Origin of the sequence: Nostoc sp. NMS9 (assembly GCF_017114995.1) — a bacterium.
GTDB lineage: Bacteria > Cyanobacteriota > Cyanobacteriia > Cyanobacteriales > Nostocaceae > Nostoc.
In genome coordinates this window covers 1-57,671 of record NZ_JABXKL010000018.1, presented here as the reverse complement: position 1 = coordinate 57,671, position 57,671 = coordinate 1, and the positions used below count along the sequence as shown (strand labels likewise).

The 57,671-nt window shown below is 42.1% G+C and carries 45 protein-coding genes and 3 pseudogenes (1 of these 48 running past the window's edge); 31 read left to right on the top strand and 17 right to left on the bottom strand.

What is annotated here, in order from left to right; genetic code table 11:
- Both HWQ40_RS06705 and metK read left to right on the top strand, forming a co-directional pair.
- Positions 1-713, top strand: the 3' portion of a protein-coding gene (locus tag HWQ40_RS06705) for a phosphoribulokinase (RefSeq protein ID WP_292775871.1). The gene continues 292 nt to the left of window position 1, outside the view; the window shows 713 of its 1,005 coding nt (coding positions 293-1,005); the start codon falls outside the window, past its left edge; its stop codon occupies positions 711-713.
- A gap of 261 nt (positions 714-974) precedes the next feature.
- On the top strand, positions 975-2,249 hold the full coding sequence (gene metK / locus HWQ40_RS06700) for a methionine adenosyltransferase (RefSeq protein ID WP_292775916.1): 1,275 nt from the start codon (positions 975-977) through the stop codon (positions 2,247-2,249).
- 203 nt (positions 2,250-2,452) lie between these two features.
- Here the strand turns inward: metK and HWQ40_RS06695 are convergent, their stop codons facing one another.
- From HWQ40_RS06695 to HWQ40_RS06680, 4 genes are all read right to left on the bottom strand, one after another.
- Positions 2,453-3,637 carry an anion transporter gene (locus HWQ40_RS06695; protein ID WP_292775868.1) on the bottom strand — a complete coding sequence of 395 codons (1,185 nt, stop codon included), beginning with the start codon at positions 3,635-3,637 and terminating at the stop codon, positions 2,453-2,455.
- Positions 3,634-3,783 (bottom strand): hypothetical protein, encoded by a 150-nt coding sequence (locus HWQ40_RS06690; protein ID WP_292775866.1) that lies wholly within the window; start codon positions 3,781-3,783, stop codon positions 3,634-3,636. The genes HWQ40_RS06695 and HWQ40_RS06690 overlap by 4 nt, the downstream gene beginning before the upstream one ends.
- Positions 3,784-4,323: 540 nt before the next feature.
- Entirely contained in the window at positions 4,324-4,779 is a 456-nt protein-coding gene (locus HWQ40_RS06685; RefSeq protein ID WP_292775864.1) for a pentapeptide repeat-containing protein, read from the bottom strand.
- Positions 4,780-5,084: 305 nt separating this feature from the next.
- A complete protein-coding gene (locus HWQ40_RS06680) occupies positions 5,085-5,948 on the bottom strand; it encodes an alpha/beta hydrolase (RefSeq protein ID WP_292775861.1) in 864 nt (287 codons plus the stop codon).
- A gap of 205 nt (positions 5,949-6,153) precedes the next feature.
- On the opposite strand from HWQ40_RS06680, the gene HWQ40_RS06675 reads away from it, so the two are divergent.
- The 4 genes from HWQ40_RS06675 (at position 6,154) to HWQ40_RS06660 (ending at position 8,938) form a co-directional block, all read left to right on the top strand.
- Positions 6,154-6,972: a DUF1206 domain-containing protein gene (locus HWQ40_RS06675; protein ID WP_292775858.1), complete on the top strand. Its 819-nt coding sequence runs from the start codon at positions 6,154-6,156 to the stop codon at positions 6,970-6,972.
- Between the two features lie 33 nt (positions 6,973-7,005).
- Entirely contained in the window at positions 7,006-8,160 is a 1,155-nt protein-coding gene (locus tag HWQ40_RS06670; RefSeq protein ID WP_292775855.1) for a family 10 glycosylhydrolase, read from the top strand.
- 11 nt (positions 8,161-8,171) lie between these two features.
- Positions 8,172-8,600, top strand: a complete 429-nt coding sequence (locus HWQ40_RS06665) for a DUF2358 domain-containing protein (RefSeq protein WP_292775853.1) — start codon at positions 8,172-8,174, stop codon at positions 8,598-8,600.
- A 173-nt stretch (positions 8,601-8,773) separates the two neighbouring features.
- Positions 8,774-8,938 (top strand): hypothetical protein, encoded by a 165-nt coding sequence (locus tag HWQ40_RS06660; protein WP_292775850.1) that lies wholly within the window; start codon positions 8,774-8,776, stop codon positions 8,936-8,938.
- Positions 8,939-9,251: 313 nt separating this feature from the next.
- Here HWQ40_RS06660 and HWQ40_RS06655 read toward each other — a convergent pair whose 3' ends face one another.
- Both HWQ40_RS06655 and HWQ40_RS06650 read right to left on the bottom strand, forming a co-directional pair.
- Complete coding sequence (locus tag HWQ40_RS06655) at positions 9,252-9,905, bottom strand: hypothetical protein (RefSeq protein ID WP_292775847.1); 654 nt, start codon at positions 9,903-9,905, stop codon at positions 9,252-9,254.
- A gap of 150 nt (positions 9,906-10,055) precedes the next feature.
- A pseudogene (locus HWQ40_RS06650) lies at positions 10,056-10,280 on the bottom strand (sodium:proton antiporter); the annotation flags it as partial.
- Positions 10,281-10,475: 195 nt separating this feature from the next.
- Between HWQ40_RS06650 and bchM the strand changes: the two are divergent.
- On the top strand, positions 10,476-11,162 hold the full coding sequence (bchM, locus tag HWQ40_RS06645) for a magnesium protoporphyrin IX methyltransferase (protein WP_292775845.1): 687 nt from the start codon (positions 10,476-10,478) through the stop codon (positions 11,160-11,162).
- Positions 11,163-11,214: 52 nt separating this feature from the next.
- Here the strand turns inward: bchM and HWQ40_RS06640 are convergent, their stop codons facing one another.
- Complete coding sequence (locus tag HWQ40_RS06640) at positions 11,215-11,358, bottom strand: hypothetical protein (RefSeq protein WP_292775843.1); 144 nt, start codon at positions 11,356-11,358, stop codon at positions 11,215-11,217.
- Between the two features lie 306 nt (positions 11,359-11,664).
- Here HWQ40_RS06640 and HWQ40_RS06635 point away from each other — a divergent pair, with 306 nt between their 5' ends.
- The 3 genes from HWQ40_RS06635 (at position 11,665) to HWQ40_RS06625 (ending at position 13,085) form a co-directional block, all read left to right on the top strand.
- Positions 11,665-12,144, top strand: a complete 480-nt coding sequence (locus HWQ40_RS06635) for a hypothetical protein (RefSeq protein ID WP_292775841.1) — start codon at positions 11,665-11,667, stop codon at positions 12,142-12,144.
- Positions 12,145-12,229: 85 nt separating this feature from the next.
- On the top strand, positions 12,230-12,610 hold the full coding sequence (locus HWQ40_RS06630; RefSeq protein WP_292775839.1) for a DUF423 domain-containing protein: 381 nt from the start codon (positions 12,230-12,232) through the stop codon (positions 12,608-12,610).
- A gap of 190 nt (positions 12,611-12,800) precedes the next feature.
- Positions 12,801-13,085: an ATP-binding protein gene (locus HWQ40_RS06625; protein ID WP_334981462.1), complete on the top strand. Its 285-nt coding sequence runs from the start codon at positions 12,801-12,803 to the stop codon at positions 13,083-13,085.
- Between the two features lie 169 nt (positions 13,086-13,254).
- Here the strand turns inward: HWQ40_RS06625 and HWQ40_RS06620 are convergent, their stop codons facing one another.
- Positions 13,255-14,016 (bottom strand): nucleotidyltransferase domain-containing protein, encoded by a 762-nt coding sequence (locus HWQ40_RS06620; protein ID WP_292775837.1) that lies wholly within the window; start codon positions 14,014-14,016, stop codon positions 13,255-13,257.
- Between the two features lies 1 nt (position 14,017).
- Here HWQ40_RS06620 and HWQ40_RS06615 point away from each other — a divergent pair.
- The 5 genes and pseudogenes from HWQ40_RS06615 to HWQ40_RS06595 form a co-directional block, all read left to right on the top strand.
- Positions 14,018-14,185, top strand: a pseudogene (locus HWQ40_RS06615) (class II glutamine amidotransferase); the annotation flags it as partial.
- A gap of 104 nt (positions 14,186-14,289) precedes the next feature.
- Positions 14,290-14,913 (top strand): annotated as a pseudogene (egtC, locus tag HWQ40_RS06610) (ergothioneine biosynthesis protein EgtC); the annotation flags it as partial.
- A gap of 335 nt (positions 14,914-15,248) precedes the next feature.
- Entirely contained in the window at positions 15,249-16,283 is a 1,035-nt protein-coding gene (egtD, locus tag HWQ40_RS06605; RefSeq protein ID WP_292775835.1) for an L-histidine N(alpha)-methyltransferase, read from the top strand.
- 505 nt (positions 16,284-16,788) lie between these two features.
- Positions 16,789-16,923 carry a hypothetical protein gene (locus HWQ40_RS06600; RefSeq protein WP_292775833.1) on the top strand — a complete coding sequence of 45 codons (135 nt, stop codon included), beginning with the start codon at positions 16,789-16,791 and terminating at the stop codon, positions 16,921-16,923.
- A gap of 682 nt (positions 16,924-17,605) precedes the next feature.
- Complete coding sequence (locus HWQ40_RS06595; protein ID WP_334981457.1) at positions 17,606-17,761, top strand: hypothetical protein; 156 nt, start codon at positions 17,606-17,608, stop codon at positions 17,759-17,761.
- A 107-nt stretch (positions 17,762-17,868) separates the two neighbouring features.
- Here the strand turns inward: HWQ40_RS06595 and ilvB are convergent, their stop codons facing one another.
- The 3 genes from ilvB to HWQ40_RS06580 all read right to left on the bottom strand — a co-directional run bounded on the left by ilvB (position 17,869) and on the right by HWQ40_RS06580 (position 21,918).
- Positions 17,869-19,782 (bottom strand): biosynthetic-type acetolactate synthase large subunit, encoded by a 1,914-nt coding sequence (gene ilvB, locus HWQ40_RS06590; RefSeq protein WP_292775832.1) that lies wholly within the window; start codon positions 19,780-19,782, stop codon positions 17,869-17,871.
- Positions 19,783-19,914: 132 nt separating this feature from the next.
- Positions 19,915-21,177, bottom strand: coding sequence for an MFS transporter (locus HWQ40_RS06585; protein WP_292775830.1), 1,263 nt, complete (start codon positions 21,175-21,177; stop codon positions 19,915-19,917).
- 147 nt (positions 21,178-21,324) lie between these two features.
- Entirely contained in the window at positions 21,325-21,918 is a 594-nt protein-coding gene (locus HWQ40_RS06580) for a hypothetical protein (RefSeq protein WP_292775827.1), read from the bottom strand.
- 469 nt (positions 21,919-22,387) lie between these two features.
- Between HWQ40_RS06580 and HWQ40_RS06575 the strand changes: the two genes are divergently transcribed.
- Positions 22,388-23,506, top strand: coding sequence for a ferrochelatase (locus HWQ40_RS06575; protein ID WP_292775825.1), 1,119 nt, complete (start codon positions 22,388-22,390; stop codon positions 23,504-23,506).
- Positions 23,507-23,550: 44 nt separating this feature from the next.
- On the opposite strand, the gene HWQ40_RS06570 is transcribed toward HWQ40_RS06575, so the two are convergent.
- A complete protein-coding gene (locus tag HWQ40_RS06570) occupies positions 23,551-24,096 on the bottom strand; it encodes an NADPH-dependent FMN reductase (RefSeq protein ID WP_292775822.1) in 546 nt (181 codons plus the stop codon).
- Between the two features lie 422 nt (positions 24,097-24,518).
- On the opposite strand from HWQ40_RS06570, the gene ftsH reads away from it, so the two are divergent.
- The 6 genes from ftsH to topA all read left to right on the top strand — a co-directional run bounded on the left by ftsH (position 24,519) and on the right by topA (position 32,741).
- On the top strand, positions 24,519-26,450 hold the full coding sequence (gene ftsH / locus HWQ40_RS06565) for an ATP-dependent zinc metalloprotease FtsH (protein WP_292775819.1): 1,932 nt from the start codon (positions 24,519-24,521) through the stop codon (positions 26,448-26,450).
- Between the two features lie 310 nt (positions 26,451-26,760).
- Complete coding sequence (locus HWQ40_RS06560) at positions 26,761-27,675, top strand: DUF928 domain-containing protein (RefSeq protein ID WP_292775817.1); 915 nt, start codon at positions 26,761-26,763, stop codon at positions 27,673-27,675.
- Positions 27,676-28,082: 407 nt separating this feature from the next.
- Complete coding sequence (locus HWQ40_RS06555) at positions 28,083-29,546, top strand: serine hydrolase (protein ID WP_292775815.1); 1,464 nt, start codon at positions 28,083-28,085, stop codon at positions 29,544-29,546.
- A gap of 174 nt (positions 29,547-29,720) precedes the next feature.
- Positions 29,721-29,927, top strand: a complete 207-nt coding sequence (locus HWQ40_RS06550) for a type II toxin-antitoxin system HicB family antitoxin (RefSeq protein ID WP_292775813.1) — start codon at positions 29,721-29,723, stop codon at positions 29,925-29,927.
- Between the two features lie 2 nt (positions 29,928-29,929).
- Entirely contained in the window at positions 29,930-30,103 is a 174-nt protein-coding gene (locus tag HWQ40_RS06545) for a type II toxin-antitoxin system HicA family toxin (RefSeq protein ID WP_292775810.1), read from the top strand.
- Between the two features lie 466 nt (positions 30,104-30,569).
- On the top strand, positions 30,570-32,741 hold the full coding sequence (gene topA / locus HWQ40_RS06540) for a type I DNA topoisomerase (RefSeq protein WP_292775808.1): 2,172 nt from the start codon (positions 30,570-30,572) through the stop codon (positions 32,739-32,741).
- A 20-nt stretch (positions 32,742-32,761) separates the two neighbouring features.
- Here topA and HWQ40_RS06535 read toward each other — a convergent pair whose 3' ends face one another.
- Complete coding sequence (locus HWQ40_RS06535) at positions 32,762-33,283, bottom strand: phosphoribosyltransferase (protein ID WP_292775805.1); 522 nt, start codon at positions 33,281-33,283, stop codon at positions 32,762-32,764.
- Between the two features lie 98 nt (positions 33,284-33,381).
- Between HWQ40_RS06535 and HWQ40_RS06530 the strand changes: the two genes are divergently transcribed.
- From HWQ40_RS06530 to HWQ40_RS06510, 5 genes are all read left to right on the top strand, one after another.
- A complete protein-coding gene (locus tag HWQ40_RS06530) occupies positions 33,382-34,833 on the top strand; it encodes an MFS transporter (protein ID WP_292775803.1) in 1,452 nt (483 codons plus the stop codon).
- Between the two features lie 339 nt (positions 34,834-35,172).
- Positions 35,173-36,651: an efflux RND transporter periplasmic adaptor subunit gene (locus tag HWQ40_RS06525; RefSeq protein ID WP_292775801.1), complete on the top strand. Its 1,479-nt coding sequence runs from the start codon at positions 35,173-35,175 to the stop codon at positions 36,649-36,651.
- Between the two features lie 84 nt (positions 36,652-36,735).
- Complete coding sequence (locus HWQ40_RS06520) at positions 36,736-40,137, top strand: efflux RND transporter permease subunit (protein ID WP_292775799.1); 3,402 nt, start codon at positions 36,736-36,738, stop codon at positions 40,135-40,137.
- Between the two features lie 760 nt (positions 40,138-40,897).
- On the top strand, positions 40,898-41,926 hold the full coding sequence (locus HWQ40_RS06515) for a PleD family two-component system response regulator (protein WP_292775797.1): 1,029 nt from the start codon (positions 40,898-40,900) through the stop codon (positions 41,924-41,926).
- A gap of 844 nt (positions 41,927-42,770) precedes the next feature.
- Positions 42,771-45,083 (top strand): NACHT domain-containing NTPase, encoded by a 2,313-nt coding sequence (locus HWQ40_RS06510; RefSeq protein ID WP_292775795.1) that lies wholly within the window; start codon positions 42,771-42,773, stop codon positions 45,081-45,083.
- 55 nt (positions 45,084-45,138) lie between these two features.
- On the opposite strand, the gene HWQ40_RS06505 is transcribed toward HWQ40_RS06510, so the two are convergent.
- From HWQ40_RS06505 to HWQ40_RS06490, 4 genes are all read right to left on the bottom strand, one after another.
- Positions 45,139-45,465 (bottom strand): hypothetical protein, encoded by a 327-nt coding sequence (locus HWQ40_RS06505; RefSeq protein WP_292775793.1) that lies wholly within the window; start codon positions 45,463-45,465, stop codon positions 45,139-45,141.
- A 267-nt stretch (positions 45,466-45,732) separates the two neighbouring features.
- A complete protein-coding gene (locus HWQ40_RS06500) occupies positions 45,733-45,942 on the bottom strand; it encodes a hypothetical protein (protein WP_292775791.1) in 210 nt (69 codons plus the stop codon).
- Between the two features lie 454 nt (positions 45,943-46,396).
- Positions 46,397-50,638, bottom strand: coding sequence for a chemotaxis protein CheB (locus HWQ40_RS06495; protein ID WP_292775789.1), 4,242 nt, complete (start codon positions 50,636-50,638; stop codon positions 46,397-46,399).
- A gap of 891 nt (positions 50,639-51,529) precedes the next feature.
- The gene (locus HWQ40_RS06490; RefSeq protein ID WP_292775786.1) at positions 51,530-51,970 is read right to left on the bottom strand and encodes a response regulator; all 441 of its coding nucleotides are present in this window, start codon (positions 51,968-51,970) and stop codon (positions 51,530-51,532) included.
- A 1,018-nt stretch (positions 51,971-52,988) separates the two neighbouring features.
- Between HWQ40_RS06490 and HWQ40_RS06485 the strand changes: the two genes are divergently transcribed.
- The 4 genes from HWQ40_RS06485 to HWQ40_RS06470 all read left to right on the top strand — a co-directional run bounded on the left by HWQ40_RS06485 (position 52,989) and on the right by HWQ40_RS06470 (position 57,537).
- Positions 52,989-53,612, top strand: a complete 624-nt coding sequence (locus HWQ40_RS06485; protein WP_292775784.1) for a Uma2 family endonuclease — start codon at positions 52,989-52,991, stop codon at positions 53,610-53,612.
- Between the two features lie 68 nt (positions 53,613-53,680).
- Positions 53,681-54,625, top strand: coding sequence for a fatty acid desaturase family protein (locus HWQ40_RS06480; RefSeq protein ID WP_292775782.1), 945 nt, complete (start codon positions 53,681-53,683; stop codon positions 54,623-54,625).
- Between the two features lie 173 nt (positions 54,626-54,798).
- On the top strand, positions 54,799-56,181 hold the full coding sequence (locus tag HWQ40_RS06475; RefSeq protein WP_292775779.1) for an RNA-guided endonuclease TnpB family protein: 1,383 nt from the start codon (positions 54,799-54,801) through the stop codon (positions 56,179-56,181).
- A gap of 87 nt (positions 56,182-56,268) precedes the next feature.
- Positions 56,269-57,537 (top strand): bifunctional sterol desaturase/short chain dehydrogenase, encoded by a 1,269-nt coding sequence (locus HWQ40_RS06470; RefSeq protein WP_292775776.1) that lies wholly within the window; start codon positions 56,269-56,271, stop codon positions 57,535-57,537.
- Positions 57,538-57,671 lie beyond the last annotated feature (134 nt).

Below are 57,671 nucleotides of genomic sequence, written 5' to 3'. Positions count from 1 at the left end.
CGCCAGAGCGTATAGAGTCGAATCACATTATAGTTGTTGAGGGGCTGCATCCTTTATATGATGAGCGGGTGCGATCGCTAATCGACTTCAGTGTTTATTTTGACATTAGCGATGAGGTCAAAATTGCCTGGAAAATCCAGCGAGATATGGCTGAACGCGGTCATCGCTACGAAGATGTGTTAGCGCAAATCAATTCCCGCAAACCTGACTTTGATAAATTTATCGAACCGCAAAGAGAATTTGCTGATGTGGTTCTCCAGGTATTGCCCACAAACTTGATCAAAAACGACACCGAACGTAGAGTCTTACGGGTACGTATGCTCCAGCGGGAAGGTAAGGAAGGCTTTGATCCAACCTACCTATTTGATGAAGGGTCAACAATCAATTGGACTCCCTGTGGACGCAAGCTGACCTGTTCTTATCCTGGTATGCAACTGTACTACGGTTCAGATGTTTACTATGGTCGCTATGTCTCAGTACTAGAGGTGGATGGTCAATTTGACAACTTGGAAGAAGTCATTTACATCGAAACCCATCTCAGCAATACATCCACTAAATATCAGGGTGAATTGACTCACTTGCTACTCCAGCACCGTGAGTATCCAGGTTCCAATAATGGAACTGGTTTTTTCCAAGTGCTTACAGGTTTGAAGATGCGTGCTGCTTATGAGCGGTTGACAGCTACGGAAGCAAAGTTAGCAGTTCAGGTTTAAAGCAGCAGTGTTTGTGTCAAAGCTTGTGGGGGCGCTTGCGGGTGTCCCCTTTTTTTGTGTTATTAAATACATTTTAACTAAAAAATAATTAGCATACATTTATCTTACTTACGGATATTTACCTTATAGTTAGTGGTTTTTATCAATATCAAGAAGATACTAACGACTGAAGTATAAATATTGTTATGATTTCAGAAATTAGTAGTTGAACTAAATACTCACATTTAGTCAACGAAAAAACTCTCGATGGAGGAATTTCCTTTGTCTCGTCGATATTTATTTACCTCTGAGTCAGTCACCGAAGGTCATCCAGATAAAATCTGTGATCAGATTTCTGATACTATTCTAGATGCCCTACTGACACAAGATCCTAGCAGTCGTGTCGCCGCTGAAGTCGTAGTTAATACTGGTTTGGTGCTAATCACTGGTGAAATAACCACCAAAGCTAATGTAAATTTCGTCAATCTCGCCCGGAAAAAAATTGCTGAAATTGGCTACACCAATGCCGATAATGGTTTTTCTGCTAACAGCACCAGCATTTTGCTAGCTTTAGACGAACAATCACCTGATATCGCCCAAGGTGTTAACACCGCCCAAGAAACCCGCGAACAAGATAGTGATGAACAATTCGACAAAATTGGCGCGGGCGACCAAGGTATAATGTTCGGCTTTGCCAGCAACGAAACACCAGAACTGATGCCTTTACCCATCAGTCTTGCCCACCGCATTGCTCGCCGATTGGCAGCAGTCCGTAAAACAGGTGAATTGTCATACCTGCGTCCTGACGGTAAAACCCAAGTAACTGTGGTCTACGAAGATGGACGCCCCGTAGGTATTGATACGATTCTAATTTCCACCCAGCATACAGCCAGTATTGGGGAAATTACGGATGAGGTGGCAGTACAAGCCAAAATTAAACAAGACCTCTGGTCAGCAGTGGTCGAACCTGTTTTTGGCGACATTGACGTTAAACCTAATGAGGAAACACGTTTTTTAGTCAACCCCACTGGCAAATTTGTCGTTGGTGGTCCTCAAGGAGACTCTGGTCTGACAGGACGGAAAATAATCGTTGATACCTACGGTGGCTATTCACGTCATGGTGGCGGCGCTTTTTCTGGCAAAGACCCCACAAAGGTAGACCGTTCTGCTGCTTATGCGGCTCGCTATGTAGCGAAAAATATTGTCGCCGCTGGGTTAGCAGAAAAAGTTGAAATCCAGTTATCTTATGCTATCGGTGTAGCACGACCAACAAGTATCTTAGTGGATACCTTTGGCACTGGCAAAGTGGATGAAGAAACCTTACTGGAATTAATCAACAAGCACTTTGAACTCCGTCCAGCAGGGATTATCCATACCTTCAACTTACGCAACTTACCAAGTGAACGAGGCGGACGTTTTTATCAGGACGTCGCGGCTTACGGTCATTTTGGGCGTGCTGATTTAGACTTGCCTTGGGAACAGACCGATAAAGCCGAATTGTTGAAGCAAGCAGCGAATGAGTCACTTTCGGCAGTAGTTGCTCAGGCACTGACTTAGACTTATACGCTACTAAAAACTTAGTTTATCTACGTGAGGGTATTGGCAACTTGACAAGTTACCAATACCCTTATTTTTTAGTAACCACCTGAATATCGAAAAATAAAACAGGATTCAGGAGTCAGAATTTAGAATATTCTACCCGTGTTCGTTCAGCGTACCCTAGACTTGTTGACTAATGACTAATGACTAATTACCAATGACTAAATCCAAAAATAAGTCAGGATGAGAGTTAGGACAGTTAGCGGTAGACCAAAACGTAGATGTTCCCAGAATGACAACTGATAACCAAGTTTTGCAACAGCCTCAGCAACAATTAAATTAGCAACTGAACCTAACAAAGTTAGATTACCTGCTAAGGTAGATCCTGCTGCTAATAGTAACCAGGTTTTTGTGTCTGGATGGGGAAGTAAATGTTGTAGTAACAATACTGCTGGAACATTAGAAACTAAATTTGAAAGCAGAGCAGTAATTCCTAATATGCTCAGGGGATTATAAACTAAATCGCTAAATAAATTCAATATTCCTAATTTTTCTACTCCAGCGGTAACAATAAATAGTCCAGAAAACATCACCAGTAAATCCCAATCTACTTTATTTAAAATTCGTTGCGGTTTGATTCGCCTAGTAATGAACAGTAAACTGGCAGCTACGAGTGTTGCTTGGGCTGGGGGTATTCCAATTAAGAATGCAATTAATAATCCTCCTGTTATTAATAGGCTTTTAGTAAGTAACGGTTGAAATATGCGGTAACGCACGGGGGTTACACTCGGAAAAGACTTAGTAGAACGGACATCAGGATAAAGCCAGCACAATAGAGCAATTTGGATCAACAAACTTACTAATGCGATGGGAGTCAATGCTTTCGCAAAATCGAGATAGCTGATACCAGAGAACGAACCAATTAGAATATTTTGCGGATTACCACTTAAGGTAGCTACTGAACCTAGATTAGTTGCTCCTGCCAAAGCAAGTAAGTAAGGAATAGGATTGAGGTTCAAAGTTTGGGTTAAACCAAGAACTAAAGGAGTCAAAATTAGAGCAATGGTATCATTCAGAAAAAAAGCCGAGAGAATCCCACTGCCAAAAGTTAAAACAATCAGCAAACCCAGAGGGCTGCGAGTAAAGTGTGTAACTGTATCAAGGGTTAATTGGAAAAAACCAGCGTAAGCTAAGTTTGTACTGATTATCATCATGCCAAACAGGAAAATCAGCGTTTTATAGTCTATTGCTTGCCATGCTTCTTTGAGGTCTAATACCCCGAATGCCATCAGCAAAGCTGCACCAACTAAAGCAATACTGGCTCGGTTCATCCGCAAACCAGGGAGATATCCTAAACCCAAACCTATATAAGTCAGCCCAATGATGATGTATCTGAAAACAATCATGATTTTGCTAAATGCTTTTGATGTGATGCCTTTCTATTAACTCCTGTTTTTGTCTCAGGTACACACAACCAAAAAACTGCTAAAGCCACAACTGCGATCGCTGCTAAAATCAAAAAACCAACATTGTAACCAGCACTTTTAACCACAAACCCAAGCTTTCACGTTGCTCAAACCCGCACCAACACCAATAGCAGTGTTGAGAATCCCTTGGGTAACATTAAAGCGTCCAGTGCCCTTAGTCAAATCAGCTACCATTAACATCGAAACACCAAAAATCCCCTATCGCGTACATCCGCGAGAAACACATTCAAGTAATCAAGCGATCACAAACTCTTCTCACTCGGTCTTCGCTATTTTTGCATAAGTCTTTAATGATATTTTGTAAGCTATGGAGAGGTAACAATACTCTTATACAAAAATCGTGCCAAAGATACTGAGAACCGCTATATTTTCACAACTAATGTAGAGACGTTGCACTGCAACGTCTCTACAGAACGGTATTGCCATAAGAAACCCCCCCTGCTTTTGTCATAGTAAAGTGATTACAAGGCAGAGGGGTTTCATTTTTCTTAATATTTTTGTAGAGGCAGGTTTTAAGGATAATTCTGGCAAAAAACTAGTTTATTTGATTTAAAACCCGCCAAAACCTATGTTGTATTGATTTTAACCTGTGTAATCAGTTGGGCCTATTTCCAATCGGGAATTTCAGCGTCTTCTCCACCAATCCCGATTCCAGTGTTAAATATTTCCGCACCATTAAGATTTAGATCGTTCATTGATGCTTGATACACATTAGAATCGTGAATCGTAGCACGAGTAAAATTTACTCCGTTGAGATTGACTTGCTTCAAATTCACATTACTTACATAAGCGGATGTTAGGTTAGCACCTGCCAAGTTTGCACCAGTTAAGTCAGCACCTTCGAGGTTAGCTCCTACAAGGTTAGCTCCTTGGAGCTTCGAGCCTCTCAAGTCAGCACCAATTAAATGAGCGCCACTGAGGTTAGCTCCTGATAGATCGCACTTAACACATTCCCCAGTTGAAAGCAGCTTTTGTAAATCCTGTGGATTCTCGGCTCTAACCGAGCTAGCGAAAAATAGGGGTGTTGCTAAGGCCATGGCCGCTAATAGCTGGAGTTTCATAATTTTCCCCCTTAATAATCAAGTTGCGTCCGTTCTGTCCCTCACAGCTCTATTATCTCACTAAACTTTGTAAGGTCAATGTATCTTGTGACAATCTATCTCCTGACAAGTTAATTGCGATCTGAAACACAGATAAAAGTGATGCCAAAAATGCCATTAATTCCGATCCTTTGGCAATTTTTACCAAAAATTCCTTAAAAAATGCCAGTATTAAATCACTATTAAATCTTTTTAAAAGTAAAAACTGGTGTTACTTGCTATAGCTAGTTAGAGAAGTATTTATACTTATCAATTGATCGTTTAGATTAAGTCCTCAGAAATTCTCGCATATATTGATTAACCAATTCCGGCTGTTCTTGCTGCACCCAATGGCCACAATTAGGAATGTACTTGATTTGGAAATTCCTAACATAAGCTGCGGTGTCGTAGGTTAGTTCCTTGCCAAGTGCGGTGTCATTTTCTCCCCAAATCATCAATGTTGGTACTTCCAGAACACCCCTATTTGGATTTAGCATTCTCTGCTGAAAAACATTGCGGTAGTAGTTCAACATTGCTGTGAGGGCACCGCGTTTTGCAGCAGCATTTTTATATGCGTCAATATCCGCTTTAGTGAAAGCACTCTTGTTAACTGCTGTACCTTTAAAAATTGTTTCAATTGCTTGGTAGTCTGAAAATTGTAAGAATAATTCTGGCATCCAGGGTAGTTGAAAGAGGAAGATATAGTAACTTCGCTGCAACTGTTGGGGAGTGCGTAAGCCTTGGACAAATTTGGCAGGATGAGGCATGTTAAGAATAATTAATCGCTCTACCATTTCGGGATAAGTGTATGCAAAAGCCCAAGCGATCGCACCACCCCAATCATGTCCAACTAATACACATTTTTGGTATCCTAATCCTTTAATTACTCCCTCAACATCTTTGATAAACTCCTTCATTACATAAGCTGATTGCTCATTTGGTTTATTACTATCGTTGTAACCACGCAAGTCAAGGGCGACAACTTTAAAATTTTGGGCAAATTCTGGTATTTGATGCCGCCAAGAGTACCAAAACTCAGGAAACCCATGTAACATCAACATTAAAGGGCCTTCGCCTTGGGTTAGGTAGTGTAGTTTTACCCCATTGGTAGTTATATATTCATGTTTACAAGAACTTTCTATTAAAGACATAATTAATCTAAATTCCGCATTAAAAAATATTAAATAATAATACTGTACTTAATAAATTTAATATTATTTCGAGCAGCCTCACATCTATTAAAAGACAGTATTACGATAGTGATTTTTTGCAAAAATATTAGACAATTTGTCTTGGGGTAGATGTGAATCGTGGGTAAATTTTGGTAAAAGGTAGATATAATTCTTCCCAACTAACATGACACAACAGTTGACAAACCATGCTTCATTGTGGGTTGAGCGACTGGGACGATTTGGCTATGTTTCCAAGGGAGTAGTTTACGGTATAGTTGGACTACTGGCAGCACAGGCGGCTTTTGGCAGGGGTGGTAAAACAACTGATACCCAAGGCGCTCTCCAAACAATCGTCAACCAGCCATTTGGTAAATTTTTGCTGGCTTTAGTTGCAATTGGCTTGATTGGATACGTAATCTGGCGTTTTGTACAGGCAATTAAAGACCCAGAAAATAAAGGTAATGATGCCAAAGGTTTAACAGTACGAATTGGTTACGCAGTTAATGGCTTGATTTATGCAAGTTTAGCCTTAAGTGCTGTGCAAATCGTTATGGGTACAGGCAGCGGTAAAAATAGTAGTGATTCTACTGAAGATTGGACAGCACGTTTGCTTTCTCAACCTTTTGGTCAATGGTTAGTCGGAACTTTGGGGGCGTTTGTAATTGCTCTAGGCTTCTATCAGTTTTATCAAGCTTTTAGTGGCAAATTTCGTAAAGAACTCAATTTAACTGAGTTAAGCAATACACAAGCCCAATGGGTAATGAGGATTTGCCGATTTGGTTTAGCGGCACGAGGTATAGTATTTTGCATTATCGGTTGGTTTTTAATTGAAGCAGCAAAACAGTCGAACGCCGCTACCGCAGAAGGTTTGGATGAAGTATTACAGACGCTAGCGCAACAGCCTAACGGAGCATGGCTTTTGGGTATTGTGGCACTAGGTTTAGTTGCCTATGGAATTTACACAATAATACAGGCGCGGTATCGTCGACTAGTCAATGTTTAGATGGTACAGTGCCGAGAATTTGAATTTATAGAAATGGCAATAATAGAAACCCGTGGTATCTGGCTGACCACTACTGATAGTAAAGTTCTCAGATCGAAGGAACGCATTGTCGAGGCGATGGATTTCCTGGCCGAGACGGGATTTAATGTGGTGTTTCCCGTTGTTTGGAATAAGGCAGTAACTTTATATCCTAGTCAAACAATGCAGAAGACATTTGGAGTCGAAATTGACCCGATGTCTGTAGGCCGCGACCCTTTAAAAGAAGTGGTAATTGAAGCGCGGCGAGTTGGGTTGAAAGTTATTCCTTGGTTTGAATACGGTTTTGCCAGTTCCTACAATTTGAATGGTGGTGTACTTTTACAGAAAAAACCGGAATGGGCTGCGCGTGATTGTAACGGCAACTTACTGAAGAAAAACGGCTTTGAGTGGTTAAATGCCCTCGATGCACAGGTGCAAGAATTCTTGTTGAACTTGGTGCTGGAAGTTGTAAAGAATTATGATGTGGATGGTGTTCAAGGAGACGATCGCTTGCCAGCATTGCCCTCTGAAGGTGGCTATGATCAGGGAACTGTCAGCCGTTATCGCCAGGAATTCGATCGCAATCCACCACAGAACCACAAGGATAGGCAATGGTTACAGTGGCGTGCAGATATTCTCACTGAGTTTTTGGCGCGTCTCTATCAGGAGGTGAAAGCGGTGAATCCTGATTTATTAGTAGCGATCGCACCTAATATTTATGATTGGGCATTCCAGGAATATCTGCAAGACTCACCCAGATGGCTGAAGCGGGGAATAGTCGATATGATTCAGCCGCAGATTTATCGCCGTGACATTAGGAGTTATCAGGCGATCGCTGATAAACTAGTAAACCAGCAGTTTACAGATGCGATACTGCCCAAGTTAGTACCGGGAATACTGATGAAGCTTGGCTCTTACTGTATTAGTCCAGAATATCTGGTGCAGGCAATTGAATACAATCGTCAACTTGGCATTCAAGGAGAAGTATTCTTTTTTTACGAAGGTTTGCGCAAGAATAACAATACCCTTGCTAAAGTTTTGCGAAATGGGCCTTATACTAAGTCTGCATCATTTCCCACTCTCTTAGATTTGAGTGCAAGTGGCGTGAGTCACAAGAGGACATCTTCAATTTGGCCAGGAGTGGAAAATTTGTTAAAAAAGATTTTTTAAGGGAAAAGGGCGTGGAATATAAATTGCCAGTGGAAAAGGTAATTAATACTTTAAAAGAAGATTTACCGACACTTTTTGAAAAAGATATTTCTTATGACATTTATACACAGGATATCTATTTTAAAGACCCGGTGAATACATTCAAATACAAATTTAACTATCGCATTATATTTTGGACTTTACGATTTCACGCTCGGCTATTTTTTACTCAAATTTACTTTGATGTGCATGAAGTTTATCAGTCAGCCGAAGACACGATTTTAGCAAAGTGGACGGTGCGGGGAGTGTTGCGCGTTCCCTGGAAAGCAGGGTTGCTTTTTAATGGCTATTCAACGTATAAACTCAATCAAGATAATTTGATATACGAGCATATCGACACCTGGGATAGAAAGCCAGGAGAGATTTTACGGCAGTTTTGGCAAAGGGAAGGAAATAGCTAGTACCGCAAGGCGGAAGTCAAAAGTCACGCATAATTATATTCCAAGCTCTTGCGCCATTTGAAATGGTATGTTTATTTACGCCATGCTGTACTAGTTAGCTATTACATAGCGCTTTTCGTTTGCGTAAAGTACACCCGTAGGGGCACCGCAGTGCCCATTGGTGTCAACTTAACGTGAAAGCCAGCCTAGAACCAGCTTTTAGATATTGTCTCGTTCCCCTGCTCCGACTGGGAATGCCGTCCTTGGGGCTGCCGCCTCCCTTGCTGGCGGCAGAGCCACCAGGAGCAGCAATTCCAGCAAGAGGCTGGAAACGAGGTTTTAAAGGAGTTTCAGCTTAAGTTGACACCAATGGGCAGTGCCGTGCCCCTACACTCCACGATATAATGTTGTACCTGCATCTGAATGGGAACCGCTATATCATTAATAGACTAGTAGGGTGCGTTACTGACTTTGGCCAAACATACTCTACTAGTCTATGAAGAGTGGTGAAGTCCGTTGGCGGTAGCGGTGCGTTTAGCCCATACCTCCTAATAAGAATGAGGTACAGCTTAACCTCACCCTGATAAAGCTGTGCTTGATCTCCCCCTCTTTGTGAGTTCGGAAATAAGTTTCGATATGTACATTATCCACCTGGGAACTGCTATATCTCTTCTATGCTTTTTTGGTAGGTGCATTGATCGCTCGTGAATCTATAATGTTTTGCGATACGTTCGGGATAAACCAATTCACTTCACCGCTTTTCAAGATTTTAGTCCCAGCTTGATTGAATTCAATCACCCCAGTATCTGGATTTATCTTCAAAACTAAGTTAGTTCCATTTGGAACCTTAATTACAAAGCCACCCGCCAATTCTTGCCCTTGTTTGTCTCTTCCCAAAGTAAGGGCTGTAGAGTCATTTGCTAGATAAACTCCCTTACAATTCCATCTATCTTTAGTTGTCTGGCCATTACCCAGAAAATAAAGTGCAGCTCCCTCGGAATATTCATCATCGTCAATATCTGGTTCTGGCCCGTAAATAGCTAGAGTCTTACCTGTTTGATTAGTACACTGACCCCAATCAATTCCTGACTCAAAGGCATATTTTTGCAACTCTAACTCGTTGATTTTCTGGTCGATTTGCTCTGGTGTATAGCCCTCTAATTGAGTTTGTGTTTTTTCCGCCATTTTCAAAATATTCACTTGTTGAGTCAGTGTTATATAATCAGGATTTTTGCTATATTCCGGGCGATCGGCTAGCGAAGGTTGAGCAAATACTAAACTTGCGAGTAATACAACCACCATCAAAATATATTTGAAGTTTTTCATCTTTTTGCCCCTATTTTTACAAATTGCAGGCTCTACTTGCTCTCTAAAGAGTATTGCCAGCATTATAACTAATGTTAAATATTGAAACTTTATAATTTTTTTGCCGCAAGTATTTTTACTTTTCCCTTTTGACTGGCATTGACTCGCGCATCACGAATCAGGCTCTCCCAACAACACAATTGAACACTTCAATTCTTGAATCATCTGCGTTGTCACTTCGCTGACAGCTAATCCCCCGGCTGTGCGATAACGGACGGAACGTAATACTGCTAAATCAAACGCCTGAGCTTCCCTAATTACGACTCTAGCGACATTATTACCCCTGATTGTTTGGATATTCGTATTCAGCTGTAACTGGCTTTTAGAAGCGATGTCATAATTTTGCTTGTTAAGCCAGTACAGCTTCAATTTTGCACGTCTGGACTGGAATTCTACAGCCTGAGTTACTCTATGTACGTAAGTATCCTTGCTTATCGGCGAACTATCATCTGGAAAAATCTGGAAGACCGCTCTTATGGGTTCCTATGAATGATAATTTTAAGCATTGGGAACCCCTAAAAATCGAAGTTTATGAATGCAGCCGACGACAAAACGATTGTTCGCGAGTATTTCAATTCCACAGGGTTTGACCGTTGGAAGCGAATCTACGGCGATGGCGAAGTCAACAAAGTCCAATTAGACATCCGCAATGGACACCAGCAAACTGTGGATACAGTTCTCGGTTGGCTGAAGGCTGATAACAATTTACCAGAGCTATCAATCTGTGATGCCGGATGTGGTGTCGGTAGTCTCAGCATTCCCCTGGCTGTAGATGGTGCCAAAGTCTATGCCACCGATATTTCGGAAAAAATGGTGGAAGAAGGCAGGGATAGAGCAAAGCAAACTTTGGGAAATTCCGAAAATCCCACTTTTGCTGTGCAGGATTTGGAATCATTGAGTGGTAGCTACCATACCGTTATTTGCCTAGATGTTCTCATCCATTACCCTCAAGAAAAAGCCGATGAGATGATATCTCATCTCTGTTCTTTGGCACAGTCGCGGATAATTCTCAGTTTTGCGCCGAAGACCTGCGCCCTGAGTATACTCAAGAAAATTGGTAGTTTCTTTCCTGGGCCAAGTAAAGCCACTCGTGCATATTTGCATCGTGAGGCTGATGTGGTGAAAATTTTGGAAAGTAATGGCTTTTCATTCCAACGACGAGCAATGACGAAGACTCGCTTCTATTTTTCTCGGCTACTGGAAGCTACACGCAATTAAGGTTAAAATCGCAGCAAAGGTATAATAAACATCTTGCTGCGATTTGACAATCTCAAAGCTGAGATATAGTAGATATTGCCGTTGGCATCAAGCTTTGTTTTTTCTCTAAATAACCGTTGTTCCGCTCTGCATAATCATACATTCTTACAGCGATCGCAGCTGCTCCCAAGAGAATAGTGAAAGCAAATAACCACATTTACGTTTTATTGAGATAAAATTTCTTCTTTGAAGCTTCAACAGCGGATATCTGACTTTTGGGGATGCTGACTCAAAGGGTTTTATAGGTGTATTTAATTTCTTGTTTATCTAGTTTCTCTAATTCCCTAATTTCATACCATAACGGGTGACATTGTATTAAGCAACGCTGCACTAATTAAGCAATGTAGGCAAAAAAATATTGTGTCAAAGCTAAAAAACTGTCGCCGGGAGTAGATTGATATATTGGAACCTTTATGAAAGTCAGGTTAAAATCGCAAGCAAAGTGTAAATCTGAAGTGAAACTATGAAAACTGCTGAAAAATTAGCTGCCGGTTGGCTACTGACACTCGGATTCATGTTTGTAACTCTGTCAGCAACAGCGGCATTAGAAAAATTTGCTACACGTAAAGCCATCATAATACCTACGGATGAGTATGAGTTTAACGCACCGAATGCTACTTATGAAGATAATAATGCTGCTGTTGGTGGTCTAATTTTTGGCGTCCCTACCCTAACACTGGGCATGTGGTTAGCATTGGGATTGTACCGTCAAAGTCGGCAGGAGAAAAAGGCGATTAATCAACAAGTTAGCGATCGCCTGCAATCGATTTTTTATGAAATGCTACAAGAAAATCACGGGCGCGTAACTGTTTTAGGTTTTGCCATGCAGTCACAACTACCCGCAGCCCACGCCAGACAATATTTAGATGAAAAAGCTAAAGAATTCAATGCAAACTTTAAGGTGAACGAAGAAGGGGCTGTATCATATCATTTTGATGTCTAATTATCATTTGTCCTTTGTCATTTGTTATTTACTAATGACCAATGACCAATGACCAATGACGATCTTCAACTTACGGTTAGGTCTAATGACGCAGATTTTTTTGAGCGTAGCTGCCATTTTAGGCGGTTTGTCAGTTGCTGCTGGTGCTTTTGCTTCCCATGCCTTGCGAGAAAAGATTAGTGAGCGATCGCTAGAAATTTTTGAAACTGGCGCTCGTTACCAAATGTATCATGCTCTAGCACTTTTCTTAGTAGCAATACTAATTAGTCGTACCGAGTCCCCTCAACCTACTCTCGTAGCCAGTGGATTGCTGTTTATCATTGGCATTGCTATTTTCTCAGGTAGCTTGTACGCCCTTAGCTTAACCGGTATTAAATCCTTAGGAGCGATCGCACCACTAGGCGGCACAGCCTTTCTTGCAGGTTGGGGTGCTTTAGTTTTTGCTGCTTGGAATTTGAAGTTGTAAAAAAGTTAGAAGTTAGAAGTTAGGAGTTAGGAGTTAGGAGTGAAAAATTCTTAACTCGTAACTCCATTTTTTGGAGGCTGAATTTACTCTTTTTTAACCTGAATTCAACCGCTCATATAGTGTCTGCCTAATTAGCCCAATCAAAAGACCTCTAAGAGCTTTTATTACGCAAAACCCTCCCTCCGGGAAATTGTGTTACCCAGTACAACTAAATCAGGTGTTTATGAATATTCTGAGTAATGCGATAGATGCTCTGCTAGATCAAAAAGCTCATTCAGTTAAAAGTAAACAAATTATTATAGATACAATAAATATAGATGATATTTATATCAAAGTAGCAATCAGAGATAACGGTTATGGAATTCCATCAGAGATTAAAAATAAACTGTTTGACCCTTTTTTCACAACTAAGCCAGTGGGTAAAGGTACTGGCTTAGGTTTAAGTATTTATTATCAGATAGTTGACAAACATTAAGGTAAAATAGAAGTAATATCTGAACTCGAACAAGGAACAGAGTTTGTAATCGTCTTACCTATTAAGACACAAACAAATTAGTACCGCTACTCTCTAGTCAACGCAGAATCAAAAATTAATATTGGAAAATTTTCTTTTTTAAAAAATCTAAAATTTAAGAGTCAAGAACTCATAATTCATAACTCTTTGCTCTCAGGCGTACTAACAAATTATGCAAAGCCACCTTAGCTGAAGGTACTTCAGGTAAGGTGCTAGATTCATACGCCTCCTGCAACTTATTACACAGACGTTGATACTCTGTTTGATGAAAAGCTACATTAATATCTGATAAAATCGACCTTTCTGTACCTGCTAGCTTTTGAGCGATTAAATCAGGAATATATGGTAAATTAAAAACCTCATTGAGCTTAATTAAATTAGCTTCAACTACCCCTGTTTGCATCAGATAAATTCCAGTCAATAGAACTCGATAGACATAAAGTAATGGCTTGAGTCGATGCGTATTTTCTTTTTGAAAAAGTTTCCATTGTGTTGCAGAAAAACCAATATAGTGGTAGCTATGATGACGGGTAATACAATTTTTTGCAATAGATTTTAATTCCTCATGTTCGATTGAAGTTGTTACTATTAAAGGTGAATATAGTTGTTCTAACACATAACCATTCTTTTTAAGTAGCATCAAAAAGAATTTTTTTACATCATGAGTGACTAAATCAATTTCTAAAGATTCACGAAATTCTGAAACTTCAATAGTTTCATTCCCAGTCTCTAATCCCACTACTTCTTGAACTGGTAAAATATGCACACCACGTAAGTCATAATCAGAATCAGGCGAAGGAAAACCATATAAGTGGGAACCACTAATGATAGTGAATAAAAGCGGGTAAGGCTGTTGCCCAATAATTGTGTTAATAGAAGGTGGAATATTCATAATGTGCCGTTTACTTGCTTACCTCGGTTCGCCTGTTTCTTTAGAACATCTTCTGTATAAACCAGAACACTCACTCATAGTCCAGAGTTATCAACCCTGCGAAATGACCTCTGGGGTAGTAAATGCAGATGGCTTTGGTGTAGGTTGGTATCATATTCAAAAAGATACTAGTACCGCAAGGCGGAAGTCAAAAGTCAAAAGTCAAAAGTCAAAAGTATTATGGAATGGGCTTTTTAAAGATTTTAAATGGTTGCTCTATTTCCGCCGTCGCGTACTAGCCCTTTTATCTACAAAAATACCCTGCCTATTTGGAATGATATAAACCTACCCAGTCTCAGTCATTACGTTGAATCAAAGTGTGTACTTGCTTATGTCCGCAGTGCTACACTAGGACAAGCCGTAGATTTTGCCAATTGTCAGCCTTTTAACCATCAACAACAGCTATTTATTCACAATGGACGAATCGAGAATTTCCGCAAAATATTACACAGAAAAATCCGCAGCACTTTAACCCAAGATTTTTACGAAAAAATTAATGGTAGTACTGACTCCGAACACATTTTTGCATTGTTACTTTCACAAAGTCAAATTAACAAACATTGACCTCCAGAATATGCTTTATGCAGCACATTATTAACGCTTTTAGAGATGGCAAAATGCTATCAAGTAGAAGCCTCACTCAATGTAATCTTTAGTGACGGACATCGCCTGATAGCCTCTCGTTTTGCTACCACTTCACCACCTCGATCTTTTTACTGGATACGAGATGATCCGACTTTCCCACAATCCGTAATTATTGCGTCTGAACCTTTATTTATAGGTAATTGGATTGCTTGCCCAGAAAATAGCATCATTAGTGTGGGAGCAGACTGTGAGATCCAAATTGAGCAAATCTAGTGTGAAAAAGGCTATTTCTCAAGCCTTCGATAAATGTCGCTCGAAAACTTTTGCGCTATTCCAGGATATGGACGAAGCTACATTCTCTAGTCAACCTCATTCTGACTTGATTTGCTGTTGGCTCATATTACCTATCTCGAGTCTTTATCACTGCTAGAACATAGAACTTAGGTGCTTACTTGCTATTATTCTAATGGGAAAATGCCGAAAAACAGCTTTAAAGCTTAAGCTATATTGCTTAGGCATGGTTTTATTAGCTATGGCTATGTGTTTCACTGATTGGGGTAAAGGTCTGCTATCAAAGTAACCTATTACGCTGAACAAACGGAGGTTTCATGTCGATATCTAAAGCTGTTAACAGCAAGGTTACTTCTCAAAGCAGCGTTGAAAAACGCTTGCAGATAGAGCGTTTGATAGGAGCAACTCAAATAGTTGCACCTAGTGCTGGGAGTGATGTAGTGAAGGGATTAACTCAAACACCTAAATCTCTACCCCCTTGTTACTTTTATGATGACCGTGGTTCCGATCTGTTTGAGCAAATCTGTGATTTACCAGAATATTATCTTACACGCACAGAAACAACCATTTTACAGCAGTATGCTGGTGAAATTGCCAAGATAACTGGCGTTTGTGAATTGGTAGAACTTGGTAGTGGCAGTTCTAGTAAAACCCGCATTTTACTAGATGCCTACCAGCAACTAAGCTATCCTCTGCATTACCTACCAATTGATGTATGTGCAGGTATGTTGGAAAGTAGTGCCAAGCAGTTATTAGAAGATTATCCCTTACTCCAAGTTTATGCACTAGCGGGAACCTATGAATTAGCCCTTGCAAAACTCCTACCGACGCAATTACCCAGTCGGATGATTTGTTTTATTGGTAGCAGTTTAGGTAATCTTACCCCTGATGAGTGTAATGTGTTCTTCTCTCAAATTACCAATGCTCTAGAAGTAGGTGAGTATTTTTTATTGGGGATAGATTTACGAAAGTCAAAACAGATTTTGGAACCAGCTTATAACGACAGCCAGGGAGTGACAGCTGCATTTAACCTCAATATGCTGGAACATTTAAATCAGCGGTTTGAGGGTAACTTTGACACCACCCAGTTTGAACATCGGGCATTTTATAATGAAAGCGAGCATCAAATAGAAATGCATTTACGCAGCCTGCGATCGCAAATTGTAGAATTACGCGCTCTTAATCTTAAGGTTAATTTTGCACTAGGTGAGACTATCCTCACTGAAATTTCCCGCAAATTTGACCTTAATAATATCAAACAGCAACTAACTGCACAAGGTTTATTACCTCTTCATGTGTGGAGAGATCCAAATCAATGGTTTGGCTTAATGCTCTGTCAGCTGCAAGCATAAAGCATTAGACCTCTTGCACAAATGCAAAATTTGCCCACCCTGCGGGATCTTGCTAAATCCCCCAACCCCTTCTCCCAATTTTGGAAGAAGGGGAGCCAATTTCAAAGTCCCTCTCCCAAGCTTGGGAGAGGGATTTAGGGTGAAAGCTCATTGATTCATGCAAGTATATAGATATAAGTGAAAAAGAATGTAGAAACGTAGCACTGCTACGTCTCTAAAAGGTTTCTGGATAACGCATATTTAATTTCACCAAATCTCTGTTGCATACAAACGAGAACAGCTATAGATGATATTCGTCCCACCCCAACAAGAGAGAACAATTAGAATCCCTCTTGCTGGGGTAGTATTTTCACTAGGTAATGTTATATGTAACGTATGAATGCAAATTCCGCTCAACCCAAGCAAGTAAACTAAATGTTTAGCCGCTAATTATTGCTGCATCGAAGGTGTAGCAAAAATTCTGCTGAATATAGGAACCCGTGGACGAGGCTTAGAGGCTGTTATATTGGCAGAAGAGTTATTAGTTGCCTCAGAAAGGAGAGGTGGTTTGCTATTAGTATTAGTAGAATTGGCAAAATCACTCAATTGGTTAGCCGAAGGTGAACTTGAAGATATGGAAGTAACATTCTCAGGATTTTGACTGTTGGTTTTTACCGGAGTTTGAGCTTGACATGGAGTAACGAGGAAAGTTGAACTTGTTCCTAATACCAATATGAGCAAATGAGAAATATATTGTTGCATGGGGATTGGTAAAATGGGTTGATAAATATTCAAAGCTTAAAGAAGTTGTGTTTGTTCTCAGTTAGAAATAAAACTGCAATTTTCCAATAGAAATCATGACGCTGTTGTCCAAGAAAACTTGAACACAGCGATTTCCAAATGAACAGACTATTAATGCTTAATACATTAATTCGCTAACAACAATCTAACTTCCCTCAATCAAGGGGAAGCTAAACTCTCTTTTGTAAAAACAAAGAGAGCGGTTATTTTAAGACTACTGAATCTGCCTGAAAGAGAAGCAAATAGATACACCTGGAATAATTGACGTTTTTTAATCAACTAAGCCAGCACAACTATTAATATTTTAGTTATATTTAACTTGTTAATAAAAGAGCAATGTTACTGAAATTTTTAAAAAAGCCGATTTATATAAAATCAACTCTAACTCGCATATTTAACTAACTAAACCAAAAAGTATATGAACTTTTAATAAAAACTAAGTTTGATGAAGTAGTTTTCAGAATATCTCAGCTTGTGTAAAGGTTTTAGCTGGTTTACGGTTTGACAAAAATTTGATTACACACCTTTTCAGAGAGGAAATTATGCAAGAATCTATGATTTACCAAGACATTCGGATTCTGCAAAAGGGAGAAGAACGAGCAAAGAAACAGGAGGCGCTGTTAGATTCCAACAGTCAAAGCGATTTAGTGAATTACTTAGGAAATATCTTTTTACCTCAACTTAATCAGGAAGATTAAGCGATGCCTACGCAAGAGGAAAGGGGGCAGGAATTAGGGGGAATTCCTGCATCTTTCTCCCCTTCTCCTTGCTCCCCTACCTCTCTAGTCTGAATTATCAAAAAGCGTTACAGCTTCGTCCCACACTCAGCACAGAAATTGTGGGTAGGAGCATTTTTAGCATTGCAATGGCTACAATACACTGGCTCGGCTGCCGCTTTCGGTGCTTGCTTCTGTAAGCCGACCATTTGAGCGTTGCTCTTACCAGGAGCTACCATTGGATAGCAGTTTTCGTCTCTGGTGACGTGGACATTTAAGATTACTGGCCCTTTGTGTGCCAGCATTTCGGCGATCGCATCTTTTAATTGACTGCGATCGCTGATTACCATGCCCTTAATGCCATAAGCTTTTGCCAATAACTCTACGTCTGGCATCCCTACTTCCATGTCGGAGCATGAGTAACGTTCACCATAGAAGGCTTGCTGCCACTGGCGCACCATCCCTTGCCAGCCGTTGTTGATAATTATTGTCTTGACATTTATCCCATACTGTGAAATTGTTCCTAGTTCCTGTAAACACATTTGGAAACTAGCATCACCGCTAATACAGATGACTTCTTCATCAGGAAACGCTACTTTCGCGCCCATTGCCGCAGGTAAGCCAAAACCCATCGTTCCCAAACCAGCGCTAGAAATCCAGCGCCTTGGGCCATTCTTCAGGAATTGTGCTGCCCACATTTGATGTTGTCCAACATCTGTGGTGTAGAAAGCGTGGGGTGCTTGGCTATTGACTTCTACAATTACTTCTTGAGGTGAAATACTGTCGGGATGCTGCGGCACTATTAGAGGATACTCTTCGCGCCAACGGTTAATTAGATTCAGCCACTCTTGGTTTTGATTAGGTGTAGCCTTAATCCCTGTTTCTTTACAGCGACGCAACAAGTCTACTAACACATTCCGCACATCGCCGACGATGGGCACTTCGGGAATGCGGTTTTTGCCGACTTCTGCCGGGTCGATGTCGATGTGAATGACTTTGGCGCGGGAGGCGAATTCGTCTAACTTGCCTGTAACGCGATCATCAAATCTAGCGCCAACGCAAATCAACAAGTCACAATCACTAACGGCGAAGTTAGCGTAAGCAGTGCCGTGCATCCCCAACATTCCCAAAGCTAGGGGATGATGTTCGTCAAAGGCACCGATCCCCATTAAGGTTGTGGTGACGGGGATATCGAATAATTCAGCTAGTTGTTTGATTTCTTCATGAGCGCCAGCTGCGATCGCACCACCACCCACATACAATAATGGACGGCGACTTTCAGTAATCAACTGGATCGCGGCATGAATTTGCCGGGGATTTCCCTTTACAGTGGGACGATAACCGCGTAGCTTTACTGAACCTGGTTTTACAGGTACATAGTCAAATTCTTCTAAAGCTACATCTTTGGGGACATCAATCAAAACTGGCCCCGGACGCCCAGTGCTAGCGATGTGGAACGCTTCAGCGACAATTCGCGCCATATCTTTGGGATCGCGCACCACATAAGAGTGCTTGACGATTGGTAGGGTAATCCCGTAAATATCAGTTTCCTGAAACGCATCTGTACCAATCGACGGACGTGCTACCTGTCCTGTAACCACAATCATCGGGATTGAATCCATGTAGGCGGTGGCGATGCCTGTCACCAAGTTAGTTGCTCCTGGACCAGAAGTACCAAAGCATACTCCTACTTTGCCTGTGGCACGGGCATAACCATCAGCGGCGTGGGCTGCGCCTTGCTCGTGTCTCACGAGAATGTGCTTCATAGCACCAGTTGCTTCCACCTTATATAGGTCGTCGTAAATTGGTAGAATTGCCCCACCAGGATAACCAAAAATATAATCAACGCCGTGGCGATGAAGGCTGTCAAGCAGAGCAAAACCGCCAGATGCTCGTTTGGGCACGACTGGCGGGCTAGAAGCACGAGACTGTTTGTGATTCTCGGTTTGTGGGAGACTAATTGGGGAAAGCGATTCTCCAGCGGAGACACTTAGTGAACGCACGGTCAAACCTCAGACTATAGCTAAAGTTAATGCTGAATTCTGTAGTTAAGATTTCATTTTAATTGAAAACTTCAATTAAATTTCGGGAATTTTATATATTAAATATAAAGCTAGATTATTAGCCTACATTAATTAAATTACGTCTTGCAAGACTTTGCGGGTATTTTTCCAAGCCCAAACACCGACAACCACGACAACAATACTCATTCCTACCAGCACAATTCGCAACCCCAGAACATCAGTTAATGGTCCAGTAATGGCCAGAGGTAAGGCCAAAGCGATGTTAACAGCATGATTTTGAAAGCCAAATACTTTACCGTGCATGGTAGATGGTGTTTGCTGTTGAATTAAAGTTTGCATGGGGACACCAATTAAAGCAGCACCTACACCCAAAAATGCACAGAGTCCTAGCGCCAGCAACAAGTTGTGCGTAAAAGTGAACACCCCTAAAACTAGTGCCATCATCAAAAATCCAATTAAAGGTAGGGGCTTGCGATGCAATTTCTCACCCCAGTTACCTAGAATTGCCGCACCAAATACCATACCCACCCCTGCTGCTGCCAAGAAAAAGCCAAACTGTTTTTCTTTTAGACCAAACTCTTCGGCTAATCGAATCGTCAGCACTGTTAAGGCTGCAAACACACAATATAAAGTTGTCAGTTGCAGCATGGCGTTCAAGATCAAAGGATTTTTCTTGAGATAGCGTAGGCTCTCGGTGAATTCAGCCCAAGGGTGATTTGATACCCGATGTTCCTTGGGTCGTTTGGGTTCTTTAAACTTTATTGGCTGCATAATTGCAGCCGATAATATGTATAGTCCACCAACCACAAACTCTTGACCGTATTCTTCTCCCATCCAGCTTTTCGCCAAACTCAGAATCGGCTCTCCTATAGCAAAGCCAACAATTAATGCTCCCATCATCGTGCTGCTAAATAGCGCATTAGCTGCCAACAAATTCTCTCGCTTCACCAACAAGGGAATCGCTGCTTGTTCAGCTGGTGCAAAAAACTGCGTCACCGTGGAAATGGCAAAAGTCAGGATTAACAAAATCAGGAACTGTCGTGGCAATAAGGGAAGACACAGCGTCAATATTCCCCGCACAATATCTGAGCCAACCATAATCAGCTTTTTTGGCAAGCGGTCAACAAAGATACCACCAGCAGAGCCGAACAAAATTGCTGGGATTGTAAACGACAGCATCAAGGTTGAGTACATTGAGTTTTGTGCCAACCCTGGAAGCGGTGGGTAGTTCTCCAGCAGAGCAATCAGCAAAACGAAGAAGACCTTATCGGCTAACTGGGATAGCAGTTGCCCAATCCACAGGAGCATAAAACCACGGTTTTTTAGCAGTGCGCCAAAGCCGTTATTAACAGCAGCCGGTTCAGTTGGAAACATTAGATACTTTTTTTGGGTAGATGGGGCATAGGGCATGGGGCATAGGGCATGGGGCATGGGGTATAGTTTTTCTTGACTGTCACCTGTAACCTTTTCCCTTCATCACTCCTCACTCTTAACTCCTGTTTACTTACTCCATTGTCCGGATTAATTTGCTTCATAGTGCTTTAACAGCATAAGCAAAAACTCAGTTGCTGTCAGACGACCTGTGGGTGGAATTATCTCAATGGACGAATCTACGCAACAGCCTTGTACAGTTTGGGGAGATTTCCAAATGGACAAATGATCGACTGCTGGCTCTGCATAAAAGTTATTTTGCCCACTACCTAGCAAACATGAACTCCAATGGGTGAAATAATCATGACTCATCCGATGAATAGGGAAATTTCCCTCTAGTGGTACTCCCCATCCATCTATAGCAATAAACGCTTTGACACGACCACCCAAGAGTTGCCACAAATGTGCTGCCCCTATTGCCCCAACTACGCCAGCACTAAAGCTAATGAATATAATTGGTGATTCTAGAGAGTCGGTCAAGCGATACCTGTGGTGAGCTACGCTAACGCGCAAAAACTGCAAAATATGAAATGCTGATAAAACCAAAACATCTTTACCTGGATAAATCAGTATATTTGCGGTATTAGGAGCGATCGCGCTATTAGAAACTAAATCTAACAATCCGACTCTGAAGCTTTCAGTTAACTCTGGCTCATGAATTCCAGAGCAAATAATTATATTCATCTGTCTATTCCAAAAATTGGGTATTGGGCAGTAGACTTCTTGCATGAATCAATGAGCTTTCACCCTAAATCCCTCTCCCAAGGGAGAGGGACTTTGAAATTGCCTCTCCCTTGGGAGAGGGCGAATTTTGCATTTGTGCAAGAGACTCCATAAACTGCGCTCACAAGGAACAATGAAAATAATCTGAGAATGATTTTGCGTTGTTTCAGCCTCTATTTTCAAGGCAGATATAATATAAGTCTAATTTCAAGTTTTAAACCGCTTCAAAAAAATTTCTAGCCCCTGTTGGGTATTTATGCAAGAAGTGTATTAAGCCACGTAAATTTTATACGTTTTTTGACTTATTATTTTCATTTTTGCACCTATCCTATCCCCCCGGATGGGATAATAAGTTACTATAAGGGAAAATGCATAAGCTATTCCCTAAGTTTATATCTCTCTGCACTCTGGTTATATTGAGGAACTAATTGTGGTTGCCACGCCGGAAAAAGTACAACACACCCACGAGCATCTATCAGGTAAAGACCGTGTAGCCGTACTGCTTATGGGCTACGGCGAAGTCGAAAGCTACGAAGATTTCGCCAACTATAACGAACAGGCTTTAAATCTCCTGACAGCAAAGTTCGCACCAGTGCCAACTTGGATTTATCCCCCCCTAGCGAAACTTTTGGCGCTATTTGACCGCCATGAGTGGGGACACACACACCACGATTTTATCTCCCCACATAATGCCATCTTTGAGCAGCAACGGGCTGGAATTGAGAAGAATTTACAAGAAAAATGGGGCGATAATGTCCAAGTTTTCAAGGCTTTCAACTTCTGCGCCCCTTTTCTACCCAATCAAGTCTTGGCAGAAATCAAAAACCAAGGCTTCGATAAGCTGTTAATTTACCCACTGCTGGTTGTTGATTCTATCTTTACTAGTGGTATTGCGATCGAGCAAGTTAACAATGCTCTGGTTGAGTTGACTGATGGTGAAGAACACTGGGTTAAAGCACAGCGCTACATTCCTTCTTTTTTCAACGAACCAGCTTACATCGATTTAATGGCTCATCTAGTTGAGGAGAAAATTGCTGAATTAGCAGCAGCTTATCTCCCTTCTCAAATCGGTATTGTGCTAATGAACCACGGCTGTCCCCATAAAGCTAAAGGCTTTACTTCTGGGATTGCCGAAAGTGAAGCAATGTACGACTTGGTTCGGGATAAGTTGATTAACCGCTATCCGTTAATCTCCGTGGGTTGGCTCAATCATGACACACCCTTAATTGATTGGACGCAGCCAAATGCAGAGCAAGCTGCAAATAACCTGATTCAATTGGGTGCGAAAGTAGTGATCTTTATGCCAATTGGCTTTGCCACAGAAAACCACGAAACTCTATTGGATGTACACCATATCATCCATGCTTTAGAGAAACAGCATCCTGGCACGAACTACGTGCAAATGGCTTGCGTCAACGATCATCCAGAATTCTTGGCAATGGCGGCGCAATGGGCTGATGCTCATATAGCAGAGTTGTTGTCAGAGCAACCTTTGGCAATTAATCCCCAACTAGCTGGGGATCACCATCATCACCACCATCATCATTAAGTTTTGAATTTATGAGGGTGGGCAAAGCTAGACCCACCCTACAATTAATTTACGCCCCGCAGCTTGCGAGTGTTATCAACTAAACTTTGAGCAAATTGATCGAATCTTTGAGAGAGCTTCTCATCTACTAGTTTGCCTTCAGGACTGAATGCACCCCAAGCTTGTCCGATCGCAATTTGTTCAGGGATAGACCAACAATGCACCCATCTGGTAATTAACCGTAGTTCGTTTAGAGCGTTGCTATTAGACTGACCACCCAAAACACTAATAAATCCTGCTACTTTATCAGACAGTTGGTCAAAGCTCATTAAGTCCAGAGCATTTTTCAGGACACCACTAACGCCACCATGATACTCAGGTGTCGCTAAAATTAATCCATCGGCCTGACTAACTGTTTCTTGCAACCGCTGAACATCTGGATACTCTGGATACTCCTTTGCGCCAGTGCAAAATGGTAGCTGCAACTGCCGTAAATCGAGAATTTCTACCTCTGCACCTACAGCTTCAACTCTTTGTGCTGCGACTTGTAAAGCAAGCTGGGTATAAGAGTTGGGTCTTAAACTACCACCAATGCCAATAATTTTCACCATAATTAACCCATAAACTATTAACTAGCTACTATCGATTTCTTAAAAGGCGGAATCGTTATGACTATGTTTATCTTAGCGATTTGTGCCGGAATGTGTCAAATTAATATCTACTGGGGACTGGGGACTAGGGAGCAGGGGAGCAGGGAAGCAGAGGAGCAGGGGAGAAGTAGCAGTAAGTTTTTCCCCTCTGCCCCTTTGACCTCTGCCTTTTGTATCCAATGCCCAGTCTTAAACAGCTGCATAAATCTAGATAACCCTCGCTCAACTTACTTTATGTAATAGCCTGAAGAAACTTGGGAATGCTTTTGTGTGGAAGTTAGACTAGATAAGAAAAGTGTAATTTCCAGTTATTACAATTTTTGATAGAAGAATAGGCATAAAACCAGCGCTTAACTTGTGCCAGCAGACAAAGGGTAATTATTATGACAAATTCGGGAAAAAAAGCATTGATAAAAAGGCAGTCCTCAAAGCACGTTGCTTGGTTTGGTGCGTTGGCGTTCGCGAAGCGTCTCGTAAAGAAGCCCGCCGTAGGCATTGCTGCTAGTTTGATTATGTTGCCAGGAATTCTCGGAAGTACTCCTGTCATGGCACAAAAAGCAGAAACCACCTCGCTAAATTATGGTGACTTGATCAAGAAAGTGAAGGCGGGAGAAGTCGAGAAAGTAGAGCTTGACGAAACCGAACAGCTAGCAAAGGTTTATCTCAAGGGGCAAAAAGATAATACACCACCGCAACAGGTGAGACTTTTGGCACAAAATACTGAGTTAATCAACATTCTCAAAGACAAGAATGTTGATTTTGGCGAAGTTTCCTCTGCGAACAGTCGAGCTGCTGTTGGACTGTTGATCAACTTGATGTGGATTTTGCCACTAGTGGCTTTAATGTTATTGTTCCTCCGGCGCTCTACTAATGCTTCTAGCCAAGCGATGAATTTCGGCAAATCCAAAGCTCGCTTCCAAATGGAGGCAAAAACTGGAGTGAAATTTGAAGATGTCGCTGGGGTTGAAGAAGCTAAAGAAGAACTCGAAGAAGTTGTGACTTTCCTGAAACAGCCGGAAAGATTTACCGCTGTAGGCGCACGGATTCCCAAAGGAGTACTGTTAATTGGCCCTCCTGGTACTGGTAAAACTTTACTAGCAAAAGCGATCGCAGGTGAAGCCGGTGTACCATTCTTCAGTATTTCCGGTTCAGAATTTGTGGAAATGTTCGTTGGTGTGGGTGCATCTCGCGTGCGCGACCTCTTCAAGAAAGCTAAAGATAATGCCCCTTGTCTAATATTTATCGATGAAATTGACGCAGTAGGTAGACAACGGGGCGCTGGGATTGGTGGTGGTAACGACGAGCGCGAACAAACCCTCAACCAACTGCTCACCGAAATGGATGGTTTTGAAGGTAACACAGGCATCATTATTATTGCTGCCACTAATCGCCCAGATGTTTTAGATACAGCGTTACTCAGACCGGGACGCTTTGACAGACAAGTGATGGTCGATCCACCGGATCTCAAAGGGCGACTGGAAATTTTGAAAGTCCACGCGCGGAATAAAAAAATTGATCCTAGCGTATCATTAGAAGCGATCGCTCGCCGCACTCCTGGTTTTACTGGCGCAGACTTAGCCAACTTACTCAACGAAGCCGCTATTCTCACAGCTAGAAGACGTAAAGAAGCCGTCACTCTTTTAGAAATTGATGCTGCTGTAGACCGAGTTGTTGCAGGTATGGAAGGTACCGCCTTAGTAGACAGCAAGAGCAAGCGCTTGATTGCCTATCATGAAGTTGGACACGCTTTAGTAGGCACATTGCTCAAAGACCACGATCCTGTTCAGAAAGTTACATTAATTCCACGGGGACAAGCACTGGGATTAACTTGGTTTACTCCCAACGAAGAACAGGGGTTAATTTCCCGTTCTCAACTCAAATCGAGGATTACTGCTACTTTGGGTGGTCGCGCCGCCGAGGAAATTGTTTTTGGGAAGCCAGAAGTGACCACAGGTGCAAGCAATGACTTGCAACACGTGACAGGCATGGCGCGGCAGATGGTGACACGCTTTGGAATGTCAGAATTAGGCCCATTGTCCTTGGAAAATCAGAGTGGAGAGGTATTTTTAGGACGCGACTGGATGAATAAATCAGACTATTCTGAGGAAATTGCCGCCAAAATTGATTCACAAGTGCGCGAAATTGTTAGCAATTCCTACATTAAGGCCAAAGAACTGTTGGAAGAAAACCGTGTAGTTTTGGAGCGTTTAGTAGATTTGCTAGCAGAACAGGAAACAATTGAAGGTGATGTATTCCGTAAAATTGTTGCCGATCATGTTCAGGTAGTCGATGAACAATTGGCTATACCTCATTAAAAATATGAGTGAGAAATAATGTAGAGATGTAGCAGTGCTACGTCTCCACAAGGGTTATGGATAACTTCAATTTCACCAGATGTCTATTAAGGAATAGGCAAAAGCTAATAGTCTATCAACTTTAGACTACTGAAAATCCAAAGGTTAAGATTCCCGACTTCTGAAAAAAGTTGGGAATTTTGTTGTAAAAAAATTACAATACTACCTCAGCCTTGCCAGAAAGTAGCACACATCAAGTCTTGTCACTGTAAAGCTTAGGCTATTGTATTATATATACCCAAATAATGTATTACAAGTAAACATAAACATCATGAAATATAGATTTTGGGCAAGTTATCTGCTTGCGGCTTTAGCATTTCTGCCCTTTGAGTCTGTAAGCATTACTCAGGTTTTGGCAACAGAGTCAGTTTACCAACTGGCACAAGCAAAATCTGCTTACACCCAATATATGCAGCTTGGTTATAATGAAACCAAACGGAGAAACTATAGAAAAGCTTTATTGAATTTTCAGCAAGCAGAACGGCTACGTCCTGGAGATAGGTATGCTACTTCTGCAATTAGAAATGTTACAAGTTACATTCAACGCAGTAGAAATCGTATCGCCTTTGTCCCAGGTATACCTGGTAGGGTAAGGTCAGCAGGAACGCGGGGAAGTTGCTTTCAAACTGGACAAGATATTATTCCGCTAACACCAACAGATAAAGAAGCTCAACAAACCACAGCAGAGCATCCTACATTCTTTTTCTACGTTCCTCAAACCTCTCCAACAGTGCAAGCACTAGAATTTGTTTTGTGGGATGGTGATAGCATTGACCCATTGTATAAAGGAACTTTCAAACCTGTTGGGCAGAATGGCATTGTTAGTGTAAATGTACCCGCTGCTCAGCCATCTCTACAAATCGGTAGAAAGTATAGTTGGACTTTTTCGATGATTTGCGATCCTAATAACCGCGATAAAGACTCTTCTGTAGAAGGTACAATTGTGCGATCGCAAGATGAAAACCTATCTCTTCAGCTAAACCAACCAAACACAGACTTGGATCGGGCAGTTTTATTTGCCACAGCTGGATTTTGGGAAGATGCTCTGAGAACTTTAGCTAATTTACGCAGCCAGCGTCCTAACGATCCCGAAGTTCAGAAATATTGGGAAGATTTGTTAAATTCAGTAGACATTAAAGAAGTTGTAAATAAGCCTTTATTGCCCTGTTGTACTGCCCAGAAATAAGTTAACAATTACTTAAAAACCCGGTTTTGATAAAAAAGCCGGGTTTTTTACCCTTCAATTTCAGATTAACTGTTCGTAAATACCTAACCAAACCGAGACAAAGCAGAGTCTGATGGTTCTAAAATAAAAAAATACTCAACTACTTCTTGTGGGGTGGGCGACACGAGCGCCCGTAGCCCAAGGCGGGCAAGATGCCCACCCTACAAGATTGGATAATTTATTTGTTGGAAGTCCCTTGTAGTGCGATCGCAAACTGTCTCCATGAGAATCGCTTGGCGTGGACAGCATCAATTCTCGCTAATTACTGCTGTAAGTCAACCTGGTAAAGAAACAGGAAGTGCGATCGCAAAGTTTGAGTAGAATTGGATAGCACTGACAAATTTAGAACGGAAAAGTGGCGTATATCAATGCTGCAATCCATTGAACAACGCATTGAGCGTGTCATCAATAATCTTCTGCCAGCAACAGCGTTAGAAGGAAAATTTGGTCTACCAAAAACATTGGATGAGCAATTAGCACATTACCACACCCCAGGTATCAGTATTGCAGTTATTAATGATTTTGAAATCGAATGGGCGCGTGGATTTGGGGTGTGTGAGGACAGAACAACTCGTGAAGTCACACCAAACACATTGTTTCAAGCAGCCTCAATCAGCAAACCTGTTTTTGCCTTAGCAGTCATGCGTCTTGTACAAGAAGGTTGTCTCAATCTGGATGAGGATGTCAATAATTATCTCACCTCATGGCGTGTGCCTGCGATCGCTCTTTGGCAACCCCGAATAACGCTGCGCCAATTATTGAGTCATACTGCTGGCTTGACTGTGCATGGCTTTCCTGGCTATGCAAACTCAGATTTATTGCCAACCATACTTCAAGTTCTCAATGGCGAACCTCCAGCCAATACCGATAAAGTGGAGGTCAATATCATCCCTGGTTTGCATTACCGCTATTCCGGTGGCGGCACAACAGTTGCCCAACAGGTATTAGTTGATTTGCTCAAGCAACCTTTTCCAGAAATCATGCGCGAACTGGTACTCGACCCGTTGGGCATGACAAATAGCACCTACAAATACCCGCTCCCGAATGATTGGTTAGCAAAGGCAGCAACAGCTCACCCATTCTCTGGTATACCACTTGAAGGCAAGCACCACGTTTATCCTGAGATGGCAGCAGCAGGTTTGTGGACAACGGCATCAGATTTAGCCAAAGTTGGCGTTGAACTCTTGCGAGTCTTGCGTGGGTTATCTCCCACTGTGTGGAGTAAAGAAACTGTAGAAGAAATGTTGCGTCCCCAACAGATAGAACAAACACAAGGAGCGAATAGTGAGTTTGTGGGATTAGGGAATGGATTATTTGTGGGATTAGGATTCTTCGCGGGTGGTGGAGTTGGTGATGGTTTCTACTTTTTTCATAGTGGTAAGAATGAAGGATTTGTAGCACTTATGCGTGTTTACGCGCATATTGGAAAAGGTGCTGTTGTCATGCTCAACTCAAATGAAGTTGAGCTGATCCAGGAAGTAATGCGATCGCTCACGCTTGAGTATGACTGGCCTGACGTGTTTGAGAAAGAAAAACCAATCATCACCCTATCGCAAGCTGAGAGTTACTCAGGGTTATATTTAACAAAATCTGGATTGCAGTTCAAAGTAGTGAGCCAGGATCAGAATTTGTTTATACAATGTCACCAGCAACCGCCGTTAGAGTTTTTTCCGACATCAGAGCTAGAATTCTTTGCTAAAGCAGTAAATACGAGTATTTCTTTTGAGAAGGATGACACAGGCAATATTACTGCAATGACTTTAAGCCAAGCAGGTGTAATGATTTTAAGACAACAAGCAGATAAACAGATTAGAGCAGAGAGACAAGGGTGAAAAAAACAAGCGCAGGATACCGAGATGGTCGATTGAGTTGTAGAGGTTATCTGCGTCCGCTAAGCTTGGTCGTCAGACATTGCAACAAAAGGCGATCGCTCAGCTGCTTTTTTGGGTGAAATAGTCGCAGGTTACAATAATGAATAACTACAACTCTCTTGCCAACAACAGTGTATGAAGTTCAATGTAATACTTGATCGTGATGAAGATGGGGTTTGGATTATCGAGTGCCCCAGTATACCTGGTTGTGTTAGTCAAGGTCGGACAAGAGAAGAAGCCCTGGAAAATATCAAAGACGCGATCACAGCTTGTCTTCAAGTTCGTGCAGAACTTGGTTTACCGCTCACTGTGGAGATTCATCAAGTAGAAGTTACAGCATAATCATGGCATCTGCCCTTCTGGTTCTCAGTGGGCGTGAAGTTGTCCGTGTGTTTGAATCGCTCGGTTGGGAGTTTGCACGTCAAAGTGCTAGTCACATCATCCTAGTTAAGAAAGGCGAAACAGTAACATTATCTGTTCCAGATCATCGTGAGGTTGCAAAAGGAACATTGCGATAGTCTCATCCGTACTGCTGGACTTACAGTTAATGAATTCATTGCCGCTATCTAATCGCTTGGTCAGCTACTTTAAAGAAATCAACAAATTCAATCTCGCAATTGTGCAAAAAAGTGTCTACAAAACTAGGCTGATGTAAATTAAACCCAAATTCCATTGATACCAAGCAAGTGCAGAGATGATACCTGGTAAGTGTTCGTCTGGCAGGCGAATGTCGTTAAATCCTAATTTAACTAGCTTGTTGAGGCTAAAATCATAGTAATTGAGCCAGCTGCAACAGCGATCGCACAATCAGGCATCGCGTTGAGATGATTTACTTCTAAACTGAGTTGAGCAATTTCCAAAGCTTTTTGATACAGTATTCTAGAAAATCCATATCACGAGAATAGGCGTTCGCCTTTGGCGTTGGCGCAGCCATCGCTAATTGCAATTGCCAGTTTATTGCTCAAAATCTAGAACGCAGTTGCTATGATCAAACGCCTGCTTGTAGTAGAGTCTCCCGGAAAAGTCAAAAAACTCAGTCAAATTCTGGGTTCGGATTGGAAAGTTCTCGCCAGTTGCGGCCACATCCGAGAACTCAGCAATGAAGGAGACGATTCCTTGGGCTTCGTCATAGACGGCAGTAATGTCCGGTGCAATTACGTCCCGCGTGACCAACGAGCGAAAGAAACAATCCAGAAGCTCAAGTCTGCGGTGAGGCAGGTTGATGAAGTTGTCTTAGCAACTGACCCAGACCGGGAAGGCGAGACAATCGCTTGGCATCTGAAAGAAACGCTGGGTTTAAGGGAACCGAAACGAGTAATTTATACTGAGATTACAGCATCGGCGGTGCAGAGTGCGATCGCTAATCCTAGAAAGCTAGACCAAAACTTAATCGGTGCTGGGCTGTGCCGAGATTGCCTAGATAAGTTGGTGGGTTATAAAGGTAGTCCTTTAGTTTGGGCATTGAATAACGGCGCTAAGAGTGTTGGCAGAGTCCAAAGCGCCACGTTACACCTGATTTGTCAGCGAGAAAACGAAATTCTGGCTTTTGTTCCCCAAGATTACTGGAGTGTTTGGGTAGATTATGCTGAAGGATTTCGGGCTTTTTACAAAGGGACGGTCGATTCTGCAAAAGATGCAGCAGAGCAAGAAACTGAAACTAATGATGACGCAAAGGTAGGTAATACTCCAGAAACACCGGAGTCTAAGCGCGTTCTTTCAGAAGCAGAGGCTACACGTTTAGTAGAAGAAGCACAGCGACATCCTCATCAGGTGATTCATTTTGAAGGAAAAATCGTTAACCGCCAGCCACCTCCACCATTTACAACTTCCAGCCTTCAGCAAGCAGCCGGTTCAAAGCTGAGGTTTGCTCCCGACAAAACCATGATTGTGGCCCAAAAGCTCTATGAGGCAGGGCTTATCACATATATGCGAACAGACTCAGTTATGCTGAGTCCAGAATTTTGCGCCAGCGCCCGTAAATGGTTGGAGCAAAATGATCCGCAGAATGTACCGCAGCAAGTCGCCAAGCATCGCAGTAGCAAATCGGCTCAAGAAGCACATGAAGCAATTCGTCCAACAGATGTATTTCGTCCCTCAGTTCAGTTGCGTTTAGAACTTCCCGATGATGAGTTTAATCTGTATGTGATGATCTGGAAACGGTCAATTGCTTCTCAGTGTCGTGCTGCCCAATTGCGTAAAACTTTGGTGATTACTCAGTCTGGTTCTCTACTGTGGTCAGCCAGAGGGCAAGTGATTGAATTTTACGGTTATGCTCGGTACTGGAACAATCTCAGCAAGGATAGTGTTTTACCTTCATTACAACAGGGACAAGCATTGAAACTGGAGAATGCTGGACATGAAAAGAAGCAGACGCAGCCACCACCTCGTTATAGTGAACCAAAATTGGTGCAACTGATGGAACGTAAAGGAATTGGTCGCCCAAGCACTTATGCTTCTACTGTTGCTACCTTAAAAAAACGAAATTATGTCGAGTTGAAAAAAGACCATCTGCAACCGACAGCGTTAGGGTTAGAAGTTGATGCGTTTTTGCTGAAAGCACTGCCGGATTTACTAGAGGCAGAATTCACAGCGAAAATGGAAGATGCCCTTGATGCCATTTCCGAAGGAAAGAATTCTTGGCAGCATTATTTAACTAGTTGGAATCAGAATTACTTTATACCAGCGCTCTCCAAAGCTAAAACTGTAGTTCCAAGTTCCTCAATAGGTAAAGCGAATGTGAACAGTGAGCGCAAATATGAAACTTCCAAGACTCGATGCCCTGGATGCAAAAATTTTCTCGCCAAAATTCCAAGCAGTAAGGTCAAAAAGAAATATTTCCTCAAATGCACAAAAGGCTGTGAAAATGTTGTCCTGTTTTGGAGCGACTTTAACAAAGCTTGGGAGCCACCACGAACTAAAGCAGTCCAGGCTGAGAATCAGCAAAAGCCTCCCGTCAAGGTTACGACATATCCCTGTCCGGTATGTAAGAAACCTCTAGAGGAGTACAGTTACATCAAAGAGGGGCAGAGTAAGACAATGTTGCGATGTTCTGACCCACAATCCCGTAAGGATACTAAACATAAAGATGTGGCTTATTTTAGTACGCAAAAAGGGTGGTGGAGTCCTAAGTTTGGGGAGTTAGGAGTTAAGAATTAATAACTCCTCACTCATCACTCCTAACTCCTAACTTTATTTACCTTAACCGCAAGTTCTGCGGGGTTCATCTGCTCGTAGTGTTCAAAGGGTTGGTGAATCCAGGGGTTGTCAGGCAGATAATCAACATAATAATCGGGTGCTATAACTGAACAAGCTTTATACCAAAGAACTGCGGTGCGAATTTCCTCAATGGGAAAATCAATATTTTGCTTGAGCCAAGGTATAGTCTGTTGGAGTGTGATCCCAGAATCTACTAAGTCATCCACTAGAAGAATGCGCGAACCTAACTTTTCGGCAGTCATTGTCAAGTGACGGGAGAAAACTAAATTACTTCTTTCTTGCTTGCCAGTGCCACTGTAAGATGAGGTTGCTAAAATTGCCAGTGGTTGCTGGTATATACGGGAAAGAATATCTCCCACTCGTAGTCCTCCTCTGGCAAGACAGATAATATGGTTGAATTCCCAACCGGATTGATAAATCTGAATAGCCAGTTGTTCAATTTTTTGGTGATAATCTGACCAAGAAACATAAAGGTCTGGCATAAGTCTAACGGGAGTGGTAGATGGCTAGTATTGAAGGCGATGTCTATGACAGCCCACGACTACGCAAACTTTTTATTTTAGTATGAGTGCAAGTTATTATGACCGATTCTGCTGCTGATGGCGATGCCCAACAAGATCCTCTCAGTAAAAAGCTCGACTTGAAAACAAAACTGGCTTACGGTGCAGGAGATTTAGGACCAGCAATCACCGCAAATATCTCCGTCTTTTTTCTGCTGGTTTTTTTCACAAATGTTGCTGGTATCCCTGCGGGTTTAGCGGGTAGTATTTTGATGATTGGCAAAATCTGGGATGGCATAAACGATCCGTTTGTCGGGTTCCTGACTGATAAAACGAAATCTCGTCGTTGGGGGCGTCGTCTTCCTTGGATGTTTTATGGAGCAATTCCCTTTGGAATTTTCTTTTTCTTGCAGTGGATTGTACCGCAATTTAGTGCAAATCAGAGTGATAATATTTGGCCATTATTTTGGTATTACGTAGTCATTGGGGTGATATCTCAGGCGTTTTACACAGTTGTAAATTTGCCTTATACGGCGATGACTCCAGAACTAACTCAAGATTACGACGAACGCACCAGCCTTAACAGCTATCGCTTTACATTTTCTATTGGTGGCAGCATTTTATCGTTGATTTTAACGCAAATTGTTTTTTCACTGATTGCCGATCGCAAACAACAATATCTGGTTTTAGCAGCCATTTGTACGGTAATTTCGATTTTAGGATTATATTGGTGCGTTTTTGGAGTACGCGATCGCATCTTAGCTTTTGAGGCTAAACGCAGCCAAACTGAAGAACCTGCATCTCTCCCCTTCTTTGAACAGCTAAAAATTGTCTTTAGTAACCGACCTTTTTTATTTGTTATTGGTATATATCTTTGTTCTTGGCTTGGTGTGCAGGTAACAGCCAGCATTATTCCCTATTTTGTAGTCGATTGTATGGGACTCAAAGAATCAGATGTGCCCACAGTCATGATTGCAGTCCAAGGAACTGCTCTGTTAATGCTATTTGTCTGGGGAGCGTTGAGTAAAAAAATCGGCAAAAAAGTTGTTTATTTTCTGGGAATGAGTTTGTGGATTATAGCAGCAGCCGGACTATTTTTCTTACAGCCTAGTCAAATAGTTTTGATGTATGTGATGGCTGTGATGGCAGGTATTGGTGTATCCACAGCTTATCTAATTCCCTGGTCAATGATTCCAGATGTAATTGAATTAGATGAACTGCAAACCGGACAACGCAGAGAAGGCATTTTTTATGGCTTCATGGTTTTGCTACAAAAATTTGGTTTGGCTTTGGGGCTGTTTTTGGTAGGAAATGCTTTGCAAGTAGCCGGTTTCAAAGAATCTGTAGCCGGAAGTCCACTACCCATCCAACCGGAATCAGCACTGTTTGCTATTCGCGTTGCTGTTGGCCCCATACCGACAGTTTGTTTGATTTTTGGCTTAGTTTTAACGTATTTTTACCCAATTACCCGCGAGATGCACGCTGAAATTATGCTAAAACTCAAAGAACGGCAAGAGAAGAGGGGGAGTTAAAGGAGCAGAGGGCAGGAGGTTTTAGAAAATCATTTTCTTCTTCATAGCCAAAAGGGTCTGAGAGTAACTAAATTTATTTATGAAAACCAAAAAATGCCGCCGGGCACGAATTAGCTTGCCAATAGCCAATATTAGATTGCTTTGCCGTCAGTAGGCTTCCACTCTGACGTACATAAATCAAAGATAAATAAAGTCACAGATCGCAACGGCTTAAAAAGAATTTATTTCCAAAAGGGGTAGGCTAAAAAATAAATTATTAGTACACTAATGTTTAGTTTAACTAATATTGCGCTTATCTAATTAGAATCAATCGCAACCAACCATTTTGCGGAAGATGCGATGTCTAAAGACAAGCTAGTATGTGTCTGTGCTTCCCCTTTCCCCCAGATTGTTGATATGCGCTGTTTAGCTCCTGTTCAGACGATAAAGCCTTCGTCTTTGGCTGCTGAAACTGTTCCTCGTTTTCAGAGCATTATTCAAAGAGGGCGGTTCTCGCTACTTATATTAAGTCTAGCCTACTTGTGTAGTGCCTGTAATGCTTCCGAAGCCCAATCAAGTGGCAAAGAAGCAGGAAAAAAACGAGCTGTGCCAGTGGTGATTGCTACTGCGACTCAAAAAACGATTCCAATACAGCTATCGGCGACGGGAACGGTGGAAGCATATTCTACAGTATCTGTCAAGTCTCAAGTGGGTGGTCAGCTCACTGGTGTCTATTTTCAGCAAGGACAGAACGTTAAAAAAGGAGACTTGTTATTTAAAATTGATTCTCGTCCTTTACAAGCTGCGCTGATGCAAGCTAATGCTGCCAAAGCGAAAGATTTAGCCCAGGTGAAACAGGCACAGGCAAATGTCCTCAAAGCGATCGCTCAAGTGAACCAGGCAAAAGCGAATGTAGTCAAGGATAAAGCCCAGGCAACAAATGCAGATGCACAAGCGCAACGTTATAGTAGTTTGCTCAAGCAAGGGGCAATCAGTAAAGAACAGGCCGAACAGTATCAAACCAGTGCTGATGCTCAACAGGCGACGGTAAACGCAGATCAAGGCGGTGTGGCAAATGCTCAAGCAGCAGTGGCAGCAGCCCAAGCAGATGTCCAAAACGCCCAGGCAGCAGTAGCATCAGATGAAGCTGCGATCGATAATGCTAAAGTTCAGCTTTCTTATAGTTCCATTTACGCACCAATTGCTGGACGCACAGGTAGCTTGAAGCTAACTCAAGGCAACTTAGTCAAAGCAAATGCCGCAAATGCCGATGATTCGTTGATTACAATCAGTCAAATTCGCCCAATTTACGTCAACTTTTCTATTCCCCAGCGACTGCTGCCAGATATCAAAAAATACAGTGCAAATAACGGCAAGTTAAAAGTCGATGCTTTACCTCCTAAAGATGCAGGGCATCCAGTACGGGGCGAACTCACCTTTGTTGATAGTGGAGTCAATACCCAAACAGGCACAATTCAACTTAAGGGTACTTTTGCCAACGCTGATGAGCGCCTGTTTCCGGGGCAGTTTGTGAATGTAGTACTCAAACTAAGCGAAGAACCAAATGCCATTACTGTTCCTTCTCAGGCGGTACAGAGTGGACAACAGGGACAGTTTGTGTATGTAGTCAAACCTGACAAAACAGCAGAAATGCGTTTAATTACCGTCGGTGACACCGTTGGGAATGAAACGGTAATTAAGCAAGGCTTGAAACCAGGTGAGCAAGTAGTTACTGATGGACAATTCAACCTCGTGCCTGGTGCCACAGTCCAAGTGAAACCGGAAGTAGGGAGCAGGGGGGCAGGGGGGCAGGGGAGCAGAGGGGCAGAGGGGAAATAATAACTCCTAACTCAGCACTCTTAACTCAGCACTCTTAACTCAGGACTTAGCACTCAGGACTCAGCACTAATTCAAGGGAACGCGATGAACATTTCCGAGCTATTTATCCGGCGTCCAATCATGACGACTCTAGTTATGGTTGGCATTTTGATATTTGGGCTGCTCGCTTACCAACAGCTACCCGTTAGTGACTTACCCAATGTAGATTATCCAACACTCCAGGTAACAGCTAATCTGCCCGGAGCTAGTCCTGAAACGATGGCTGCCTCAGTCGCAACCCCCTTAGAGCAGCAGTTTTCTAGCATAGCGGGATTGAGTTCGATGAACTCTACCAGTTCTTTGGGTACTACACAGCTGACGCTGCAATTTGACCTAAATCGGGATATCGACGGCGCAGCCCAGGATGTGCAGTCTGCTATTTCTAAGGGAGCGAAGCAGTTACCGACTAATATGCCTAATCCGCCATCTTACCGAAAGGTAAATCCGGCGGATCAGCCAGTTCTTTATATCTCTCTGAATTCGTCCATTCTGCCCCTGTCAACTGTAGACAAGTATGCTGAGACATTGCTGGCACAACGTCTATCAATGGTAGATGGGGTAGCGCAAGTGCAGGTTTTTGGTTCTCAAAAGTATGCGGTACGAATTCAGCTTGATCCCGAATCGCTTAGTGCTAAAGGGATAGGAATTGATGAAGTAGCTGATGCGATCGCTAACGGAAATGTCAATCTACCTACTGGGACACTTTACGGTAAGCAGCAGAATTCTACCATCCAAGCAAACGGTCAACTCAACGATGCCGCCAGCTATCGCTCCCTAAATGTGGCTTATCAAAACGGCGCACCAGTGCAGTTAGGTGAACTAGGTCAAGTCCTGGACAGTGTGGAAAATGATAAGATTGCCAGTTGGTATTTTCCTGTCAAGAAGGAAAGTCAGGGAGCAGCGGAGCAGAGGAGCAGGGGAGCAGAGGAGCAGAGGAACAGGGGAGCAGGGGAGAAGTCCCCATCTAAAGTCCAAAATTCTGGCGTGCGGGCGATCGTTTTGGCAATTCAACGCCAACCGGGAACTAATACTGTTCAAGTAGTGAATGCAATCAAGAAACTGTTACCCACCTTTCGGACACAGATTCCGGCGGCTGTGAACATGGATATTCTCTACGATCGCTCTCAGTCAATTCGGGAGTCGGTGGATGATGTACAATTCACGCTGTTGCTCACCATCGCTCTGGTGGTGCTGGTAATCTTTCTGTTTCTCCGCAATATCTCTGCAACAGTCATTCCCAGTTTGGCAGTACCGCTTTCGATAGTAGCGACTTTTGGGGTCATGGTGCTGCTAGGCTTCTCTCTGGATAACCTGTCCTTAATGGCGTTGACCCTTTCAGTAGGTTTCGTGGTTGATGATGCCGTAGTCATGCTGGAGAACATTGTCCGCCACATGGAAATGGGTGAAAGCCGCATGGAAGCAGCCCTAAATGGTTCTAAAGAAATTGGTTTCACAATTTTATCTATGACCATTTCTTTAGTAGCAGTATTTATCCCGATACTGTTCATGGAAGGCATTCTGGGGCGACTGTTCCGTGAGTTTGCCGTTACTATCAGCGTTGCAATCTTGGTATCTGGCGTAATTTCTCTAAGCTTAACGCCAATGCTGTGTTCCAGATTCTTGAGTCCACCTCATCATGAGGAAGAGAGTGAGGGGGATGAGGAGCAGGGGAGCAGGGGGGCAGGGGAGCAGGGGAGCAGGGGAACAGAGGAGCAGGGGAGCAGAGGAGCAGAGGAGCAGAGGAGCATGGAAGAAATTCTTAACTCCCAGTATCTAATCCCCAGTCCCCAATCTCCAATCCCCAATCCCCAATCGCCAGCCCCTAGTCTCCAGTCCCGAATCAAAAATTTCAACCGTCGTCTCTACAACTTTTCAGAAAATATTTTTAATGTGATATTGGGCGGATACGATTGGAGTTTGAAGAAATCACTCAAGTATCACCGCACGACGATGGTGATTTCGGGAGCGATTCTTGTAGCGACAGTATATCTGTTTATCATTGTGCCTAAAGGGTTTGTTCCCAACGCAGATGTCGGACAAATTACGGCAACTACTCAGGCATCAGAAGATATATCCTTTGATGAGATGGTAAAACATCAACAGACTGTAGCTGCGATCGCTTACCGAGATCCGAATGTCGATTCTATCAACTCCAGTGTCGGAGCTGGCGGGCCAAATGCTTCCGCCAACGCTGGACGAATTTTAATCGAACTCAAGCCCCGCCATGAGCGCCATCTCAGTGCTGATGAAGTTGTGCAGGAACTCCGACCAAAGTTGTCAGTTGTGCCTGGAATTAAGGTATTCTTGCAAAATCCCCCAGCTATTAATGTTGGTGGACAACAGACAAAAGCGCAGTATCAATTTACTCTGCAAACTCCCAATATTCAGGAACTTTACCAGTACGCTCCAGCTTTAGAAGAGAAATTGCGATTGCTCTCAGATTTACAAGATGTCAACAGCGATTTGCAAATCAAAAATCCGCAAGTAAAAGTAGATATCAACCGCGACCACGCTTCGGCTCTAGGTTTGACTGCCAATCAAATCGAAACTGCCCTGAGTAATGCTTATGGTACTCGCCAAGTTTCCACCATCTACGCCCCCGATAGCCAGTACCAAGTAATTATGGGCGTGGAACCAAAATATCAGCAAAATGCCAATGCTCTAGATTTACTCTCAGTTCGTGCCCCTAGTGGACAACTTGTACCTCTTAACGCTGTAGCAACCTTGAGCAAAGATGTAGGGCCGTTGACTATTAACCACAAAGGACAACTGGCATCTGTCACTTTCTCCTTTAATCTCAAGCCAGGAGTATCACTAGGTAACGTCACTGGGAAAATTGAGGAACTCGCCCGTCAAACTCTGCCACCTACTATTAGTACAGGTTTCCAAGGTTCAGCGCAGGCATTTCAATCTTCAATTCAGGGTTTAGGATTGCTACTGCTAGTTGCCATCTTGGTGATTTATATCGTGTTGGGGATTCTCTACGAAAACTTCATTCACCCATTGACAATCCTTTCAAGCTTACCCTCCGCTGGATTTGGGGCAATACTGACCCTGTTGCTATTTCAAGTTGATTTGAATATTTACGCCTTCGTGGGCATTATCCTGCTGGTTGGTATTGTAAAGAAAAACGGGATCATGATGGTTGACTTTGCGATCGTTGCCCGTCAAAACGGCAAAACCCCTTATGATGCTATATATGAAGCCTGCTTGGTGAGATTCCGCCCAATCATGATGACGACAATGGCAGCACTTATGGGTACGCTGCCCATCGCCCTCGGTTTCGGAGCCGGAGCAGATACACGGCGTCCCCTTGGTTTAGCTGTAGTTGGGGGGTTAGTCTTCTCACAATTTCTCACACTTTATTTGACGCCCGTTTTCTACACTTACATGGAGTCTTGGCAAACAAAGCTCAAAAAACGCAACTGGCGCAAACAGTCAGCATAAGTAGTCGGACATAATTCAATACGCTTGGGTTAGCGCCAAAAACCTTAAACTGTGTAGGTTGGGGAGGCTACGGTGTATACACAAGTCAAATTACCCCCCTTAATCCCCCGCATGTATTGGGTGGAAACAGGAATTTAGTTTCCTCACACCACATGCTTCTCCCAAGGGGAGACGCTGCGCGAACAAGTCGGGCATTGCCCGCCCAACGCAGTGGCTCCCCAATGCATCGGGGAGGGTTAGGGTGGGGTAAAACTCAATACGGTTCAGTAAGGGTTATTGATGTAAATAATCGGTCTTTGAAGACGCGATAAATCGCGTCTCTACATCAGGGTTTTTGGCTTATCTGAACCGTATTGGGGTAAAACTGACGCGAAAAACCAGGTGAGTAAACTATTTCAGACTTGTGTATACACCGTAGGCAAGCGGGGAGGGGAGCATTGTGTTGCATACAAACGAGAACCGCTATAGTAGCCTTGTGCTTCGCTTTTCTTTAAGCCATCGAACTCGATGGCTTGGATAACCTTTTGACGAAATTATTAATAAGTTTTGTAACAAAAACAAACTTAATTAACTTATCTAAAACATATAAAACTTATACCAATACCTAATTTCAAACAGGCATCTGTCATAGTTAAAAACTACAGTTAAAAAAAAAGCATATATATTGCTAACTCAAAAAGTTTGGTTGTCTCAACAGATATTGTTTAGAATAAAGGATATTTTATCCTGAATAATAAGCAAAATGGCAACTGAAAAATAAGTGAAAAAACTTTTTTATAAATATGTAGAAAATATGACTATTTGCAGAGCGTGTTTTAAAAACAGTAAAGAAACAGAAATAATAAAAACTGTTATTCAATCAAATGAAATTTTAATTTTAATTATTGATGATGAAGCATTTAACCGCAAATTACTGCGACTTTTTCTAGAACCAAAGGGGTATCAAATAGTAGAAGCTCAAAGTGGTGCAGAAGCATTAAGTATTTTTGAAAAACAGCGGCCAGATATAGTAATACTCGATATCATTATGCCAGATATGGATGGGTTTGAGTGTTACCTTCAATTGCAATCTTTAGATTGTGGTAAATGTACCCCTGTTTTAATGCTTGCAGAGATAGAAGATGAACAGTCAGTTGACCGTGCATTTGAAATGGGTGTAATAGACTATCTTATCAAACCGATTCACTTGCCAATCTTGCAACAACGAATAAAACGGATAATTGAGCAATATAAGTTACAGGAAAAACTCATTGCTAAGAATTTAGAATTGCAACGATTAGTTATTATCGATGAATTAACGCAAGTAGCTAACCGAAGACGATTTGAAGAGTATTTAGCTCAAGAGTGGCAGCGCACGGCAAGAGAGCAACAGCCTTTTTCTCTGATTATCTGGGACGTTGATTTTTTCAAATCTTACAATGATACTTATGGTCATCTTTCGGGCGATCGCTGCTTGAAAGAAATTGCAAAAACTATCAAAAATTTTCTGAAGCGTTCCACAGACCTAGTTGCCCGTTATGGTGGAGAAGAATTTGCTGCGATATTGCCTAACACAGATGTGGAGGGGACAACATTAGTAGCCCAAACAATTTGTTCTGCTGTTCGGACACTGGCAATTCCACATAGAAATTCATTAGTCAGCAATCATGTCACCTTGAGTGCTGGGCTTGCTACAGCGATTCCTATGCCTGGTTCTGATTTTGAAGAAATAATTCTTGCGGCAGATCGGTCGTTATATCAAGCAAAGGCAGCAGGACGGAATCGTTTTCTGTATAACAGTTATCACTAAAAGTTTATCTGCTAAATATAGCGGTTCCCATTCAGATGCGATACAACATTATATCGCGGGGTGTAGGGAACATGCCCATTGGTGTCAACTTAAGCTCAAACTCCTTTAAAACCTCGTTTCCAGCCTCTTGCTGGAAATGCTGCTCCTCGCGGCTCTGCCGCCAGCAAGGGAGGCGGAGCCTCCTTGACGGCATTCCCAGTCTCCGACTGGGAACGAGACAATATCTAAAAGCTTGTTCTCGGCTGGCTTTCACGTTAAGTTGACACCAATGGAACATGCTGTGCCCCTACGGGTGTACCTCACGCAACCGAGAAGCGCTATAATCGCCAATTGAAAGATTTACTTCCAGATAATTTTTAATAGCAAGACGCCTTTAACAAGCTTTGCTAATAAAATAATGTTCATCTCAGTTACCAACGTTTAACTAATAATTAATAACCATTTTTATCTCAATAGTTATAAATTTTAAAGATAAGTAATTAGCTGATCAACTTTGGTTTCATTTATCTTGCTAGTTTCTAGCAAGATTAGGCTAACTTTATAGACAAGTGTAGAGAAGTGCTACAATAACTGTGAGTACGCAATCGGATATAAACTTTATACTTGCCACAAGACTAGAGTTTCTAAATATACAAAAATTTCCTAGTACACAGGAATAACAGTTAAAAATAACACTTAAACCAAGCAGGTTTAATTGAGATGCAATTATAGGATATTAGCTGAAGATGCTTTAAATAAAGCATTAGCATTTAAAAACAGCTAATTGACTTTCTAAGTAGTTCCGAAACTGTATGTTGCAATATTGTCAACTTTAAGAATTATTATTTGATGTGTGTAAGCTCCTATGGTCAAGCGATCGCTCCAAGGATCACTCAACGGGATTCAAGAAGCCAAAAAAGCGTTCGCTCATAAGGGGTGGACACATGACAATTTGGCTTTTGAAGTCAACTTAAAGACTCGCCAACCAATTTGGCGGTTTTTTAGTGGGCGTCCGGTTGAGCGTCATATCTTTATAGAAATTTGTTCTGTGTTGTCGTTGAATTGGCGGGAGATTGCGGCTAATCCTCCAGAAGAATTTCCGGAATCAAGAGAACCTCGTGCTGAATTTTTAGATATTGATGCTCTCGTCCAACAAGTGCGATCGCAACGCTTTGACAAAATTCAAGACCAGTGCGGCACTTTGCAGTTATTAGATGTTGGTCGCCCCGTTAGAATAGATGACATTTACATCGATGTCAACATTTTGGAGGAGATTGCCAGCTTTCAGTGGTTAGAGTTTGCTGACTTGCAAAACTTTACATCAAAAGAATTTGATCGCTTTGGTTTAGGTAAAGTATCCCAGACACAAATCGCTGGGATCACGGCAGTTGAAACTTACTCAAAGCTGCGGGTGTTGGGTAAACCGGGAGCAGGTAAAACCACTTTTTTGCAACATCTGGCGATTCAATGCAACCGAGGTAGATTTGCAGCAAATCGGGTTGCCATTTTTGTCAGCTTAAGAGATTTTGCCGACGAATCTAGAGAAGCAGGAGAGTTCCATTTACTCAACTATATTTGCAAGGAATTCCTCACCTGTGGCATTTCAGAGCCATCTGTGCTGGAAACTTTGTTGTTGGAGGGCAGAGTGTTGCTGTTGCTGGATGGATTAGATGAAGTGCTACATCAAGAGAGCAAAGGTGTCGTCAACGAGATTCGCAGATTCTCTGAAAAGTATCAAAAGAATATGTTTGTTGTCACCTGCCGCACGGCGGCTAAAGCTTTCAACCTCAGACGCTTTACAGATGTTGAAATTGCCCCCTTTAGTCAAGACCAAATTGTTGCTTTTGCTCAGAAGTGGTTTACAGCACTCACAAAAACGAACATCCAGGATAAACAGGAACAGGCAGTTGAGTTTATTGAAAAACTAGATTTACCCGAAAACTTCCAATTTCGTAGACTTGCCGTCACCCCCTTGTTTTTGCATCTCGCCTGCTGGGTTTTTCATCACCAGAACAAATTCCCAATCCAAAAAGCTGCCTTTTATAAGCAATGTTTAGACCTCCTCCTAGGCAAATGGGACGAAACTAAAGGAATTGAGCGGGATGAAGTATACCAAGGTTTTTTATTACCACAAAAGCTGAAGTTGCTGAGTCAGGTTGCTAGCGCGACTTTTGAGCAGGGTAATTACTTTTTTGAACAACGCATTGTTGAGCAATACATTAGTGACTATATCGGTGATTTGCCGAATGCTTCGACGGAGCCAGAGGAATTGCAATTAGATAGTGAAGGCGTACTTCAGGCTATAGAATTGCAACATGGATTACTAGCAGAACGAGTGCGGGGGATTTTCTCCTTCTCTTATTTGACGTTTCAAGAATACCTGACTGCTCGACAAATCGTCGCTAATCATAATTTAGAAGCATTAGAACAACCGTTACAACGTTTGGTAAGTCATATTACTGAACCCAGGTGGCGTGAAATCTTTTTGTTAACGGTTGCCATGCTGCGGAGTGCAGACTTTCTGGTGCAGTTGATGAAGCAAAAAGTTGATGCGCTAGTGGCTCAAGATCCATATTTGCAAAAATTTTTAACTTGGGCAAATCAAAAGTCCCTTGCTGCTCCCCCCCAGCCTGCTGCAATTCGCGCGTTTTACCTTGCCCTAGCTAGGACTCCTCACCTTACAGCGGACTTTGCTGTTGCCTGCATGCTCGATCAAAGTATTTTTTTGGATGTGGCATTAGATAACCTAGTAATGGAATGCACTATTGACTGCAAATCTAATTTTGCCGATGTTCATGCCTGCGACGATGCTCTGAGTAATGCTTTAGCGATTGTTCAAGATGCTGGCTTACGTCAAGCTTTACAACAACTTAAAGACCTACTGCCTGATCCAAAACAAACTAGAGAAAGGTTTCAGACGTGGTGGCAAAAAAGTTACCCTGCCTGGATGGAGCGGTTAGAGGCGATGCTCGCCAAGCATCGAAACATTCAGCATCACTGGCACTTCAGCCCACAGCAACAACAAGTATTGCAACAATATTACGATGCCAATCAGTTGCTTATCGATTGCCTTAATAGCAACAGTGAGGTAACAGACGGTGTGCGGCAAGAGATTGAAGCCAGTTTGTTATTGCCAATAAAAGAACTCTCCAAGCGAGAATGGCAGGGATTGTCATAACAATTCAAAATTCAAAATTCAAAATTCAAAATTAAAGACATTTTCAGACGGGGATTTAAACCCCGACTGAAACTGACGCTACCTGTAGACGTAGGGGTCTTAAACCCCTTGATTTATGATAAGGCAGGGGAGCAGGAGGGGAGAGGAGATATATTTTAGAATGCAACAATGAGCCTTTGATATTCATTAATGAGTCTTTGAACTCCATTAATGAGCCTTTGATATTCATTAATGAGTCTTTGAACTCCATTAATAAGCCTTTGATATTCATTAATGAGCCTTTGAACTCCATTAATGAGTCTTTGATGTTCATTAATGAGTCTTTGATGTTCATTAATGAAGCTCGGAACTCCATTAATACCAATTCTTTATGAAGACGCATAGAAAGAACCCAACCCCTCCCCTTGCTAAGGGCCTACCGTGTACACATAAGTTGAATTACCCCCCTTAATCCCCCCGATGCATTGGGGGGAAAAAAGATATCTAGTTCCCTCCCCTTTATAAGGGGAGGGTTAGGGTGGGGTAAAACCTTGGTTAATCAGCTATTTCAGACTTGTACGTACACCGTAGTTGCTAAGGGGAGAGGAGACAAAGCGTAGCTTTGGCGGGGTGGGGTTCTTATTTTTGATTTATGCAAGAGGTCTAATGATTATGTCGTCCGTAAATCTGCCTCGGTGAGGAGTATCATTGTTTCTGCACCAACTCTACCAAAGTCAGGCTCTAGCCCTAATCCCATCTCAATGAGATACGTCCATGTGCCAGATTCAGGTGTGTAGCTGCGTACAATCCCTTCTCCACCAACAAACCTCACCCATTGAGTATTGCGAAACTTAGGCAGCTTCATGAAAGTTGCAGTCATGCGTAAGACCCCTCAATTCATAGTTGATACTTTCTGTTTTAGTAAAATAAATTAAATATGCTTTGTATCTTTTTAAGTAAAGATATCAAATATCATCTATAACTTTGGAATGTTTTAGGTGCAGATTCTACAATTTATACGTAATTAAAACGTTTATTCAAACATGATATATAGCAGTCCTAAATAATTTGTGAAAAATTAGATCCCCGACTTATCTAAGAAGTCGGGGATTTGGACACCGCGCATTTTCAAAAATCAAATGTTGTATTGCTATATTTGACAACAGTACCCTCAATACTGTTCGGTTAAGGCAAGAGACGCGATGAATCGCCGTCTCTACAATAATCAGTCTTTCGTCTTGACGGCGATTTATCGCATCTTTAGCGATCTAGAATTTTCATCAAAAAACCTTAACCGAACCGTATTGACAGTACCCTCAATTACGAATTACGAATTACGAATTATCCGTGCCTCGTCCACTCAAGTTTGCAATCATCAATACCAATTGAGTAGAGTCAATCGGTTTAGCTATATGCATTTGGAACCCAGCATCAATTGCCATTTGCCGCTCCTGCTCGGTGGCATAGGCAGTAATTGCGGCTGCTGGAATTTGTCCCCCAGCTTCAGCCTCAAGCTCTCTAACCTGACGCATCAGGGAGTAACCATCCTCATCTGGCATTCCAATATCTGCTAGAAGCACATCATATTTGCCAGGAGATTCAGTTAGAGCAGCGATCGCTTCCCTAGCCGATGTCACAACTACTACTTCAGCCCCGAAGTCTTCTAACATCCACTTTAGTAAGTCGCGGCTATCCGCTTGATCGTCTACAGCCAAGATGCATAACCCTTCAAGGGTAAGGGATGCAATCCTACCATCTAATGTATCCAGAGTCTCTGACAAAACGCTCGGCTCTAAATAAGTTGGCGGTGTAATCTCCAGTGGCATTGAGCGCAGAGGCAGCCTGACGGCGATCGTGGCTCCTTGTCCCTCGCCTGGACTTTGCGCTTGAACTGTTCCACCGTGAAGTTCGACAAGATGACGGACGATTGACAAGCCCAATCCAAGTCCCTGAGTCGTTTTGTTGCTGCTGGAATTTCCTTGACGGAAGCGATCAAAAATATATGGCAGCAAGTCTGCCGAGATGCCAATTCCTGTATCGCTGACTTGAATCTGGGCGTGAGTATATAGAGCTTGGAGCGTGATTTCCACTCGCCCACCGGCTGGAGTGAACTTAATAGCGTTAGAAAGTAAATTCCACAGAACTTGCTGTAAGCGATCAAAATCTCCGACAATCGTCGCTGAGTTCAAGTCTGAAACAATTTGAATGCTTTTCGCCTCTGCGGAAAATTGGATAGACTCAATTGCGGCATCGATTACTGAAACTAGATCAATTAGACGAGTGTTTAAATGAAGCTTTCCACTCGTAATCCGTGCGACATCCAGCATATCATCAATTAACTGAGCTTGTACGTTAGCACTCCGCTCCACCACTTCCCAGGCACGAGTGACTGCTAAAGAATCTAAATTGCGGGTGCGGAAAAGTTGCGCCCAGCCCAGTATAGTATTGAGCGGGTTACGAAGTTCATGGGAGAGGTTCGACAGGAATTCATTTTTGGCTCGGTTGGCATTTTCCGCCTCTTGACGGGCTGACTGCTCCTGTGCTAGAAGTTGCGATCGCTCTAACTCAAACTGCTTGCGATCGGTGATATCTTCAATCGCCAGCAAAATCCTTTCAGCATCTCCCTGTTGAATAATTTTCCAACCATTGAGCAGCATGGTTTTCTGCCCAATCTGCTCAAAACGATGCTCCACCTCTAAGTTTTGAATACTAGTATCGTTGGCAAGAATGTCTTCTAAGAGCGATCGCAGTCCGGGCAGGTTCCACTGACCGTTTCCTAGTTCAAAAACCAGAGATTGCGCTGTCTGTGATGGTGAAACCTGAAATGTTTCATAAAACGAGCGATTGGCTTTGTTCACCCGGAAATCAGAATCAAGCACGATTAACGGCACTTGTACCGTCTCCACAATCGCTTCAGCGTAATTCCGGGCTTGTTCTAACCTTTCTGCACTGCGTTTAAGAACATCAATATCTATTAACACCAACACTACACCATCAATCTGGTTTTCTGTGGTGCGATAAGGACGGATGCGGAGGTTGTACCAATGTCCCCCCAGGGTTTGGACTTCTAATTCTTTGATGCTGAGTGTGTCAAGAACCTCCAAAATTAGAGGTTCTAAGTCAGGAGTATTGAGATTCGCTCTGATGTCGCTCAAGGGTCGTCCAGCATCGGCGGGAATTAAATTGAAAAGCCGCTGCGCCATTGGCGTAAAACGTCGAACGCGTAAGTCATTTGTCAATATCAAAATTGGAATATTGATACTGGCAAGTAAATTCGTGAGATCGTTGTTAACTTGGTGTAATTCCAGATTTCGAGAGCGAAGTTCTTCATTAGTTGTGTTGAGTTCTTCGTTGGTTGCCTGAATCTCTTCTTTAGCAGTTTCTAGCTCCTCATTGGTGCTTTGCAACTCTTCATTACTGGAGAGAATTTCTTCATTGGCAACTTTCAGGTCTTGATTGATGTGCTCCTGCTCTTGAATCACCGCTTGCAGATACTCTTGAGTCGCAGCCCGCTCTTGGTTTGCGGTTGCGAGTTCAAGTCTTAGCCTAGCAATCTCTCGCTCTAAGTCTCCCTGCTCTTGGCTCTCAGGATTTACCGTGTTGAGGTTGCTAACAGTGGGTGGGGCTTCTTCAAATAAAACCAGAAAGTAGAATTCTTCATTGATCGAAGGCTTGAATGGAATCACCTCAATATTGATGATTTTTAAAAGATCGCCCTCTTCAATGCCCTCTTCAATTCGTAACCCTTCCTTTCTAACTAGAATTTTTTGCCGTTGTGCTTGATAAATTGTGGAGCGTAGCTCAATGAGCAAACCCTCGCGCACCATTTTGAATAAGTTAAGACTTGGTTTACCAGGTGCAAGTTTTAGGTAGAGATCGATTTCTCCCCGAAATTGCAGCACGTCCATCTTGTCGTTGATCACCACACCCACTGCGGCATAGCGATTCAAGATCAGTTGGTCAGTTTTTCTTTCTAAGTCAAACTCATCCGATGAACTCTCATTCATTAACTTAGGTTCGTCCACTTTTACCATCGGATAATTGCTGGTAACGAACGAAAAAGTTGGACGAAATGCGGTTATTTTCTTAGCATAAATTTTATACTTTTTATCAATCTGAGTAAACAACTCTGAATATTTACCAGTGCTTTCTGAAGTCCCTAGCAGCAAAAAGCCAGTCGGGTTGAGACTGTAATGAAAGATAGGCAGTATCCGTTTTTGCAACGTTTCGCCCAAGTAAATCAGTACATTCCGGCAGCTAATTAAATCTAAGTTGGAAAAAGGGGGGTCGCTACCCAAGTCTTGTCGGGCAAACACACACAGTTCGCGGACAACTTTACTAATTTGATACCCACCACCTTCAAAGGCATTAAAGAATCTGCGGCGGCGCTCTGGTGAGACTTCGATCATTTGATTCTCTACATAAATGCCCGATCTTGCTTTGTCAATCGCTATCTCGCTGATGTCTGTGGCAAAAATCTGGATCGGCGGCGGGGTGATTTTATCCGACAAAAACTCCAGCAAGGAGATGGCGAGCGAATACACTTCTTCGCCCGTGGAACACCCAGCTACCCAAATCCGAATCGGCAACTCTGCTGATTTGTTTTGGATGATAGTGGGAAAAACTCGCTCTCTCAACAGTTGAAATGCTTCAGGGTCGCGGAAAAAATAGGTAACGTGGATCAGAATTTCTTCATAGAGCGCCTTGACTTCAGCCGGATTTTCTTGCAAATACTGGGCATAATCTTCCAACTGCTCTAGTTTATACAACAGCATTCGCCGCTGGATTCGGCGATCGAGCGTATTGGGCTTGTAGTGGCTGAAGTCAACGCCAGTTGCCGATCGCAATGAGACAAAAATAGTCGCCAGGGCATCATCGTGTTCGGGCAATTTCTCAACCGCGATCGGCGGCTGTGAGTCAGTAATAAAAGGATTGCGACTGAGGTTTGCCAGTTCCTCAGCAATTTTTTGAGGCGGCAGCACAAAATCAACATTCCCTGTAGCAACAGCAGTATTGGGCATACTATCGAATTTTGCTGTGTCTTCACACTGAGCAAAAGTCACGCCTCCAGCTGCCTTGATTGCCTTTAGCCCCAGTGAACCGTCTCCATCCGCCCCAGATAAAACCACTGCGATCGCTTTGTGCCCTCGATCCGCTGCCAACGAAGTAAAGAACGCATCAGCAGGCATATATTTCCCCTGAACTTTCTCTCGCGCCGTGAGTTGCAACACCCCACCAGACAACATCATCTTAGTGTTAGGCGGAATAATGTAGACCTTGTTAGGTTCTACAGTCACGCCATCTTGCACTTCGCTGACAGGCATTTGAGTTTTTCTTGCCAGAATCTCGCTCAACAGACTCTTGTGGTTAGGGTCTAAGTGTTGAATCAGCACAAATGCCATCCCTGTATCGGTAAGCAAATGCCTGAGCAACTGGCTAAATGCCTCTAATCCACCCGCAGAGGCCGCAATGCCAACGATGGGAAATAAAGCATCTCCAATGTCTTGCTGCTCTATGTCGAATTCATTAGCGGTAGATTCAGATACAGGTTGCTCAGAGGGTTGATCGGATGTCATAGAATGAAGTTTAGCACTGCAATGGTTTGGCAGATCAGCTTTATATTTTAGGTCAGTTTACTTACTTGCCCTGTATTTATAATAGTTTGAGTATAAATGAAATAAATTAAGGCTGATTGGATGAATTAAGTTCTCAAATCACGCCTAGTTCTGATTTTGATCGATTTTCGCTTTAGCGTCAGGAAAAGAGGAAAAGGGGCAGTTCTTGCTGGGAGCAGGGGGCAGGGGAGAGAATCCGATAAATAAATTTAGGGCTACTGAAAAGTTGGACGCATTATTTCTCGCGGAGTGAGCATCTCATAACTCGCTTTTAAACTCAAATATCTGGAAGTTTGGCGATTTTATATTTTTATTGCAAATTGCGAATTACGAATTGCGAATTGGATTTATCTAATATCCCCAATAGATAAAGTATAAAAAATTTAAGTTTACTAAATCCAAGTCACTGCCAAGAAGTAAGAAGCTAGGATAAATCCAATACCAATAATTCCACTACTCAAAAGCAAAACTAATTGAGTTAAAACACTCATTTTATAACTCCTAAGATTAATTCTATCCTTTATCAAGTTCGTTAGTAGCATTTCAAAAATAATCATCACCACCATTGAAGAACAATTCAGCTATTCTGAATTCAGGAGTCAGAATCAAGACGCGACTCGAAAATACTCGCTACCGCAACGCTTACAGTCGGGGATTCAGACCCGCGACTGAATTGTTGCACCACCAAATCGTAGATTTGGTGGGGGTCTTAAACCTGGTTATTCATCCGCTAGTCGTACAAAATTCATTCTGAATTCTGACTCCTGACTCCTGAATTCTGTTCGATAAATGACCCGTATTATTACTTTTCAAAACTTAGACTACTATATCTAAGACATTAATTAGAGCTAGTTAGCATGAGGGCGAATGAGGGTTATTAGCAATTGCTAAAATGCCAAGCACAGCAACGAAATCATCAATAACTACGGGTTTAGCAAAGCATAGACTAAACCCAGCTAAGAGAACACGTTGATACATATCTTCAGTTACAGTGCCTGTCAAAGCGATCGCTGGCACTACTTTGCCTCGTTCTCCCGCAAGTGTTCTCACTTGGTGAATCAGAGCATAGCTATCCTCCTTTGGTGAGGAAATACCATTCAAGAGGACATCAGGTTGCCATTGCACAAATATTTCCAGAGCTTGCTCTTTTAAGAATGCTGCTTGCACCTTCACACCATAGGATTGCAACATTGGCGTCAACGAATTGCAGAAATTGACATCATTATCTACAAGGAGAACTCGTAGCCCTTGAAGAAAGGAATGATTAGTAGGAAATCTATTATTTATATGCATCACAGTTCTAAAATTGGGATTTTCTTGAACTTTGGAAAAACCTTAAACAGTGCATTTATGTGTGTTTGCTTAAAGTTCAGTAAAGGTCTTATCAGTAGGCAAAAAAATGGGGAACGTGTTATTACCTTTGAAAGTATCAACTCCCTTAGCAGCTTTGATTGCAGTTACTAGTACCGCAAGACGAAATTCAAAATTCACGCATTCAAAATTCAAACAGGTATACAGCGTAAACGTTTCGTTGATTTGGAATAGGTGGTTTATTTACACTGTGCTGTACTAGTACGCGACGGCGGAAATAGAGCAACCATTTAAAATCTTTAAAAAGCCCATTCCATAATACTTTTGACTTTTGACTTTTGACTTTTGACTTCCGCCTTGCGGTACTAGTCTATTAAAAGCACTAACTTTCATGGCAACATCGTCAATATCAAGTATTTATTTGACCTGCTAAAAAAAATTATTAACAATTTTTACGATAACATTCTATTGTTAAAGTTCATGTTTGAATAAATGTTTTAATAGCGTATAAATTGTATAAATTGTATAAATTCACCAAGAAAATTTATGAAGAAAAAGATTTAAATTATTCCGCTATCAATATTATGTCTAACGAAGCAGAATTTTTCTATCGTTCAGTAGTAGTTAAAACGATTTTCAATAATAGATGCCAGAAGCCATACTTTCCACTATCAAAAGCCACGCCAAAGGCTGCTCCCCTCTGTCTGTTATGATGATTATCATTTCTATAATTGCCTAGATGTGTAGCGGCTTGTTGTTAGACATCGCAAATCTGTAGTGTGACACTTGAAAATGCAGGAAGTAAAATATTCAGTACAAAAGCTAGGTTTACGAGTATCAAAGATTGATTAACGGAGTTCAAAGACTCGTTGACGAGTATCAAATGATGAATAAGCCTTAGAATTGCAATACGCTTAGAATAAGTCTTTTTTCTCCCTCGGCTCCCCCTAGCTCCTGCCTCCTTCACGCTTATATCAGTTTTGCTTTAAGAAATAAAGCCATGATTCAAGCCTTACGCAAACTAGTTACATTCGATGAATTTGTTGCTCAGTACCCAGACAACCCACAACGACGTTATGAACTCCATGATGGAGTAATTGTTGAGATGACACAAGCAACAGGCGACCATGAAGAGGTCGTTGGATTTTTAGTCAGAAAACTTAATGTTGAATTAGATCGCTTAAATCTTGCCTATCTCATCCCAAAAACAGTATTCGTCAAACCATTTGAAAACGAATCAGCTTATTCACCAGATGTCCTTATACTAAATCAGCCTAATTTAGTAAACGAACTTCTATGGAAAAAAGCATCGACTGTAAGCCTTGCTGCATCTATTCCTTTAGTGGTGGAGGTAGTGAGTACTAATTGGCGTGATGATTACCACAAAAAATACGCTGACTATGAACAAATGGGAATTCCTAAATACTGGATTGTGGATTATGCCGCATTGGGTGGTAGGGAATTCATTGGCAAGCCAAAACAACCTACTATCTTGGTTTGCTGTTTAGAAGAAGGTGAATATTTAATTAATAAATTTCGAGGTAATGACCGTATCCAATCGCCAACATTCCCAGAGTTGAATTTAACCGCAGAACAAATTTTTCGCGCTGGTGTGGCCAGCTAATACCATTTTGGATTGTCAAAGAAGCAAATTTATACTTAATTTCAGCAACACTCTGTAGAGTTTCAATTATGTCTAACGCAATTATTCAATCTGAAGTATTGGATGACAAACCTGATAACAAGCAAAACGTCTGTCAAATTCTCAGTGTACAGGAATTAAATCTTCTAAACGATCGCTCCAACAGCAAAGGGCTAGTTAAACTGGTTTTGCACCTTACAGTTATGGGTTGCAGTGGCTACCTGTGGGGAACAAACTTTGGCAATTGGTCGGTGGCTATACCAGCACTAGTAATTTACGGCTTCAGTCTGGCTTCCATGTTTGCACCGATGCATGAATGCGTTCACAGAACGGCTTTCGCTAACAATCGTTTGAATGAAGCTGTGGCATGGTTTTCCGGCTTGCTCTCATTTTACAACAGCACTTTCTTTCGTCGTTATCATAAATGGCATCACCGTTACACTCGCGTTCCTGACAAAGATCCGGAACTGACCGATCCCAAACCGAGCAACCTGGGTAAATACTTGTTGATAATTAGCGGTTTACCGTGGTGGTGGGGTAAAATACGCGGGCATTTTCAGGTTGCGACTGGTCAATTTGACAATTTTCCATTTGTGGCAGAAGCCGCACGAGCCAAAGTTATTCGTTCTACACGTTGGCAATTAGGTATTTATGCTGGTGCGATCGCTCTTTCAATTGTAGTTAATCAGCCTTGGTTTTTCCTCTATTGGCTGCTACCCATGCTTATCGGTCAGCCGATTCTCCGGTTTATTCTGCTAGCAGAACATACAGGTTGCACTCTTGACGCAAATCTGCTCACAAATACCCGCACAACGCTGACATTCTGGCCTGTGCGATTTTTTATGTGGAATATGCCATTTCATGCAGAGCATCATTTGTATGCATCAATTCCGTTTCACGCGCTACCAAAAGCACATCAGCAATTGAGCAAACACTTTACCCATATTGAACCTGGATATCTGAAAGTCAACTGGAATATCATAACTAATTGCTAATTGGGCATTGGGCATTGGGCATGGTTATTCTCCTTGTCTCCCATTCCCCATTTCCTTTGATTTCTACAAGCCACACACTCGTGACTTATAGTCATGAGTTAGGTGCTCCATATTGAGCGTGACTTTGTGTTACAATACCAGTGTATTTAACACATTCTTTGAAGTTGTCCTACGTGCAGAAAGCATTCAATATTACACTAATTTCCACACACAATCAACTCCTCTTAATTAACAAGACTATTGGCTGTGCAAGGTTTGTGTACAACCGCTTTTTAGCACTGAGAAAAGAGTTATATAACACCGAGAAAAAAGCGTTAAACTATAACGCTTGTAGTCAGCAGTTAACTTTACTTAAAAAAGAGATTGCATGGCTCAAAGAGGTAGATAAATTTGCTCTACAAAACTCGCTCAAGAATCTAGAAACAGCGTACAAAAACTTTTTTCATGATTGCCAAAAAGCTAAAGGTAAAGGTGTAGGCTTTCCTAAATTCAAAAAGAAACATGGATGCAAGCAGTCCTACAAAACCAACCTAACCAATGGCAACATTCAGGTAATAGAGAATCGTTTAAAACTACCAAAACTAGGATGGGTGAAGTTTCACAAGTCTCAGGAAATTACGGGAAAGCTTATAAATGTTACGGTAACTCGCACTTCATCAGGTAAATATATTGCTAGTATTTTATGTGAAACAGAGATAGAGAAACACCCCCAAGTTACTCAAAATCTTGGGCTAGACTTAGGCATAAAATCTTATCTCGTTACTAGCAATGGTGAGCCAGCCCGGTCTTGTTGTCCCAACAAAGAGGAGCCAGCGCGGTCATGGGGGTCTCCCCCAGGAGCGACTGGCGTTGGACTGGCGAACCCGAAGGGAGAAGTTGTAGATAATCCGAAATATTACAGAACTCAAAAAAGGAAGTTACGCTCATACCATAAAAAGCTATCTCGTAGTGTCAAGGGTAGCAGTAATAGAGTCAAAGCGAAAATCAAGCTGGCTCGTATCTACTCACACATTAATAATATGAGAGATGACTTTCTGCATAAGCTATCAACTCGTTTAATCAAAGAAAACAGTATTATCTGTATAGAAGATTTGCGAGTTGCTAACATGATTAAAAATCACAAATTAGCTTTGAGTATTTCGGACACTAGTTGGTCTAAGTTCATTGCCATGCTGGAATACAAAGCTTTGTGGCATGACAGAATTGTGCAGAAAGTGGGTACATTTTATCCCTCATCTCAAACTTGTAATCATTGTGGTTTCATTAACCCATTGGTCAAAGATTTAAAGCTGCGTGAATGGTCTTGTCCTAATTGTAGTAGTTACAATTTGAGAGACAATAATGCAGCTTTGAACATATTGGGTGAAGGATTGAGATTAATAGCGAAAAGCGGGGGTATTAATACTGCGGGGGAGACCCCCGCAGCAAAGCGACTTTTCAAGACAGCCGCCGTGGGTATCCCGGAGGCTCTAAACGCCTGTGGAGAACTTGTAAGTCCTGAAGTCATTCAGGCACAGATCGTTGAAGCAGGAATCACGCCACTTCTAGTGGTGTGAGGTTCAATTTAATTTGCTCTAGACTCGACCTGAACGCACCTTTATCAGATCATGAAGAATGATTAAAAAAAACGAGTATAGACAAACATGATAAAAATGCTAGCTGAAAACTTGATAGGAATTGAGACAAGTTTACAAATTAATTGGGTTTGGCTAAATGCCAGCTTACAGTTTGCTAGTTGGGCACTTTTCTCACTTTTACTCGCTGAGATATTCAGAGACAGCTACCATGCTTTGTGTCACCAAGTCAATTGGCTTGCTAAATGGCACAACAAGCACCACATGGCTTATCGCCGCGATTTATCGATAGTTTCCCTGAAAGTTTACCAAGAATCCCAGCTTTATCACGACATTTTAGAGTCGAGTCTACTGCTGGTGGTATTGGTAGTCATTGCCTTAATTGTCCAACAACTGGGATTATGGCTGGGAGTAGCTTATGGTTGCACCTTCTTGTATGGCGCGTCTGTGCGATATTTCCAGGGAAAAATTGATACAGATTACAACCACCTACCCGGCCCTTTAGAGACAATTCCATCCATTTGGTGGGTGAATCGGTCTTACCATTGGCGGCATCATTTTGATGATGTCAACGCTTACTACAGTGGTGTCTTTCCCCTAGTGGATAAAATTCTTGGCACAGGACTATCTCTCAAAGGTAAAACCATCGCTTTAACTGGAGCATCAGGAGCGTTGGGGCAAGCGTTGGCGGCTGAACTTGTAAAGAATAATGCTAAAGTCGTGGCATTAACTACTAATCCAGAAAAATTAGTAGAGCAAGTTGGGGTAAAGGTGGTTTCCTGGCAGTTGGGCAACGAAGCCAATTTGAGGGATAGTTTAGAGAAAGTAGATATTTTAATTATCAATCACGGAGTCAATGTCTACGCCAGCCGCACACCGGAGGCTATCAACTCCTCTTATGAAGTGAATACCTTTTCAGCATTGCGGTTGATAGATATATTTTCGACAACTGTAACAGGCCCACAAGCAAAAGCAACCAAGGAAATCTGGGTAAACACTTCTGAGGCTGAGGTTTCTCCAGCACTTAGTCCACTTTATGAACTCAGCAAAAGAGCGCTAGGAGATATTGTTACCCTCAAGCGTTTGGATGGGGATTGTATAATTCGCAAGTTAATTCTTGGCCCATTTAAGAGTCAACTGAATCCTTATGGAGTGATGTCTGCACAGCAAGTTGCTCGTGCGATCTTATTTTTGGCACGGCGTGACTTCCGAAATATTATTGTGGCAATAAATCCTCTTACCTATCTGCTGTTTCCCTTAAAGGAAACTAGTACGTCACTATATTATCGAGTCTTCAGCCGGACAGCGAAAAGTGAACAGGACTTACGCAAACAATAGTCGAAAAGAATGATTTTTCCTCCTCTCACGCATAGCTGCTTACTTCTGTCAACTTTTGTGTTAGGAAATATGCTTATAATAGACCCATCCAAAATATAATCAAAGCACAAAAAAATGGTAGAAAGTAAAATTAG

Bases quoted from the DNA above. Each gene is read 5' to 3' on its own strand.
- HWQ40_RS06695 (WP_292775868.1), bottom strand. From the start codon at position 3,637: ATGATTGTTTTCAGATACATCATCATTGGGCTGACTTATATAGGTTTG.
- HWQ40_RS06685 (WP_292775864.1), bottom strand. From the start codon at position 4,779: ATGAAACTCCAGCTATTAGCGGCCATGGCCTTAGCAACACCCCTATTT.
- HWQ40_RS06680 (WP_292775861.1), bottom strand. From the start codon at position 5,948: ATGTCTTTAATAGAAAGTTCTTGTAAACATGAATATATAACTACCAAT.
- HWQ40_RS06675 (WP_292775858.1), top strand. From the start codon at position 6,154: ATGACACAACAGTTGACAAACCATGCTTCATTGTGGGTTGAGCGACTG.
- HWQ40_RS06670 (WP_292775855.1), top strand. From the start codon at position 7,006: ATGGCAATAATAGAAACCCGTGGTATCTGGCTGACCACTACTGATAGT.
- HWQ40_RS06655 (WP_292775847.1), bottom strand. From the start codon at position 9,905: ATGAAAAACTTCAAATATATTTTGATGGTGGTTGTATTACTCGCAAGT.
- bchM (WP_292775845.1), top strand. From the start codon at position 10,476: ATGAATGCAGCCGACGACAAAACGATTGTTCGCGAGTATTTCAATTCC.
- HWQ40_RS06640 (WP_292775843.1), bottom strand. From the start codon at position 11,358: ATGTGGTTATTTGCTTTCACTATTCTCTTGGGAGCAGCTGCGATCGCT.
- HWQ40_RS06635 (WP_292775841.1), top strand. From the start codon at position 11,665: ATGAAAACTGCTGAAAAATTAGCTGCCGGTTGGCTACTGACACTCGGA.
- HWQ40_RS06630 (WP_292775839.1), top strand. From the start codon at position 12,230: ATGACGCAGATTTTTTTGAGCGTAGCTGCCATTTTAGGCGGTTTGTCA.
- HWQ40_RS06620 (WP_292775837.1), bottom strand. From the start codon at position 14,016: ATGAATATTCCACCTTCTATTAACACAATTATTGGGCAACAGCCTTAC.
- egtD (WP_292775835.1), top strand. From the start codon at position 15,249: ATGTCGATATCTAAAGCTGTTAACAGCAAGGTTACTTCTCAAAGCAGC.
- HWQ40_RS06595 (WP_334981457.1), top strand. From the start codon at position 17,606: ATGCAAGAATCTATGATTTACCAAGACATTCGGATTCTGCAAAAGGGA.
- HWQ40_RS06585 (WP_292775830.1), bottom strand. From the start codon at position 21,177: ATGTTTCCAACTGAACCGGCTGCTGTTAATAACGGCTTTGGCGCACTG.
- HWQ40_RS06580 (WP_292775827.1), bottom strand. From the start codon at position 21,918: ATGAATATAATTATTTGCTCTGGAATTCATGAGCCAGAGTTAACTGAA.
- HWQ40_RS06570 (WP_292775822.1), bottom strand. From the start codon at position 24,096: ATGGTGAAAATTATTGGCATTGGTGGTAGTTTAAGACCCAACTCTTAT.
- ftsH (WP_292775819.1), top strand. From the start codon at position 24,519: ATGACAAATTCGGGAAAAAAAGCATTGATAAAAAGGCAGTCCTCAAAG.
- HWQ40_RS06560 (WP_292775817.1), top strand. From the start codon at position 26,761: ATGAAATATAGATTTTGGGCAAGTTATCTGCTTGCGGCTTTAGCATTT.
- HWQ40_RS06555 (WP_292775815.1), top strand. From the start codon at position 28,083: ATGCTGCAATCCATTGAACAACGCATTGAGCGTGTCATCAATAATCTT.
- HWQ40_RS06550 (WP_292775813.1), top strand. From the start codon at position 29,721: ATGAAGTTCAATGTAATACTTGATCGTGATGAAGATGGGGTTTGGATT.
- HWQ40_RS06545 (WP_292775810.1), top strand. From the start codon at position 29,930: ATGGCATCTGCCCTTCTGGTTCTCAGTGGGCGTGAAGTTGTCCGTGTG.
- topA (WP_292775808.1), top strand. From the start codon at position 30,570: ATGATCAAACGCCTGCTTGTAGTAGAGTCTCCCGGAAAAGTCAAAAAA.
- HWQ40_RS06535 (WP_292775805.1), bottom strand. From the start codon at position 33,283: ATGCCAGACCTTTATGTTTCTTGGTCAGATTATCACCAAAAAATTGAA.
- HWQ40_RS06530 (WP_292775803.1), top strand. From the start codon at position 33,382: ATGACCGATTCTGCTGCTGATGGCGATGCCCAACAAGATCCTCTCAGT.
- HWQ40_RS06525 (WP_292775801.1), top strand. From the start codon at position 35,173: ATGTCTAAAGACAAGCTAGTATGTGTCTGTGCTTCCCCTTTCCCCCAG.
- HWQ40_RS06520 (WP_292775799.1), top strand. From the start codon at position 36,736: ATGAACATTTCCGAGCTATTTATCCGGCGTCCAATCATGACGACTCTA.
- HWQ40_RS06510 (WP_292775795.1), top strand. From the start codon at position 42,771: ATGGTCAAGCGATCGCTCCAAGGATCACTCAACGGGATTCAAGAAGCC.
- HWQ40_RS06505 (WP_292775793.1), bottom strand. From the start codon at position 45,465: ATGCGTCTTCATAAAGAATTGGTATTAATGGAGTTCCGAGCTTCATTA.
- HWQ40_RS06500 (WP_292775791.1), bottom strand. From the start codon at position 45,942: ATGACTGCAACTTTCATGAAGCTGCCTAAGTTTCGCAATACTCAATGG.
- HWQ40_RS06495 (WP_292775789.1), bottom strand. From the start codon at position 50,638: ATGACATCCGATCAACCCTCTGAGCAACCTGTATCTGAATCTACCGCT.
- HWQ40_RS06490 (WP_292775786.1), bottom strand. From the start codon at position 51,970: ATGCATATAAATAATAGATTTCCTACTAATCATTCCTTTCTTCAAGGG.
- HWQ40_RS06485 (WP_292775784.1), top strand. From the start codon at position 52,989: ATGATTCAAGCCTTACGCAAACTAGTTACATTCGATGAATTTGTTGCT.
- HWQ40_RS06480 (WP_292775782.1), top strand. From the start codon at position 53,681: ATGTCTAACGCAATTATTCAATCTGAAGTATTGGATGACAAACCTGAT.
- HWQ40_RS06470 (WP_292775776.1), top strand. From the start codon at position 56,269: ATGATAAAAATGCTAGCTGAAAACTTGATAGGAATTGAGACAAGTTTA.